Annotated in this window: 44 protein-coding genes and 2 pseudogenes; 29 read left to right on the top strand and 17 right to left on the bottom strand. The window is 63.4% G+C overall.

Features of this window, described 5'->3' with window-relative positions; genetic code table 11:
* Nucleotides 1–188 precede the first annotated feature (188 nt).
* The gene (locus OKC30_RS03300; RefSeq protein WP_045525644.1) at nt 189–971 is read right to left on the bottom strand and encodes a BPSS1780 family membrane protein; all 783 of its coding nucleotides are present in this window, start codon (nt 969–971) and stop codon (nt 189–191) included.
* 481 nt (nt 972–1452) lie between these two features.
* On the opposite strand from OKC30_RS03300, the gene OKC30_RS03305 reads away from it, so the two are divergent.
* A complete protein-coding gene (locus OKC30_RS03305) occupies nt 1453–2280 on the top strand; it encodes a M23 family metallopeptidase (protein WP_113068835.1) in 828 nt (275 codons plus the stop codon).
* An 87-nt stretch (nt 2281–2367) separates the two neighbouring features.
* Here OKC30_RS03305 and OKC30_RS03310 read toward each other — a convergent pair whose 3' ends face one another.
* Complete coding sequence (locus OKC30_RS03310) at nt 2368–3702, bottom strand: MATE family efflux transporter (RefSeq protein ID WP_160837042.1); 1335 nt, start codon at nt 3700–3702, stop codon at nt 2368–2370.
* A gap of 153 nt (nt 3703–3855) precedes the next feature.
* Here OKC30_RS03310 and mscM point away from each other — a divergent pair, with 153 nt between their 5' ends.
* From mscM to frdD, 7 genes are all read left to right on the top strand, one after another.
* Nucleotides 3856–7131, top strand: a complete 3276-nt coding sequence (gene mscM, locus OKC30_RS03315; RefSeq protein WP_270666220.1) for a miniconductance mechanosensitive channel MscM — start codon at nt 3856–3858, stop codon at nt 7129–7131.
* 29 nt (nt 7132–7160) lie between these two features.
* Nucleotides 7161–7838: a glycerophosphodiester phosphodiesterase gene (locus tag OKC30_RS03320; protein ID WP_113068838.1), complete on the top strand. Its 678-nt coding sequence runs from the start codon at nt 7161–7163 to the stop codon at nt 7836–7838.
* A 156-nt stretch (nt 7839–7994) separates the two neighbouring features.
* Entirely contained in the window at nt 7995–9869 is a 1875-nt protein-coding gene (locus OKC30_RS03325; protein WP_160837046.1) for a methyl-accepting chemotaxis protein, read from the top strand.
* 515 nt (nt 9870–10384) lie between these two features.
* On the top strand, nt 10385–12169 hold the full coding sequence (gene frdA / locus OKC30_RS03330) for a fumarate reductase (quinol) flavoprotein subunit (RefSeq protein ID WP_160837049.1): 1785 nt from the start codon (nt 10385–10387) through the stop codon (nt 12167–12169).
* Nucleotides 12162–12896: a succinate dehydrogenase/fumarate reductase iron-sulfur subunit gene (locus OKC30_RS03335; RefSeq protein WP_042065016.1), complete on the top strand. Its 735-nt coding sequence runs from the start codon at nt 12162–12164 to the stop codon at nt 12894–12896. Before frdA ends, OKC30_RS03335 begins: the two co-directional genes overlap by 8 nt.
* A 16-nt stretch (nt 12897–12912) precedes the next feature.
* Nucleotides 12913–13311 carry a hypothetical protein gene (locus tag OKC30_RS03340; RefSeq protein ID WP_010673804.1) on the top strand — a complete coding sequence of 133 codons (399 nt, stop codon included), beginning with the start codon at nt 12913–12915 and terminating at the stop codon, nt 13309–13311.
* A gap of 112 nt (nt 13312–13423) precedes the next feature.
* The gene (gene frdD / locus OKC30_RS03345) at nt 13424–13780 is read left to right on the top strand and encodes a fumarate reductase subunit FrdD (RefSeq protein WP_010673803.1); all 357 of its coding nucleotides are present in this window, start codon (nt 13424–13426) and stop codon (nt 13778–13780) included.
* A 109-nt stretch (nt 13781–13889) separates the two neighbouring features.
* Here the strand turns inward: frdD and OKC30_RS03350 are convergent, their stop codons facing one another.
* Complete coding sequence (locus OKC30_RS03350) at nt 13890–14588, bottom strand: DAPG hydrolase family protein (protein WP_124814410.1); 699 nt, start codon at nt 14586–14588, stop codon at nt 13890–13892.
* Between the two features lie 93 nt (nt 14589–14681).
* On the opposite strand from OKC30_RS03350, the gene OKC30_RS03355 reads away from it, so the two are divergent.
* Nucleotides 14682–15323 carry a TetR/AcrR family transcriptional regulator gene (locus OKC30_RS03355; RefSeq protein WP_160837051.1) on the top strand — a complete coding sequence of 214 codons (642 nt, stop codon included), beginning with the start codon at nt 14682–14684 and terminating at the stop codon, nt 15321–15323.
* 10 nt (nt 15324–15333) lie between these two features.
* Here OKC30_RS03355 and OKC30_RS03360 read toward each other — a convergent pair whose 3' ends face one another.
* Together OKC30_RS03360 and OKC30_RS03365 are read right to left on the bottom strand one after the other, a co-directional pair.
* Nucleotides 15334–16554 carry a winged helix-turn-helix domain-containing protein gene (locus OKC30_RS03360; protein WP_270662143.1) on the bottom strand — a complete coding sequence of 407 codons (1221 nt, stop codon included), beginning with the start codon at nt 16552–16554 and terminating at the stop codon, nt 15334–15336.
* Between the two features lie 74 nt (nt 16555–16628).
* Nucleotides 16629–17270, bottom strand: a complete 642-nt coding sequence (locus OKC30_RS03365; RefSeq protein ID WP_270809559.1) for a class I SAM-dependent methyltransferase — start codon at nt 17268–17270, stop codon at nt 16629–16631.
* Between the two features lie 187 nt (nt 17271–17457).
* On the opposite strand from OKC30_RS03365, the gene OKC30_RS03370 reads away from it, so the two are divergent.
* From OKC30_RS03370 to OKC30_RS03400, 7 genes are all read left to right on the top strand, one after another.
* A complete protein-coding gene (locus tag OKC30_RS03370) occupies nt 17458–18123 on the top strand; it encodes a thermostable hemolysin (RefSeq protein ID WP_109111955.1) in 666 nt (221 codons plus the stop codon).
* The gene (locus OKC30_RS03375; protein ID WP_160837055.1) at nt 18120–19601 is read left to right on the top strand and encodes an AMP-binding protein; all 1482 of its coding nucleotides are present in this window, start codon (nt 18120–18122) and stop codon (nt 19599–19601) included. The genes OKC30_RS03370 and OKC30_RS03375 overlap by 4 nt, the downstream gene beginning before the upstream one ends.
* Entirely contained in the window at nt 19598–20254 is a 657-nt protein-coding gene (locus OKC30_RS03380; RefSeq protein WP_039039563.1) for a TenA family transcriptional regulator, read from the top strand. Before OKC30_RS03375 ends, OKC30_RS03380 begins: the two co-directional genes overlap by 4 nt.
* On the top strand, nt 20251–21099 hold the full coding sequence (locus OKC30_RS03385) for an SDR family oxidoreductase (RefSeq protein ID WP_039039562.1): 849 nt from the start codon (nt 20251–20253) through the stop codon (nt 21097–21099). Before OKC30_RS03380 ends, OKC30_RS03385 begins: the two co-directional genes overlap by 4 nt.
* A gap of 1 nt (nt 21100) precedes the next feature.
* Nucleotides 21101–21748: a tetratricopeptide repeat protein gene (locus OKC30_RS03390; protein ID WP_160837057.1), complete on the top strand. Its 648-nt coding sequence runs from the start codon at nt 21101–21103 to the stop codon at nt 21746–21748.
* Between the two features lie 81 nt (nt 21749–21829).
* Nucleotides 21830–22522, top strand: a complete 693-nt coding sequence (locus OKC30_RS03395; protein WP_041215642.1) for a response regulator — start codon at nt 21830–21832, stop codon at nt 22520–22522.
* Complete coding sequence (locus tag OKC30_RS03400) at nt 22519–23958, top strand: ATP-binding protein (protein WP_045525604.1); 1440 nt, start codon at nt 22519–22521, stop codon at nt 23956–23958. Before OKC30_RS03395 ends, OKC30_RS03400 begins: the two co-directional genes overlap by 4 nt.
* A gap of 67 nt (nt 23959–24025) precedes the next feature.
* On the opposite strand, the gene rloA3 is transcribed toward OKC30_RS03400, so the two are convergent.
* Nucleotides 24026–24517, bottom strand: a complete 492-nt coding sequence (gene rloA3, locus OKC30_RS03405) for a retropepsin-like aspartic peptidase RloA3 (RefSeq protein WP_160837059.1) — start codon at nt 24515–24517, stop codon at nt 24026–24028.
* Between the two features lie 379 nt (nt 24518–24896).
* Between rloA3 and OKC30_RS03410 the strand changes: the two genes are divergently transcribed.
* The 3 genes from OKC30_RS03410 (at nt 24897) to efp (ending at nt 27840) form a co-directional block, all read left to right on the top strand.
* Nucleotides 24897–25940: a GMP reductase gene (locus tag OKC30_RS03410; protein WP_039041089.1), complete on the top strand. Its 1044-nt coding sequence runs from the start codon at nt 24897–24899 to the stop codon at nt 25938–25940.
* A 91-nt stretch (nt 25941–26031) separates the two neighbouring features.
* The gene (gene earP / locus OKC30_RS03415; RefSeq protein WP_160837060.1) at nt 26032–27228 is read left to right on the top strand and encodes an elongation factor P maturation arginine rhamnosyltransferase EarP; all 1197 of its coding nucleotides are present in this window, start codon (nt 26032–26034) and stop codon (nt 27226–27228) included.
* A gap of 45 nt (nt 27229–27273) precedes the next feature.
* Entirely contained in the window at nt 27274–27840 is a 567-nt protein-coding gene (gene efp, locus OKC30_RS03420; RefSeq protein WP_010673788.1) for an elongation factor P, read from the top strand.
* Nucleotides 27841–27934: 94 nt separating this feature from the next.
* On the opposite strand, the gene OKC30_RS03425 is transcribed toward efp, so the two are convergent.
* The 4 genes from OKC30_RS03425 to OKC30_RS03440 are packed head-to-tail and all read right to left on the bottom strand — an operon-like array spanning nt 27935 to nt 31256.
* Entirely contained in the window at nt 27935–28606 is a 672-nt protein-coding gene (locus tag OKC30_RS03425) for a methionine ABC transporter permease (RefSeq protein ID WP_160837061.1), read from the bottom strand.
* Nucleotides 28591–29385 carry a methionine ABC transporter ATP-binding protein gene (locus tag OKC30_RS03430; protein WP_160837062.1) on the bottom strand — a complete coding sequence of 265 codons (795 nt, stop codon included), beginning with the start codon at nt 29383–29385 and terminating at the stop codon, nt 28591–28593. The genes OKC30_RS03425 and OKC30_RS03430 overlap by 16 nt, the downstream gene beginning before the upstream one ends.
* The gene (locus tag OKC30_RS03435; RefSeq protein ID WP_270809560.1) at nt 29382–30194 is read right to left on the bottom strand and encodes a MetQ/NlpA family ABC transporter substrate-binding protein; all 813 of its coding nucleotides are present in this window, start codon (nt 30192–30194) and stop codon (nt 29382–29384) included. Before OKC30_RS03435 ends, OKC30_RS03430 begins: the two co-directional genes overlap by 4 nt.
* Before the next feature lie 21 nt (nt 30195–30215).
* A complete protein-coding gene (locus tag OKC30_RS03440; RefSeq protein WP_160837063.1) occupies nt 30216–31256 on the bottom strand; it encodes an isopenicillin N synthase family dioxygenase in 1041 nt (346 codons plus the stop codon).
* A gap of 310 nt (nt 31257–31566) precedes the next feature.
* Between OKC30_RS03440 and OKC30_RS03445 the strand changes: the two genes are divergently transcribed.
* Nucleotides 31567–32337 carry a DUF3530 family protein gene (locus OKC30_RS03445; protein WP_160837064.1) on the top strand — a complete coding sequence of 257 codons (771 nt, stop codon included), beginning with the start codon at nt 31567–31569 and terminating at the stop codon, nt 32335–32337.
* Nucleotides 32338–32457: 120 nt separating this feature from the next.
* The gene (locus OKC30_RS03450) at nt 32458–33414 is read left to right on the top strand and encodes a D-2-hydroxyacid dehydrogenase (protein WP_160837065.1); all 957 of its coding nucleotides are present in this window, start codon (nt 32458–32460) and stop codon (nt 33412–33414) included.
* A gap of 86 nt (nt 33415–33500) precedes the next feature.
* On the opposite strand, the gene OKC30_RS03455 is transcribed toward OKC30_RS03450, so the two are convergent.
* Both OKC30_RS03455 and OKC30_RS03460 read right to left on the bottom strand, forming a co-directional pair.
* On the bottom strand, nt 33501–33974 hold the full coding sequence (locus OKC30_RS03455; protein WP_039041096.1) for a YMGG-like glycine zipper-containing protein: 474 nt from the start codon (nt 33972–33974) through the stop codon (nt 33501–33503).
* Between the two features lie 241 nt (nt 33975–34215).
* Nucleotides 34216–35760 (bottom strand): annotated as a pseudogene (locus OKC30_RS03460) (diguanylate cyclase domain-containing protein).
* Between the two features lie 290 nt (nt 35761–36050).
* On the opposite strand from OKC30_RS03460, the gene OKC30_RS03465 reads away from it, so the two are divergent.
* Together OKC30_RS03465 and OKC30_RS03470 are read left to right on the top strand one after the other, a co-directional pair.
* Nucleotides 36051–36653: a nitroreductase family protein gene (locus tag OKC30_RS03465; protein ID WP_160837066.1), complete on the top strand. Its 603-nt coding sequence runs from the start codon at nt 36051–36053 to the stop codon at nt 36651–36653.
* A 107-nt stretch (nt 36654–36760) separates the two neighbouring features.
* Nucleotides 36761–38221: a sensor domain-containing diguanylate cyclase gene (locus tag OKC30_RS03470; RefSeq protein ID WP_234888565.1), complete on the top strand. Its 1461-nt coding sequence runs from the start codon at nt 36761–36763 to the stop codon at nt 38219–38221.
* A 21-nt stretch (nt 38222–38242) separates the two neighbouring features.
* On the opposite strand, the pseudogene OKC30_RS03475 reads toward OKC30_RS03470, so the two are convergent.
* Both OKC30_RS03475 and OKC30_RS03480 read right to left on the bottom strand, forming a co-directional pair.
* Nucleotides 38243–38650, bottom strand: a pseudogene (locus OKC30_RS03475) (HAD-IA family hydrolase); the annotation flags it as partial.
* 44 nt (nt 38651–38694) lie between these two features.
* Nucleotides 38695–38919 (bottom strand): hypothetical protein, encoded by a 225-nt coding sequence (locus OKC30_RS03480; protein WP_010673776.1) that lies wholly within the window; start codon nt 38917–38919, stop codon nt 38695–38697.
* Nucleotides 38920–39033: 114 nt separating this feature from the next.
* Here OKC30_RS03480 and OKC30_RS03485 point away from each other — a divergent pair, with 114 nt between their 5' ends.
* Complete coding sequence (locus OKC30_RS03485) at nt 39034–39921, top strand: LysR family transcriptional regulator (RefSeq protein ID WP_270809561.1); 888 nt, start codon at nt 39034–39036, stop codon at nt 39919–39921.
* Nucleotides 39922–39966: 45 nt separating this feature from the next.
* Here the strand turns inward: OKC30_RS03485 and OKC30_RS03490 are convergent, their stop codons facing one another.
* From OKC30_RS03490 to OKC30_RS03500, 3 genes are all read right to left on the bottom strand, one after another.
* Nucleotides 39967–40602, bottom strand: coding sequence for a cold shock domain-containing protein (locus OKC30_RS03490; protein WP_134996972.1), 636 nt, complete (start codon nt 40600–40602; stop codon nt 39967–39969).
* Between the two features lie 103 nt (nt 40603–40705).
* The gene (locus OKC30_RS03495; RefSeq protein ID WP_160837068.1) at nt 40706–41272 is read right to left on the bottom strand and encodes a cysteine hydrolase family protein; all 567 of its coding nucleotides are present in this window, start codon (nt 41270–41272) and stop codon (nt 40706–40708) included.
* Nucleotides 41273–41412: 140 nt separating this feature from the next.
* The gene (locus OKC30_RS03500; RefSeq protein WP_053288740.1) at nt 41413–42576 is read right to left on the bottom strand and encodes an FAD-dependent monooxygenase; all 1164 of its coding nucleotides are present in this window, start codon (nt 42574–42576) and stop codon (nt 41413–41415) included.
* 224 nt (nt 42577–42800) lie between these two features.
* On the opposite strand from OKC30_RS03500, the gene miaB reads away from it, so the two are divergent.
* From miaB to lnt, 5 genes are all read left to right on the top strand, one after another.
* Nucleotides 42801–44234 carry a tRNA (N6-isopentenyl adenosine(37)-C2)-methylthiotransferase MiaB gene (gene miaB, locus OKC30_RS03505; RefSeq protein ID WP_010673772.1) on the top strand — a complete coding sequence of 478 codons (1434 nt, stop codon included), beginning with the start codon at nt 42801–42803 and terminating at the stop codon, nt 44232–44234.
* Between the two features lie 50 nt (nt 44235–44284).
* A complete protein-coding gene (locus OKC30_RS03510) occupies nt 44285–45343 on the top strand; it encodes a PhoH family protein (protein ID WP_010673771.1) in 1059 nt (352 codons plus the stop codon).
* Nucleotides 45340–45804, top strand: a complete 465-nt coding sequence (ybeY, locus tag OKC30_RS03515; RefSeq protein WP_103243596.1) for an rRNA maturation RNase YbeY — start codon at nt 45340–45342, stop codon at nt 45802–45804. Before OKC30_RS03510 ends, ybeY begins: the two co-directional genes overlap by 4 nt.
* A gap of 95 nt (nt 45805–45899) precedes the next feature.
* On the top strand, nt 45900–46781 hold the full coding sequence (gene corC, locus OKC30_RS03520) for a CNNM family magnesium/cobalt transport protein CorC (protein WP_010673769.1): 882 nt from the start codon (nt 45900–45902) through the stop codon (nt 46779–46781).
* Nucleotides 46782–46961: 180 nt separating this feature from the next.
* Nucleotides 46962–48491 carry an apolipoprotein N-acyltransferase gene (gene lnt / locus OKC30_RS03525; protein ID WP_160837071.1) on the top strand — a complete coding sequence of 510 codons (1530 nt, stop codon included), beginning with the start codon at nt 46962–46964 and terminating at the stop codon, nt 48489–48491.
* Nucleotides 48492–48628: the final 137 nt, after the last annotated feature.

Below are 48628 nucleotides of genomic sequence, written 5' to 3' on the forward strand. Positions count from 1 at the left end.
CGGTATAACCTGGCCAGAAGGAGGCAATATCAATATGATGCACGGCGACAGCAGGGTGATGGTGGTGGTGTGTTTGGCGACAACCAGTTTACCAGCACTCTGTCTGTCAACTTCCACTTTCCCAGGATCCCGCGAAGAACCACAAAAAAGGGGCCTCGCGGCCCCTCTTTGCTCCATCATGTGCCCGGTCAGGCTTCGAAACCGAATGCCTTGACCGGGGTCTCTCCCTCCTCGGCCTCCTGATCCTCCAGATAGATGTCGTGATAGGCGGCATAGATGGAGTAGTTGATGGCAGGCAGCACCACCAGCAGGCCCACCAGCATCAGGAGTGCGCCAAAGAAGATCAGCACGGCCCCGAGCAGCCCCCACCAGAGGAAGGGCCACATGTTGCGCAGACATCCCTTGAAGCTGAGCCGGGCTGCCTGCCAGACCCCGACCTGATGGAAGAGGATAAGGGCGGGGGCGAAGGTGATGGCCATCAGCACGGGAACGAACAGTGCCAATCCCACCAGGGCACAGACGAGGAAGCCCTGTGCCTGCTCCGGGGTCAGCGCCAGGGAGCCCGGATCCGCGGACAACAGGCCGGTGAGTCCCCACTGGTGCAGCAGGAACACGCAGATCATCAGGATCCCCATGATGAGACCGAGCACCATCAGGCCCCCCAGCATCAAGGGGGTCAACCGATGGCGGAAACCGGCAAAGAAGTCGCCAAATTGCAGTGCCTCGCCATGGTGACCCCGCCGCGCCACCGCCACCCAGCCAGCCCCCCACACCATGTAGAGCAACTGGGAGATCAAGCCCCCCGCCGGCAGCTGATCCAGTACGATGCCCACCACAAACCAGAGCACTATCATGGCCACGCTGGCACCCATCCCCTTGTTGAAGATGTCGAATCCGGTGCGGATCCAGATCCAGCCCTGTCCTATACCATGGCGTTTGGGTTCGTGGCGCAGGGCCCTGTCACTGTTCATCATTGACCTCGTCGAAAAATAAGGGCGAAGCGGCGTCTCCTCAGGACACGCTCACCGTGACCATGATGGGGCCGGTGCGTACTACCTGGCCCGGCAGCCGGGTCGGGGAGAGCCTCATCTTGCAGTCGGTGACCTGGGTCGCCGCCGAGTAGGGTACCGCGATGGCGGTATCGAATGGAATAGGGGTCAGGGCCCCTGTCCGGCCATGCCCACCGCGACCCGGCCTGGCTGGTGGTGAAGCTGTTGTCGCTCGCGAGCGCCCCCAAGATGCGGTAGCGCAGCGGCCCCCTGCTCAGGCTGGCAAGGTCGAAGGGAAGGCTGGCACCCGCAACCAGAGCATTCACCTCGCTGCAATGGCGTGTCCGTTGCGTCTTTCTGGGCCGCAGCCGACGAGTTTATCGCCCACGGTTGACGGACAGCACCGCCAGAATGTGGCATCATCTCCCCCCTCTTGCTTTCCCCCTGATCCGATGGAGCCATCATGCGCCGCCTCTTCTTTCTTCTCCTGCTGCTCGGCAGCCCTGCGCTTCACGCCGAACCGGGGTTTATCAGCCGCCTGCTCAACCACCCGGTGCCGGGGGGCGTGGCCGTGGTACCACTGGGAAGCGGGGCCAAGGCGCCCGCAGTGCGCTATCAGGACAAGCCTGTGCTGGTGGTACAGGAAGACGGGAAGACGTGGATTGCCATCGTCGGCATCCCGCTCAAGAGCGCGCCCGGCCCCCATCAGGTGACCACCAGCGATGGCCGCACCTTGAGTTTCACGGTCGGCACCAAGCACTACCGTGAGCAGCACATCAAGCTCAAGAACAGCCGCCAGGTCAATCCGCTGGCCGAAGACATGACCCGCATCAACCGGGAGCTTGCCGAACAGACCCGCGCCTACCAGACCTTCAGCCCGGCTCAGCCGAGCAACCTGCTGTTTGAGAAGCCGGTCCAGGGCCCGCTCTCCAGTCCCTTCGGGCTGCGCCGCTTCTTCAACGGCGAGGAGCGCAACCCCCACTCCGGCCTCGACTTCGCGGTCGGAGCCGGCACTCCCATCAAGGCACCAGCCGCTGGCAAGGTCATCCTCATCGGCAACTACTTCTTCAACGGCAATACGGTGTTCGTCGACCACGGCCAGGGCCTCATCAGCATGTTCTGTCACATGTCGAAGGTGGACGTGAAGCTGGGCCAGAGCCTGCCCCGCGGCGGCATCGTCGGCCGGGTCGGCGCCACCGGCCGCGCCACCGGTCCCCACATGCACTGGAACGTCAGCCTCAACGACGCCCGCGTCGACCCCGCCATCTTTATCGGCGCCTTCAAGCCCTGAGGCCGGCGACCTGCCGCCCACAGGCAGGGGCACTCAAAATGAAAAAGGCAGCCAAGGCTGCCTTTTTCATGGACGCATGACCACATCTCAGGCAGCGCTGTGCTGGCGCCCCTCCCTGTTCATCGCCCGCCACATCACCAGGACCAGCAGAGTGCTGCAAGTGGGCAGCGCCAGCCAGACACCGGCCACTCCCCACAGGGAGGAGAAGCCCCACAGGAAACCGCCGATCAGCACCAGCTTGCCGCCGGTGAGCTGGGAAGCGATGCGGGCCCGGTTGATGGCCTGGAAGTAGGTGGCCCCCACCAGCAGCAAGCCTTCCATGGGCAGCCCCCAGAAGTAGAGCCAGATACCGAGGGTCGCCACCGGCAACAGGGCAGCATTGTCCCCCGCAAACAGATAAACCACTGCCTCTGGCCACAGATACAGCGGGATCATCCCGCACAGTGCCACCGCCATGGTCACTCCCAATGCCAGGTTGCGCACCCGCAGCACTCGCGACCAGTTGCCCGCCCCGGCATTGAAGCTGGCGATGGGCTGGATGCCCATGGCGATCCCCTCGAAGATGAGATAGAAGAAGGCCTCGCTGTAGCTGATGACCCCATAGGCGGCAACGTGCAGCGAAGTGCCCACCGAGAGCAGCGCCTTGTTGTGCAGCGCCAGCACCACCGAGAGGTAGAGGTACATCAGAAAACTCGACACCCCGAGTCGCAATGTCTCCCCCATCAGCCGCCAGTCGGGCACCAGGGTATCCCAGCGAATGCGCAACTGGCTGCGGGGGGTAAAGAAGTGCCACAGGCACAGGCCTCCGGTGACCGCCTGGGAGAGCATGGTCGCGATGGCGGCCCCCGCCAGCCCCCAGGGGATCACCGCCATCAGCAGGTAGTCGAGCAGCACGTTGAGCACGCCGCCCCCCACCAGGATCCAGGTGGTGAGGCCGGGTCGCCCGTCGTTGCGCAGCAGGGCGGTAAAGGCCATGGAGAGCACCGCGAACACCCCGAGCCAGGCGTACCACTGCAGATAGGCGAAGCCTGCGTCGAAGATGACCCCCTGCGCCCCCATCCAGACAAGCATGGCCTTGCCGTAACGAATGCCAATGAAGGCGAGCAGCGCGGAGGCGATGAGCACCATCACCAGGGCATTGCCGACGATGTGGCGCGCCCTGGCCTGCTCCCCCTTGCCCAGATAGAAGGAGGCCAGCGACGAGGATCCCATGCCGATCAGGGCCCCCACCGCGTAGAGCACGGCGCAGATGGGGTACGCCAGCATCATGCCGGCCAGCCCGTCCTGGCCCAGGATATGGCCGACGAAGATGCCGTCTATGGTGACATAGATGCCGGTGACCAGCATGGCGGCCACCGTGGGGGTGACGTAACGCAAGAAGAGGCGGGAAAGGGGGGCCGTGCCCAGATCGACGGAGGACATAAATTGCTCAATGAAGGGGAACGGCCAGAATAATAGCCAAACAAGACCCGGATCACCCGTTATTTGTGCCGTGGATCATTCATCTTGAGGGCTTTACCCGCCCCGGCCCCTGCTTTAGGCTAGGGCGACTTCTCCTGAACGGAAACGTGCGCCATGTTGCAACGCCTGCTCTGTCTGATGCTCTGTCTCAGCCTGTTCCCCTTCTCCGCTGTCCAGGCTGATGATGCCATCACTCAGGTAGAGGAGCTGCTGCAAAGCATCCCCAAGACGGATACCCCGGAAAACCAGCAACTGCGGGAGAGCTACCAGCAGGCGCTGCAATATGCCCGGGATGCCCAGCGCTACCGGGAACAGGGCAAGGCCTACCAGCAGATCCTCATCGACTACCCCAAGGAGTCCGCCCGTCTCAAGGAGGGGCTGCACAACTATCAGCCCCAGTCCCGCCCGTCCCTCTCCTCCCTCAAGGAGGATGCCCTGCGCCAGGCCATCAGCCTGAGCAGCAACCGCCAGCTCAACCTGCGCAAAGAGCGTCAGGCTGTGACCGACAGCCTCAACCAGCTGGAGAGCACGGGCCAGGAGTATCACCTGCGGGTCGACGAGTTGCGCAAGCAGTTGCTCCAGACCCGCTCCCTGCTCGATCGCCTGAGCTTCAGCAACGAGTCGGACAGGTTGCAGGAGGCCCAGCAACTGGCCACCCGACTCAAGGAGCAGAGCCTCTCCGACCGGATCCAGATGCTGGAGCTGGAGCAGCTCTCCGCCCAGCAGCGCAACGATCTGGGCAAGCTCAAGCTGCAGGAGCTCAACCTCGCCATCACCGACGAGGATGAGTGGCAGACCAGTCTGCTTGCCCAGCAGAACCAGCTGCGCCGGGACAAGACCGAGCAGGCCCTGGCCGAGAGCGAACGCCTGCGCCGCCAGCTCACCTCTGACCTCCCCCTCTTGCAGGAGCAACAGCAGCAAAACCAGGCCCTCTCCCTCCAACTGGGGGCTCTCGAGGACCAGATTGAACGGGTGCAGGACGAGCAACGGGGGGTGGACACCTCCCTCTCCGGGCTCAACGAGCTGGTCAATTCGGTGCGCGAACAGCTGGAGTGGTTGCAGATAAGCAACGCCTACGGCGAGAACCTGCGCAGCAAGCTGGCCGATCTGCCCGCCTACTTCCCGCTGGAGCGGCTGGAGTCCGCCATCGTCAAGGCGCGCATGGCCAAATACCAGTACGAGACCGAGCAGGATGCCCTGAAGGATCCGGTCCAGCTGCGCAACAGCCTGCTCAGTGGAGACGGCATCACCCTGGACAGGGCCCAGCGCGCCGTGCTGGACAACCTGCTCAAGGCGAGGCGGCAACTGCTGACCCGGCTCAACGATGCCTCCGACACCCTCATTCAGGAGCAGACCCGCCTCAAGCTGCTCTACAGCCGCCAGAACAGCAAGATCGACGAGATCCGCGAACTCAGCGCCAGCCATCTGTTCTGGATGCCGGACGTGCGCCCCCTGAGCCCGGCGGTGCTGCTCGGCGTCCCGGCCGCCCTCGGCCTTGCCTTCAACCCGGCCAACTGGCTGCAACTGCCCAGGGCCATCGCCGAGAACAACCCCCTGAGCCTGACCCTGGCTGGCCTCGGGCTGCTGGGACTGGCCTGGTGCTGGCTGAAACTGGCCCGCCACCTCATTCAATACAGCCAGTACATTGCCCCGCGCATCGGCAAGGTAACCCAGGACAAGTTCAGCCTCACCAGCCGGTTGCTGGTGCGCTCCGTGCTCGCCGCCCTGCCGCTGCCCGCCATGGTGCTCATGGTGCACGGCCTGCTGGACAGCGCCTGGCAATATCCCTTCGCGGTGGCGGTGGCCCGGGGCCTGGGTGAAATCTGGTTCCTGCTGCTGGCCCTGCTGGTGGCGCGCCACCTCACCCTGGAGAAGGGGATCCTCATCCTCCACTTCCGCTGGCAGAAGGAGCGGGTGCAGCGAGTATGGGGACAGTTTCGTACCCTGCTGCTGGTGCTGATCCCGAGCTTCTTCGTGCAGGGCATGGCGAGCAGCTATCAGGAGCACGCCTTCTACGACTCCCTGGGACGCCTCGCCTTCATCATCGGGGCCCTCTGGCTGCTGCTCTTCTTTGCCCGCCTCAACCGGGAAAAACTGCCCCTCACCTGGGGTCAGGCAGACATGACCAAGCCCCATCTGCTGCACCACTTCATCTGGAACAGCCTGATGCTGGCCCCGCTGCTGGCGGTGCTGGGTGCCCTGTTCGGCTACTTCTACACCTCCCGCACCCTGCTGCGCCAGCTGGAGCTGAGCCTGCTGGCGGGGCTCGGCTGCCTGCTCGTCTACTATCTGGCCCACCGCTGGATGCTGATCCAGCGCCGCCGACTCGCCTTCGATCGCGCCAAGCAGAAGCGGGCCGAGATCCTGGCGCAGCGGGAGCGGGAAGAGGACGATCTCAGCTCCGAGATCCCCGATGTGGTGGAGGAGCCCGAGCTGGATCTGGATACCATCAGCGCCCAGTCCCTCGGCCTGGTGCGCACCCTGCTGATGCTGGGCTTCACCATGCTGGTGGTGGTGCAATGGTCGGATCTCAACTCGGCATTCAGCTTCCTCAGCAGCATCGAGGTGTGGCAGGTGAGCAGCAAGGTGGCCGGCATCGAGCAGCTCTCCGCCATCACCCTGCAGGATCTGATGCTGACCGTCTTCGCCTTCATCCTGACGGTGGTCACCGCCCGCAACCTGCCAGGGTTGATGGAGCTCACCCTGCTCCAGCACCTGAGCCTCTCCCCCGGCACCGGCTTCGCCCTCACCACGGTGAGCAAGTACCTCGTGCTGCTGATTGGTGCCCTCACCGGCTTCTCCATGCTCGGCATCGACTGGTCCAAGACCCAGTGGCTGGTGGCGGCACTCTCCGTGGGGCTGGGCTTCGGCTTGCAGGAGATCTTCGCCAACTTCGTCTCCGGCCTCATCATCCTGTTCGAAAAACCGATCCGCCTGGGTGACACCGTCACCATCCGGGATCTCACCGGCACCGTCACCAAGATCAAGACCCGCGCCACCACCATAGTGGACTGGGACAGGAAGGAAATCATCGTCCCCAACAAGGCCTTCATCACCGAGCAGTTCATCAACTGGTCCCTGTCCGATGCCATCACCCGGGTCCGCTTGCGCATTCGCATCGGCCTGACCCAGAATCCCAAGCAGGTACAGCAACTGCTGGAGCAGAGCGTGCGCGAGTCCACCCTGGTGCTGGATACGCCCGCCCCGGAGGTGTTCCTCATCGAGTTCACCGACTCTGCCCTCATCTACGAGATCCGGCTCTACGTCAACAACATGGATCACAGGATGCCCATTACGCACGAGGTACATTCCCTGATCCTGGAGAAACTCGGCCAGGTCGGCATGCATCTGCCACATCAGCAGATCGACATCCGGATGAGCCGGGGATGAAGCCCCCAAAGACGACAACAGGAGCCATCATGCAGATCATTGCCCATCGCGGTGCCAGCGGCCTGGCCCCGGAGAATACCCTCAAGGCGATGAGCCTGGCGCTGGATCTGGGTGCCAAAGCCATCGAGCTGGACGTGCAGTGGGCCGACGGAGAGCTCTGGGTCTTCCACGACCGGCGGCTGGAGCGCTGCACCAACGGCCAGGGTGTGCTGACCGGGCAATCCCGGGAGTACCTGGCGAGCCTGGATGCGGGGGACGGGGAGCGGATCCCGACCCTGTGGCAGGTGATGGCACTGGTGGCGGGGCGCTGCGAACTGCACATCGAGCTCAAGGGCGCCCACACCGCCGAGCCGGTGGCCGCCCTGACCAGGCGGGCCGAGGCCGAGCTTGGCTTTACCCAGGCGCACTGGATCGTTTCCTCCTTTCATCATCCCGAGCTGTTACGCTTCAAGGGACTGCGACCGGAAATCAGGAGCGGCGCCCTCACGGCCAGCCTGCCCCTCGACGGCGCCGCCTTCGCCGAGACGCTGGGGGCCTGGTCACTGAACTGCGACGTGGATTTCGTCGACGAGACCCTGGTGGCGGATGCCCATCGCCGGGGGCTCAAGATCCTGGTCTACACGGTCGACGAAGTGAGTGATGGGAGCGCCCTCGCCAGCATGGGTGTCGATGGTATCTTCACCAACCGGCCAGATCGATTCAGCTGAGTATCGGCGCGGCCTGGCAGGCCACAAGGAGGTGAAAAGAATTGAAAAAATGTGGTGCACCGGGATACATAAAGTCCATAGCCAGCCGATACAGGGTTGGCTCATAACAATAACAAACACCATGGATCTCTGACTGACGCTCACAAGGATGTAAACATGAACCTATCCATCAAGAACAAGCTGGTCCTCTCCATCGGGGCCATCATTCTGGTCATCACCGGCCTGCAGGTCTGGTACACCTCCCAGTTGCGCAGTGAAACCCAGCGGCTGATCTGGAGCTTCATCGACGACAGCTCGGTCGCCAACGTCAAGGGGATCTCCCGCTGGCTCGACGCCCGCATCAATCTCGTCACCGCCACCAAGGAAGCCTTCGCCAAGGAAGACGAGCCCCTCAGCTACCTGGCCCAGTCCATGAATGCGGGCAACTTCGATCTCGTCTACGTGGGCACCAAGGATGGCCGGATGATCCAGAGCAAGCCGACCGATCTGCCGGCCGGCTATGATCCGCGCCAGCGTCCCTGGTACAAGGACGCCATGGCCGCCGGCAAGCTCGCCATCACGGCCCCCTATGCCGACATCACCACCGGCCAGCTCATCATCACCATCGCCGAGCCCTTCAGTCGCGGCAACACCGACGGCGTCATCGCCGGTGACGTCTCCATCGACGGTCTGGTGAAAGACGTACTCGCCATGAACTCGGAAGGCACCTATGCCATTCTGGTGGACAGCAACGGCACCATCATCGCCCACCCGGACAAGGATCTGACCCTCAAACCCGCCACCGCCATCTCCCCGGAACTGACGGCAGCCAAGGTCAACGAGCTGGCCCATGACAACACCATCTCCGAGATGGATATCAGCGGCAAGGCAAGCGTATTCGACCTCACCGAGATCCCCAACACCAACTGGTATTTCGGCATCGTGGTGGACGAAGCGGTCGCCTACCAGTCCGTCTCCCGCATGGTCACCTCCGCCCTCATTCAGGGATTGCTGACCATCCTCATCGTGGCAGGCTTCTCCTATGTCGCCATCAACGGCTCCCTGGCGCCGCTGAAAACCCTGGGCGAGGCAATTGCCGATCTCTCCCGCGGCAACGGCGATCTCACCCGTCGCATCAAGATCGAGCGTGAAGACGAGGTCGGTACCGTCGCCAAGCACGTCAACACCTTCATCGAGCGCATCCACGTCATGGTGCAGGACATCTCCAACTCCTCCACCCAGCTCAACCAGCAGGCCAGGTCTTCCCACGACATGGCGGAGAAATCCAACCAGGGGCTGGCCCGCCAGCAAAACGAGATCTCCCAGATTGCGACCGCAGTGCACGAGATGTCCGCCACCGCCGTCGAAGTGGCCAGCAACGCCGAGCAGACCGCGGAAGCGGCCCGCAGCTCCTCCAGCAGTTGCGAGCACGGCAAGCAGGTGATTGCCCGCAACCAGCGCTCCATCACGGATCTCGCCACCCAGGTCAAGCAGGCCTCCGGCATCATCCAGGAGCTGGAGAAGAACGCCCAGGAGATCAACACCATCCTCTCCACCATCCAGGGCATCGCCGAGCAGACCAACCTGCTGGCGCTCAACGCCGCCATCGAGGCCGCCCGGGCTGGCGAGCAGGGACGCGGCTTTGCCGTGGTGGCCGACGAGGTGCGGGTGCTTTCCCAGCGCACCCACAGCTCCACCGTCGAGATCCGCAGCATGATCGAGACCCTGCAGCGCAACACCCAGGGCGCCGTCAGTACCATGCACGAGGGTCAGTTGCTGGCCCAGAACAGCGTGGAAGATGCCAACGATGCGACCCAGGCGCTGGAGCAGATCACCACCTCCATCAACCAGATCTCCGACATGGCGACCCAGATCTCCAGCGCCGCCGAGGAACAGCGTGCCGTCACCGACGAGGTGAGCCGCAACATCCAGGCGGTCAAGGATGTCTCGGACGAGCTGGCAGTGGATGCGGACAGCTCCCGCAATCTGTCGGCCCAGCTTAAAAATATTTCAGGTGAATTGAATAATCAGGTCGGCATGTTCCGCATCTGATCGACCATGGGAAGAAAGGGGCCGTTCAGGCCCCTTTTTTTATAAACCCTTTTTGTTTCAACGGTTATAATCCCCTTTCGAGACCCTCAACCCTGTGATCGACATCTCCTTTTGCCCATGTGTGGGAGACGGGCGCAGTCTGTCATGGCTATATTCGCATTACTTTTTTGATGCCTAATCTCGATATGTCATCGTGATAATAGTTATCATTAAACTGTTTTGATAAAAAACTTAAAAACTTTATGGGTAATACCCAAAAAGAGAGGCATTTCTCATTTTTTTGAAAGAAAACTACGTATAATCTTGGAGTTAAAATCACCAGAGTAGCGAGTACGGCTGATCCAGATCACTGATGGATGGCGATAATGACGGCATTTTCATCCAAGGAATGGGGTGATTTTAATAAAAATCACCGTTGCCAAGCACTAAAACAAAGCAGTTTGACTTGCATCAAGCCTGAATTTTTTTCATAGAGCAAAATCGTGCCCAGCAAATCTATCCCTAAGGAGGCAGATGTGGATATTATCAAGACCGATGTTGCCATCATCGGTGCCGGTGGCGGTGGCCTGCGTGCCGCAATCGCCATTGCAGAAGCCCACCCGGAGCTGGAAATCGCCCTGATTTCCAAGGTCTATCCGATGCGCAGCCACACAGTGGCCGCCGAAGGTGGCGCCGCAGGCGTCGTCCGTGATGACGACTCCCTGGAAAACCACTTCAACGACACCGTCTCCGGTGGTGACTGGTTGTGTGAGCAGGACGTAGTCGAGTACTTCGTCAACAACGCCACCAACGAGATGATCCAGCTGGAGCACTGGGGTTGCCCCTGGAGCCGCAAACCGGACGGCAAGGCCAACGTTCGCCGTTTCGGCGGGATGAAGATCCCCCGCACCTGGTTCGCCGCCGACAAGTCCGGCTTCCACATCCTGCACACCCTGTTCCAGACCTCCATCAAGTACCCGACCATCAAGCGCTTCGACGAGCACTTCTGTCTGGATCTCATCGTGGAAGATGGCCGTGTCCAGGGTGTCGTCACCTTTGACATCCAGAACGGCATCACCCGCTTCATCCAGGCCAAGTCCGTGGTGCTGGCCACCGGCGGCGCAGGTCGTGTCTATCGCTACAACACCAACGGTGGCATCGTCACCGGGGACGGCATGGCCCTGGCCTACCGCCACGGCGTACCGCTGCGGGACATGGAGTTCGTCCAGTATCACCCGACCGGTCTGCCGGGCACCGGCATCCTGATGACCGAAGGTTGTCGTGGTGAGGGTGGCATCCTGCTCAACAAGGATGGCTATCGCTACCTGCAAGATTACGGTCTGGGCCCGGAAACCCCGGTCGGCCAGCCGAAGAACAAGCACATGGAGCTGGGTCCGCGCGACCGTCTCTCCCAGGCCTTCTGGCAGGAGCAGCAAAAAGGCCGCGTGATCCAGGGCCCCATGGGCGACGTGGTTCACCTCGACCTGCGCCACCTTGGCGAGAAGTACCTGAAAGAGCGTCTGCCCTTCATCTGCGAACTGGCCAAGGCCTATGTGGGTGTGGATCCGGTAAAAGAGCCGATTCCGGTACGTCCGACCGCCCACTACACCATGGGTGGCATCGAAACCGACGGCAAGTGCGCCACTCGTCTGGCCGGTCTCTATGCCGCTGGCGAATGTGCCTCCGTCGGTCTGCACGGCGCCAACCGTCTGGGTTCCAACTCCCTGTCCGAGATCGTGGTCTTCGGCAAGGTGGCCGGTGAGCAGGCAGCCGAGTTTGCCGCCACCCAGCAACACGGCAACACCCAGGCACTGGTCGCCAAGGCCGAGGCGCTCATCAAGCAGCACCTCTCCCTGCTGGACATCGACGGCACCGAAAACCCGGCGGATATCCGCAACGAACTGGGCATGTCCATGGAAGCCGGTGTCGGTATCTACCGTACCGAAGAGCTGATGCAGGGCACCATCGACAAGATCAACGAGCTGAAAGCCCGTTACAAGAAGATCAAGATCAACGACAAGTCCTCGGTCTTCAACACCGACCTGCTGTACGCCATCGAGCTGGGCTACATGCTGGACGTGGCGGAAGCCATGGCGCACTCCGCCCTCAACCGCAAAGAGTCCCGCGGTTCCCACCAGCGTCTGGACGGTTACGAGGAGCGCGATGACGTCAACTTCCTCAAGCACACTCTCTCCTTCTACAACGGCGAAGGGGCCCCGACCATCGACTATTCCGATGTGAAGATCACTAAATCCCAACCGGCCAAGCGCGTGTACGGTTCCGAGGGTGAGAAACAAGACGAGGCTAAGAAGAATGGCTGAGATGATCGAAATTGAAATCCTGCGCTACCGTCCCGAGCAGGATAACGAGCCCTGGATGCAGACCTTCCAGGTGCCCTACCTCAAAGAGATGTCCCTGCTGGATGCGCTGCAATACATCAAGGATCATCTGGACTCTACCTTGAGCTTCCGCTGGTCCTGCCGGATGGCGATCTGCGGCTCCTGCGGCATGATGGTCAACGGCATTCCGAAACTCGGTTGCAAGACCTTCCTGCGGGATTACCTGCCGGGCAAGATGACTATCGAGCCGCTCAACAACTTCCCCATCGAGCGCGATCTGGTGGTCGACATGTCCGACTTCATCGAGAAGCTGGAGAGCATCAAGCCCTACATCATCCCGTCCGAGCCGCGCAGCCTGTGCGACGGCGAGTACACCCAGACGCCGGCTGACATGGCGAAGTATCACCAGTTCTCCATGTGCATCAACTGCGGTCTGTGCTACGCGGCCTGCCCGCAATATGGCATCAACAAGAAGTTCACCGGTCCGGCGGCCCTGGCACTGGCCTATCGCTACAACGCCGACAACCGCGACAGCGCGTCCAGGGAGCGGATGAAGATCATCAGCCAGGACGAGGGCGTCTGGGGCTGTACCTTCGTGGGCTACTGCTCCGAAGTGTGCCCGAAAGGCGTGGATCCGGCCGCCGCCATCCAGCTCGGCAAGGTCGAGAGCGCCAAGGACTACATGATCGCCATGTTCAAGCCGGACTGAGACCAGGAGTGAGACCATGAACAACACTGAGAGCAAACGTAAGCCTTACGTGCGCGAGATGAAAAAAGACTGGTGGCTGAAGAATGCCTTCTACACCGGTTACATGATCCGCGAAGGCACCAGCATCTTCGTCTCCATCTACGCCGTCGTGCTGATGTGGGGTCTGCTGCGGCTGGTACAGGGTCAGGAGGCATTCAACGGCTGGCTGGAATCCCTGCAGAGCCCCATTGCCATCCTGTTCCACGTCATCGCCCTGGCAGCCTGCCTGTTCCACGCCAAGACCTGGTTCGCCCTGGCACCGAAAGCCATGCGCATCTTCCGTGGCGAAGACCTGGTGCCGGAGAAACCGATCGTCATCGCCCAGTATGTGGCGCTGGCGGCGGTATCCCTGCTTGTCCTGATCATCGTGGCCTGAGGAGAAAACCATAAGACGTTCTGACGAACCCGGTTATTGGTGTCTGTTTGGTACCGGGCTCTCACTCAGAAACGTTGGCCACGATCACTCAATCATGATTTGAGGAAAAAATATGAGACGTTCTGACGAGCCAATTTACTGGGGTCTGTTTGGTGCGGGTGGCATGGTGGTTGCCATGCTGCTGCCGGTCATTGTCCTCATCACAGGTCTGCTGGTGCCCATGGGCATCATGGACGTGGAGACCATGAGCTACGAGCGCGTGCTGGCATTCGCCAGCTCCTGGTGGGGTGCCTGCATCCTGCTGGTGATCATCGCCCTGCCCGTCTGGCACGGCATGCACCGCATCTACCACGGCCTGCATGATCTGGGGATCCACACCACCAAGCTGCACCACTATGTGTTCTATGGCTTCGCCTTCCTGGTGTCCGCCATCACCGTCGGCCTGCTGATGGTGCTGGTGCTCCAGTAAGCACATCCTGACTGCATGACAAACCGGGCCCAGTGCCCGGTTTTTTTATGACCATCTTCCGCGGTTCATCTCCATCCGGCAGCTGGCCTGCACGCTCGTTCGGCATCCGTCACCAGAGTCGCGGTGCCGGTTCACGACCGTTTTCCGCGTAGTAGAGCGACGGCAGAAACTGCGCCAGATAGCTGAACTCGCTGTAGCAGTGGCGCATCAGGTTGAAACCTACCTCGTCCGGCACCTCGTCAAACGGATTGGCGCAGGCCTTGCCCAGCAGAAAACGACTGCGCAGCACACAGCCATAGGGGGTATCGCGCGCCAGGTGCAGCATCTCGCCATCCAGTGGCGCCCCCTGCTCATCCAGCGCCACCTCGTCGCCAAAGCCGATACGGGCGCAGATGGCGGCAGAGAGAGCCTGCGTCTCCCGCGCCTCGTGTAGAGATTGCGGGGCGAACACCTCTTCGGCACCGTGGAACTTGAGGCGAGCTGCCACCGGCGGCAGCTCGGCAAGCCACTCCACCGCCTCTATGCTGGCTCCCACGAAGCGCTCCCCTTTTTTCCAGTGATGATCCCAGCCCCGGTGCTCGACATGATCGTGGGGGTGCCACCACCTGATGTGCTGGGTCGTCTCGAAGAAGGTGAACCACCAATCCAGCATGCGCCCCTTGCAGCCGTGCAGATCGGTGCGGATGGCGACCGTCAGCAGGCCGTCGGTGCTGCGGGTCAGACCCATTTCCAGGCGAAGGGGTTGCGGACTGAGCAACTCATTGATGTCATTGACGCCCCAGGGGGCAAACAGGGCAGAAGGATGCATGATATGACTCCCATAAATTTAGGAAACGATGTTCGTTTCCTAAATTACGCTATGCCTGTATGCTTAGTCTGTCAATGCTTTCCAGGAGCCCATATGTCGCACCAGAACGATGAAGAAACACGCTCACGAGGCCGTCCGGTCACCCCGGAAGCCGACCTTCGCGCCGCCCTCGCCGAGGCGACGCTGACCTTGTTGCTCAAGGGGGGCTACAGCGCTGCGACCGTGGATGCGGTGGCCAAAGAGGCGGGGGTTGCCAAGAAGACCCTCTACCGCTTCGCCGCCAATCGCGACGAGCTGGTGGCGCAGGCGGTGCGCAGCTGGACCGATGCCTTCCAGCCGGCCTTCGAGCAGGATGCCGCTCATCCAGGCGCGCTGGGGGAGATGCTGGTGCTGGGCTTGCAGACCATAGCGGGACAGGTGCTGAGCGCACCGGCGGTGGGCATGTTCCGGCTGCTGCAGCATGAGTTCGCGGGGCGCGATGCCCTGCTGGCGGCCTATCAGGAGAACGGTATTGCCCGCGGCAGGGCGACGCTGGCGGCGTGGCTACAGCGCCAGCAGCAACTGGGCTGGCTGCGGGAGCTGGACACCGCCCAGACCAGCGATCTGCTGCTGGCGATGACCATGGCGGAGCCGCTGCGCCAGATGGCGCTCGGCTTGCTGGCGCCGGGCAGCGACATTCGCGCGCGCATCACCGCGGCCGTTGCGCTGGTGCTGCCCGGCTTGATGCGAGGGTAGGCGTCCTTCCTCAGCGTGCCACCTCCTGCCATTGAGCCAACAAGGGAGCAGGAACGTTGCCATAACGCAGCAGCGGGGTCTGGTGCCACTCCGCCAGCTTCTGGATGGCCTTGCCCAGATCCTGGGCCAGGCTCTGGGTGATCCTGACCCCTTGCTCCAGATAGAGGCTCTTGACCTCGAACACCCCCTCCTTGCGATGGGCCTTGGCGTCCATCCTGCCCACCAGCTTGCCGCGATGCAGCAACGGCAGCACGAAATAACCGTACTGGCGCTTGGGGGCCGGGGTATAGCACTCGATGCGATAGTCAAAGCCAAACAACTCGCTGGCCCGCTTGCGATCCCACACCAGCGGGTCAAAGGGCGAGAGCACGGCGGTGTGGCTCGCCTTGAGGGAGCCCGCCTGGGCCCGGACCAGTTCATCGGCCAGGGAGGCGTGAACGAAGGCTCCGTGCTGCCACCCCTCCACTCGTACCGGCAACAGCTCCCCCTCGTCCGCCAGCTGGTGGAGCAGGGCGTCGTATTTCCCCCGTTTAAGGCGATAGTAATCCGCCACCCAGCCGGTCTTGACCAGCCCCAGCGCCCGGCAACTGGCTCGCACCATGTCCCGCCGGGCGAGATCAGGACTCGGCAGATCCCGCTCGTCATTCCACTCCGGCATGACCCGCTCGGCGAGATCGTAGACCCGCTGGAAATTGCGCCGTTCGCGCACCATCAGCTGACCTGCGGTAAACAGCACCTCCAGGTGGCGCTTTTCGGGCTTCCAGTCCCACCAGCCGTTGCCCTTGCCCCCCTTGCGCTCGAAGTCTGCCGCCCGCACCGGGCCATCCTGGCGAATGCGCTCCACTATCTGCGCGATCTCGCCGCCGTGGGTCTTGAGCCACTGGGCGGAGAACTTCCAGCCCATGGCGGCGGGATCCAGCATGCGATGGCGCAGCAGCCGGTAATCTTCCCGGGGGACGAAACAGGCCTCGTGGGCCCAGTATTCGAAGAGGTCACCATCAGCCAGCAGTTGTTCCAGCCAGCGCGGATCGTAATGGCCGAGACGGCTGAACAGCACCAGATAGGGGCTGCGGGCCACCACGGAGATGGTGTCTATCTGCAGCAACGCCATGCGTCTGATGCAGGCAAGCAGATCGGCGGGGGTTGCTCTGGCGCGGCGCGGGGTCAGCAGCCCCTGAGCCGCCAGTTGCAGGTGGCAAGCGTCTTGCAATGAGAGGTGGGGGATCGACATGGAGATAGGGGCATCCGTTCCTGGGGTTCAGGCCACCAGCATGCCCAACTCATGGCCAAATGAAAACGCCCGGCTCAGGGTATGGTGAACACCGCCACATCCGCATGAGGAAACTCGACCTCTGCCTGCCAGCGGACCGCCAGGGCACGGAATGAGGCCTCGGCGAAGAAGACGATATGGGTGGGATCGTGGCGATAGCGCCAGGTCTTGAAGCGATCGTCCCCCAGTACCCGCTGGGTCTGCAACACCAGCACCCCGCCGGGCTTGAGGCAGCCCCAGAGCGTGTCCAGCACGGCGCGGGGGGTGGCGATGTGCTCTATCACCTCGGTGCTGGTGATGAAGTCGTATTGCCTTGTCAGGCACTCTGGGTCGTCGGCATAGAACTTGTCGTAGCCCGCCATCTCGAAGCCCGCCTCCCGCCCCATGGCGATGAGGGCAGGCCCGGGGCCGCAGCCAAAATCGAGGCCGCTGGCAGGAAGCGACACCCGGGCCAGCACCTCGCCAAAGGCACGCATCAGAAAGGCCCGGTAGCGGGGATCGTCCACCCGGTTGTCGTGCCCGTCATAGACCGCCTTCTCGGCCCCCTCGTCCAGGTGGTCCGCCTCGTCCATCCAGACCAGCTCGCACGCCAGGCAGCGGTAATAGCCCTTGCCCGCCACCGGCAGGGCATGGTGCCGAGGGGAGAGACACAGGGGACAGTGAACAGGGGATGACATGGCAGCTCCTCGGGTGGCGACAGCGGGGCAGATTGCCTGCCACGCCCGCTGCTGGCAACTGTTTTGTCTGGAGCCCCCATCGACCCCCGTTCACCCCCCGCCAGTTTTTTTCGTCTTTTTTTGCGCCTTAAGGGTTTCTTAAGTTTGCCCTTTTACTCTCATCCCATCGCAAAAGAAGGAGCCAACCATGACCATCGAGATCCAAGCCCCCTACCGGCTGATCCTGGCCGAATCCCCGCAGCAGGTCATGGCGCTGCAAACCTATATCCAGGCCGCCTATACCCTCGAGTTCAACGCCCGCATTCCCCATTTTCTGCCCTGCCAGCTCGGGCTCTACCGGGCAGATGGCGTGCTGGTCGGTGCCTGCGGCCTTAACCAGGCCTGCCATGGCGAGCACGAGCAACCGCTCTATCTGGAGCAATATCTGGAGCAGCCTGTCGAGGCCGCCATCGAGACCCGTCTCGGGGTCCGTCCGGCCCGCCACCGCATCATCGAAGTGGGCAATCTTGCCTGCAGCGAACCGGGTCACGCCCGCCTGATGTTTGCCGCGCTGTGCCGTCTGCTGTGTGACAACGCCCTGGACTACGTGGTGTTCACCGGCACCGCCAAGCTGCGCAACAGCTTTACCCGCCTGCGTCTCAACCCGGTGGAGCTGGCCCCCGCCCAGGCCCATCAGGTGGGAGAGGATGCCAGCGCCTGGGGCGAATACTACCGCTGCCAGCCCAAGGTGATGGCAGGCGACATCAACCAGGGGCGCGAGGTACTCGCACAGAGCAGCCTGCTGCTCAACCTGCTGGGGCCCATGCCCCGCCTTTTTAACCATGCCGACATCGACAGGAGGTGCGCACAATGACGCTGTTCGACACCATCGCCCACCATGCCAGCCAGACCCCGCAACAGCCTGCGCTGCTAGGCAGCCAGGGTGAGCTGGATTACCAGAGCCTGTGGCAGCAGATCCAGCAACTGGCAGGAGTGCTGCAAGGGGCCGGCATCCGCCGCCTGGCCCTGCAACTCGACAACGGCCTGCCCTGGGCACTGATCGATCTCGCCTGCACCTGGGCCGGCATCGTGGTCATCCCGGTTCCCCACTTCTTCAGTCCGGCGCAGCAGACGTGGCTGCTGGAAAGCAGCGGAGCAGACGCCCTGGTCGGCCCGGAACACCAGGGGTGGCAGTCCGCCTCACCCCTCGTGCTCATGGCAGGCAGGCCCGATGAGCAGGCCGTGCCCCTGTGGCGCCGCATCCCGGCCCGCCTCCCCGAGCTGCCGGCGGGCACCGCCAAGATCACCTATACCTCTGGCACCACGGGGCAACCCAAGGGCGTCTGCCTGTCGCTGGAACAGATGACGGCGGTCTGCGGATCCCTTGCCCTGCGGGTGGCCCCTGCCCGGGTTGAGAAGCACCTGACCCTGCTGCCCCTCACCACCTTGCTGGAGAACCTGACCGGCTTGTATGTACCGCTGCTGACCGGCGCCTGCAGCCGCATCCCCTCCCTGGGGGAACTCGGCTTCTCGGGCTCCAGCAAGCTGGATCCTGCGGCCCTGGCCCATGCACTGCTGCGCTGGCCCAGCCACAGCCTGGTGCTGGTACCCGAGTTGCTGCGCCTGCTGCTGGCTCTGTGCCTCAATACCCCTGCCCTGGCGACACAGCTCGGCACCCTGCGCTTCGTCGCCGTGGGCGGCGGCAAGGTCGCCCCCGAACTCATCGCTCACGCCCGTGCGGCGGGGCTGCCGGTCTACGAGGGATACGGTCTCTCAGAATGCGGCTCCGTGGTCGCCCTGAACGGCCCCCACGGGGATCGTCCCGGCAGCGTCGGCCTGCCTCTGCCCCACTGCCAGGTGACGATCGCCGCAGACGGCGAAGTCATGGTCAGCGGCAGCGCCATGCTGGGCTACCTGGGAGAAGAGGGCGAGACGGGCAGCCAGATCGCCACAGGGGATCTGGGTCGGATCGACGAGGAGGGCTATCTCCATATCACGGGGCGCAAGAAGAACGTGCAGATCACCGCCTTTGGCCGCAACTTCTCCCCGGAGTGGGTGGAAGCCCAGGCCCAGCTCTGCCCGGCCATCGCCCGCATCGTCATCTTCGGTGACGGTCAGCCCGCCAACGTGGCCCTTATCCAGCCGCTGCCGGGCAGCCAGTCCCAATTGCCAGAGCAGATTGCCCGGCTCAACCAGCAGTTGCCCGATTACGCCCGCATCCATCACTGGTTGCCGGTCGCCCTGGATCAGCTCCCTGGCCTGCTGACGGCCAACGGGCGCCCCCGTCGCAATGAGATTTATCACCATTTTTCCCGGCAGATCAGCCAATGCCTCACAGGAGAGACCTCATGAGCTTCTACCAGACCCTGCAACAAGCCACCGCCTGCGAGCGCGAACGCCTGTTCAACGCCCCCATCATCGAGGCCTGCCGCCGCGGCGACATCAGCCGTGACACCTACCTCGCCTTCCTGGCACAGGCCTACTACCACGTGCGCCACACGGTGCCGCTCCTGATGGCCACCGGCGGCAAGCTGGGGCAGGAGTACGAATGGGTGCGTGGCGCCATCAGGGAGTACATCGACGAGGAGTACGGCCATCAGGAGTGGATCCTGAACGACATCCGTGCCTGCGGCGGTGATGCCGAGGCGGTGCGCCACGGCCAGCCGGGCCTGCCCATCGAGCTGATGGTGGCCTTCCTCTACGACCAGATCCAGCGCGGCAACCCCATGGGCTTCTTCGGCATGGTGCAGGTGCTGGAAGGCACCAGCGTCGCCATCGCCCTGACCGTCGCCGACCAGCTCAAGAGCGGTCTGGGTCTGCCGCCCCAGGCCATGAGCTACCTGAGCTCCCACGGGGCCCTGGACCAGGAGCACCTCAAATTCTTCGAATCCCTGATGAACCGGGTGGAAGATGCCGCCGATCAGGCCGCCATCATTCACGCCGCCAAGGTGGTCTACCGCCTCTATGGCGACATGCTCTATCAGCTCACGGGATCCTGCCAATGAAGCTTGAAGGCAAACGCATACTGCTGACTGGCGCCAGTGGCGGCATTGGTGAAGCCCTGGCCCATGAACTGGCGGCCCAGGGTGCCCATCTGCTGCTGCACGGTCGTCGGGCCAGCGCCCTGGAGCGCCTGCGCCGGGAGCTGCCTCATCCGGATCGCCACCAGACGGTGACGGCCGATCTCGGCTCTCCCCATGAGCGGGCGCAGCTGCTGCAACATCCGGCCCTGGACGAGGGGCTGGACGTGCTCATCAACAGTGCGGGATGCAACCAGTTCGCCTGGCTGGAAGATCAGAGCAGCGAGCAGGTGACACGCCAGTTGCTGCTCAACGTCGAGGCGCCCATCCAGCTCACCCGGGCCCTGCTGCCCCGGCTGCGCAAGCCCGCCATCATCATGAACATCGGCTCCAGCCTCGGGGCCATCGGTTTTGCCGGCTACAGCGTCTATTGCGCCAGCAAGTTCGCCATGCGCGGCTTCAGCGAGTCCCTGGGGCGGGAGCTGGAGGGAACCGGCATCAAGGTGCTGCACTTTGCCCCTCGCGCCACCCGCACCCACCTCAATTCCGAGGCGGCCTATGCCATGAATGCCGAGCTTGGCACCCGGACCGACAGCCCACAGGACGTGGCCGAGGAGGCCGTCATCGCCCTGTGCAACGAGACACGCCGCCGCTGGCTCGGCTGGCCGGAAAAGCTCTTTGTGCGGCTCAACGGCCTGCTGCCCGCCTTGGTGGACATGGCCCTGGCCAAGCAGCGCCCGATCATCGAGCGCCACGCCCGCCGCACCGCCTCCCCAGCCCCCGATCACAGGAGCGATCCCGCCTGTGCGACAAACGAGAAGGAACATTGAGATGAAGCACGCCACTTTCCGTCCCCGATTTGGTCACGGCCCCCTGTTGCTCGCCCTGGGAGGCATGCTGGCAAGCGGTCTGGCCCAGGCCGCCGATGCCCTGCCCACCATTCAGCAGGAGTGGGCCCACTGCCAGTACCAGCAGACCGGCAACGCCAAGGAGAGCTGCCTGGAGAGCCTGAGTGCCAAGGCCGATGAGGCGAGCGCCAAGGAGGCATTTCGCACCGATCTGCTGATCTGGTCCGCCATCGTCAAGAGCACCTGGGCGGGGGCCAAGGGCGGCCTCGGCGCCCTTGGTCTGGTGAAGGAGGCCAAGGCCAAGCTCGAGATCGCCATCAAGCAGGATCCCAAGGCGCTGGAAGGCTCGGCCTACACCAGCCTGGGCTCCCTCTACTACCAGGTGCCGGGCTGGCCGGTGGGCTTTGGAGACGACGAGAAGGCGGAGAAGCTGCTCAAGCAGGCGCTGGCCATCAATCCCACCGGCATCGACCCCAACTTCTTCTACGGCGACTTCCTGCTGGATCAGGGTGACAAGGCACAGGCGAAGGTCTATCTGGACAAGGCCCTGGCCGCCCCGGCGCGCCCTGGCCGCGAGGTGGCGGACGAGGGCCGCAGAATGGAAATTCGCGAGCGTCTCGCCAAGCTGTAAACACAAGCAGCACAGTGTGCTATTTCAACTCTGCCCACCAGCTTGCATACTGGTGGGCAGTGTCGTTTGAGGGAGAGAACAATGCGGATCCTGTTGGTGGAAGATGATGTGATGCTGGGAGACGGCATGGTTGATGCCCTGCGCAGCAGCGGCTACACGGTGGACTGGCTCCAGCAGGGGATGCCGGCCCTCTCGGCGCTCAAGAGCGAGGAATTTGCCGCCCTTGTCCTGGATCTCAACCTGCCGGACATCGACGGCATCAGCCTGCTGCGCAAGTTGCGCCGGGAGGGGCAGACCCTGCCCGTGCTCATCCTGACCGCCCGTGATGCCCTGGACGACCGGGTGCTGGGGCTGGATGCAGGCTCCGACGACTACATGGTCAAACCCTTCGCCCTGCAAGAGCTCAACGCCCGGCTGCGCGCCCTGGTGCGGCGCAGCAAGGGGCAGGCCCAGGCGGTGCTGGAGTACGGGGAGCTGCAGCTCTTCCCCGCGTCACAGCAGGTCACCTATCGGGGCGAGCCGGTCAAGCTCACCCCCCACGAGTACAAGCTGTTGCAGGAGCTCATCACCCAGAGCGGCCGGGTATTGAGCCGGGATCAACTGCAACAGAGCCTCTACGGCTGGGACGAGGGGGCAGAGAGCAACGCGGTGGAGGTGCACATTCACCACCTGCGCAAGAAATTCTTCCCCGAGCTCATCCGCAACATTCGCGGCGTCGGTTACATCGTGCCCCAGCTCGACGTCCAGGGCGCAAGAGGAGCCTCCGCCCCATGAGCCGTGTCCGTTCCATCCGCCGTTTTCTGCTCTCCGGCATCCTGGCCCTGGTCAGCCTCAGCCTCGCCATCAGCGGCCTTATCGGCTACCTGCAGGCCAACCACGAGATGGAAGAGCTGTTTGATGCCCGTCTCGCCCAGTCCGCCCGCATCACCAACCAGTTGCTCAGCCGCTATCTCAAGCAGAGCGGCGAGCTGCCGCGCAACGGCACCGTGTACCAGGAGTGGGTGCAGGCCGTCCCCGAGACGCCCCACATCGAGAAGGGCGGCTTCTTCCAGTTCGGCCAGGACAACGAGTTCACCCCCTATGGCCATGAATTCGAGCACAACCTCTACTTCCAGTTGCTGAGCGAGCAGGGCGCCGTGCTGCTGCGCTCGCCCAATGCCCCGGCCCAACCGTTGACCACCCTGGAGCGGGGCTTCAACAGCGAGACCAAGGATCATCACGAGTGGCGCACCTTTACCCTCTACAACGAAGGTGAACAGACCTGGCTCATCGTGGCGGAGCGGGATGACGAACGCAGCGAGCTGGCCAGCAAGATGGCCACCCTCACCATGCTGCCCCTCTTCATCACCCTGCCCTTCCTGCTCGGTCTGCTGTGGTGGCTGATCACCCGGGGACTGTCACCGCTGCACCAGCTGGCGCAAGCCATCGGCGAGCGTCATCCCGCCAACCTGAGCCCCCTCAATCTCGCCATCAAGGCCGAGGAACTGACGCCGCTGGTGGGGGAGATCAACCGGCTGATGCACGCCCTCGCTGACACCCTGGATCGGGAGAAACAGTTCACCAACGAGGCCGCCCACGAGCTGCGCACGCCCCTCGCGGTGCTGCGCATCCACAGCGAGAACGCCATGACGGCCGAGGATGATCAGAGCCGGGAGCAGGCCCTGCGCAAGATGCTCTTGGCCCTCGATCGCAGCGATCGGCTGATCCGCCAGTTGCTGACCCAGGCCCGCATCGACAACCAGCAGAGCCCGGCCCTCACCGCCCTTCCCTTGTTCCCCTTGTTGCAGGGCACCCTGGCGACCCTGGCCCCCATCGCCCTGAAAAAGGATCAGCAGCTGTCCCTGGAGGGCGCCGAACAGGTGCAGGTAATGGGACAGGCGATGTTGCTGGAGCTGATGTTCGGCAACCTCATCGACAATGCGCTGCGCTACACCCAGGTGGGCGGCGAGGTCGCCGTGGTGGTGAGCCAGGTGGGCAACCGGATCCGGGTGGATGTGCGGGACAACGGCCCCGGCATCCCCACCGCCGCCCTCTCCCGGTTGTGCGAGCGCTTCTTCCGGGTCAATCCCCAGCAGGGGGATGGCGTGGGCCTTGGCATGGCCATCGTCTCGCGCATCGCCCAGCTTCACGGAGCGGATCTCGACATTCACAATCGGCCTGAAGGGGGGCTCGAAGTGAGCGTGCTGCTGCCCGCCTCGCGCCAGGCATGAGGGGTCAGCCTTTGCGCACGCCATGAAAAACGGGGGCCAGGCCCCCGTTTTTCATGGCTGCACCACCCTAGTCGCAGGTGGGCTCTACCGTGAAGGTCCGGCTCGAATCCACCGGTCCCAGCTCCGCCAGCAGACGGCGCCCCAGCAGCACCGGGTAGATCATCTTGCTGCGATCCCGCAGGGTGAACCACTCCTTGTAGACCTGGTCCCCGACACAGACGGACATGGTCACCGTCGGGCGCTCCTCCATGCCGCCCGCCCCGCGTACCGTCACGCTGCGCTCCACCGGTCGCTCCACGCTCCGGCGCACCACCTTGTCGGTATTGGCATCGGTCAGCACCAGGTTGAAGCGCACCCAGGGCTTGCCATCCTTCTTGAAATGCTTCAGGTCGCGGGCATCCAGCGACGAAGTGAGGGCACCGGTATCGAGCTTCATCTTGACCGCCACCCCGTAGGGCATCAGCACCCCCTTCTCGATCCAGCCGTAGCTGGTCTGGGCCGCCATCGCGCTGCCGCACAGCGCCCACATCATGGCCGCCACCACCATTCTCTTGCCCATCTTGCTCTCTCGCCTTGTCAGTCTTGCGCCCAGATGTATCACAGCCAACTGCCGGGTCAACCGGATTCTGGCGTGCAGGGGAGCGGGCTCTGGACGCGGTGCCAACAGGCGACAATCCATGCCGGGCACGGCGCGTGAGTGGGGAATGCAGCAGGAAAACGAGGGGAGAACAGGGTGCTGGATGACGCTGGCGGCCATCCTCAGGTTGTGACGCCAAAGGCTACCACAGCGGTGCGTGAATTATCAGTCTTGTTCTGACGGGATTTTTGCCTACACTGCTGTAAACCGGAGGGCCTGAAAACCACCGGTTTTTTTGCGCCTGCCGAAAAGTTGCCACTGCAAAGTGACCTCTCACACAAGGCTCAATAAGGAATTCGCAATGCGTATCGAAGAAGACTTGAAGCTCGGTTTCAAGGATGTCCTGTTTCGCCCCAAGCGCTCTACTCTAAAGAGCCGTTCCCAAGTCAGCCTGACCCGCCAGTTCACCTTCAAGCACACCCAGACCCAATGGCAGGGCGTGCCCGTCATCGCCGCCAACATGGATACCGTCGGCAGCTTCGCCATGGCGCGTACCCTGGCCAGCTTCGAGATGATGACGGCGGTGCACAAGCACTACAGCCTTGCGCAGTGGCAAACCTTCGTCAATGAGACCGACCCGGCCCTGCTGGGCCACGTAATGGTCTCCACCGGCACCTCGGAGGAGGACTTCACCAAGACCCGCCAGATCCTCGCGATGTCCAGCGCCCTGCGCTTCATCTGCGTGGACGTGGCCAACGGCTACTCCCAGCACTTCGTCGAGTTTTTGCGCAAGATCCGCGAGGCCTGCCCGAACCACGTCATCCTGGCAGGCAACGTGGTGACCGGCGAGATGGTGGAGGAGCTGATCCTCTCCGGCGCCGACATCGTCAAGGTGGGCATAGGCCCGGGCTCGGTCTGCACCACCCGGGTCAAGACCGGGGTCGGCTACCCGCAGCTCTCCGCCATCATCGAGTGTGCCGATGCGGCCCACGGCCTGGGTGGCCAGATCGTCGGTGACGGCGGCTGCACCTGCCCGGGGGATGTGGCCAAGGCATTTGGCGGCGGCGCCGACTTCGTGATGCTGGGGGGCATGCTGGCCGCTCACGAAGAGTGCGGCGGTGAAATCGTCGAGGTCGATGGCGAGCCCTTCATGAAGTTCTACGGCATGAGCTCGGCCAGCGCCATGGACAAGCACGCCGGCGGCGTCGCCGAGTATCGCGCCTCCGAAGGCAAAACCGTACTGCTGCCCTACCGCGGCCCGGTGGAGAACACGGTGCGCGACATCCTGGGCGGGGTGCGATCCACCTGCACCTATGTGGGTGCCAGCCAGTTGAAAGAGCTCACCAAACGCACCACCTTCATCCGGGTGCGCGAGCAGGAGAACAACGTCTACGGCAAGGAGTAAGTTCCTCCTTCGGCCCCGAGCCGACCGTTAGAAGCCAGCCAACCGGTGTGCTACCCTGCGCACCGGTTTTTTGCATCTGGGACCCTGCGCCATGACAAGCCCTCTCCCCCCGTTCGACTGGGACATCTTCTGCTGCGTCGTCGACAACTTCGGTGACATCGGCGTCACCTGGCGACTCGCCCGCCAGCTCAAACAGGAAGGCGCGCTCCCGGCGCAGAAGAGTGAGATGCAGGTGCGGCTCTGGGTGGACGATCTGGCTAGCTTCGCCCGCATCTGCCCGGCGCTCGACCCCGCACAGGACGGTCAGTGGGTCGATGGCATCTATGTCCAGCACTGGCACGAGCGCCTTCCCGCCGACATGACCCCGGCCAGGGTGGTCATCGAGGCGTTTGCCTGCGAGCTGCCCGCCCCCTTTATCGAACGCATGGCCGAGCAGACCACGCCCCCCTGCTGGATCAACCTCGAATACCTCTCCGCCGAGAGCTGGGTCGAGGATTGCCATGGCCTCGCCTCGCCCCAGCAGGTCGGCAGCCGGCGCCTCGACAAGTACTTCTTCTTCCCGGGTTTCACCGCCAGAACCGGCGGCCTCTTGTGCGAGCACGGCCTCATCGTCGAGCGCGAGCGCTGGCAGCAGGATGAAGCGGGACTGACTGCCTACTGGGCCAGCCTCGGCCTGCCACCCCAACGAGAAGACGAGCTGCGGATCAGCCTCTTTACCTACGAGAGCGAGGCGCTCAGGAGCCTGGTCGAGGGCTGGCGCCAGACCGTCACCCCCGTCACCCTGCTGCTGCCGCTGGGGCGCTCCCTCGACGACGTGCTCATCGGCGCAGGGCTGGCAGAGGCCATTCCCGGTGCCCGGGCCGGAGATCTGCTCCAGGCGGGCAACCTCACCATCAAGCTGCTGCCGATGACCGATCAGAGGGGCTACGATCGCCTGCTGTGGAGCTGCGATCTCAACCTGGTGCGCGGGGAGGACTCCTTCGTGCGGGCCCAGTGGGCGGGGCGCCCCTTCCTCTGGCACATCTACCAGCAGGAAGAGGATGCCCACATGGTCAAGCTGGACGGTTTTCTCGACCACTACCTCTCCCCCTTGCCAGCGCCGGCCGGTCAGTGGCTGCGCCGCTTCAACCATGCCCTCAACCGGGGGGAGCATACGGGTGAACTCTGGGCACAATGGCCTCAATACGCGGCCATATGTCAGCAACATGGGCGCACCTGGCCACAGAGGCTGCTGGCGGACGGGGATCTCGTCACGAGGTTGGTGAAATTTTTAGAAAGCCGTATATAATCTGGCAGTTTTTATCCGTCCGTTTCACGAACAGGAATTTTTTACATGAAAACCGCACAGGAAATCCGCGCTGGTAACGTAGTCATGATCGGCACCGAGCCGATGGTGGTCCAGAAGGCTGAATTCAACAAATCCGGCCGTAACTCCGCCGTGGTCAAGATGAAGCTGAAGGGTCTGCTGAACGGCAGCGCCACCGAGACCGTCTTCAAGGCCGACGACAAGCTGGAAGTCGTTCAGCTGGAGCGTAAAGAGTGCACCTACTCCTACTACTCCGACCCGCTGTATGTCTTCATGGACACCGAGTACAACCAGTACGACGTCGAGAAAGACAACCTGGGTGATGCCCTGAACTACCTGGTAGACGGCATGGAAGACCTCTGCGAAGTGACTTTCTACAACGAGAAAGCCATCTCCGTAGAACTGCCGACCACCATCGTGCGTGAAGTCGAGTACACCGAGCCGGCCGCCCGTGGCGACACCTCCGGTAAAGTGACCAAGCCTGCCCGCCTGAAGGGCACCTCCTACGAGCTGGCCGTTGCCGCCTTCGTGGAGATCGGTGACAAGATCGAAATCGACACCCGTACCGGTGAATTCAAGCGTCGCGTCAACTAAGTTGACCCCTTGATGTGATTGCAAAAAAAGCGAGCCAAGGCTCGCTTTTTTATTGGCTGGCACCTCACGGCCGGCCTGATGAGAAGCCGTGCCCCTAGCGGCGATGGGCCAGTGCCCGCACCAGCCTGTCCCCCACCCCCTGTACCAGTTGCACCAGCAGCAGCAACATGACCACTGTCCCTGCCATCACCTTGTCGTCAAAGCGCTGGTAGCCGTAGCGGATCGCCAGATCCCCGAGCCCGCCGCCACCGACAACCCCTGCCATGGAGGAGAAGCCAATGAGCATCACCACCGTCAGGGTGAGTCCGGCCAGCAGCGCCGGCAAGGCCTCGGGCAGCAGCGCCTTGACGACCACGTGCCAGCCGCTGCCCCCCATGGCGAGCACGGCTTCGACGCGCCCCTTGTCCACCTCATCGAGGGCGCTCTCCACCACCCGGGCAAAGAAGGGGAAGGCCCCCAGGGTAATGGGAACGATGGCGGCGGTGCTGCCCAGTGAGGTGCCGACCACCAGCCGGGTCAGGGGGATCAGGGCGATCAGGAGCACCACGAAGGGGAGCGACCGCCCGATGTTGATACCGATCCCCAGCACCATGTTGAGACGGGGCAAGGGCAGCACGCCCCCGGGACGGGTCACCACCAGCAGCACCCTGGTCGGCAGCCCCAGCAACAGGGTGAACACGGCCGCCACTCCCACCATGTAGAGCGTTTCGAGCGACCCCTGATACATCAGTTCGAGCAAGGCATCGACACTCAGGCGACTCTGCATAAACGCACCTCCTCTGTGACTCCGTGACGCGCCATGAAACGCCGCAGGATCTCGGGATCCGGCAACAAGGCCTGTCGCACGCGGGAGTCGGGGTTGGCCAGCAGGGTGCCCAGAGCGCCGCTTTCCACCAGCTGACCCTGTTCAAGCAATGCTGCGTGATCGCAGATGGCCCTGACCACCTCCAGCTCGTGGGTGATGAGCACTATGGTGATCCCGAGGCGGCGGTTGATGTCGGCAAGCAGCGCCAGCACCGACTCCGTGGTCTCCGGATCCAGGGCACTGGTCGCCTCGTCACAGAGCAAGTGGCGCGGATTGGCGGCCAGGGCGCGGGCGATGCCCACTCGTTGCTTCTGCCCCCCCGACAACTGGGAGGGAAAGGCGCGACGGTGCTCGCCAAGCCCCACCAGTTCCAACAGCTCGCTGACCCGGGCCGCCCACTCCCGGCGCGCCACTCCGGCGATTTCCAGCGGGACCGCCACGTTCTCCTCCACGCTGCGGGCGTGCAGCAGATTGAAGTGCTGGAAAATCATGCCGGTCCCCTGACGGTGGCGGCGCAAGGCCGCTCCCTCCAGGGCCGTGATGTCGCGACCATCGAACAGGATGCGGCCCCGGCTTGGCCGCTCCAGCAGATTGAGGCAACGAATGAGCGTGCTCTTGCCCGCGCCGCTGCGCCCGAGAATGCCGTAGATGGCCCCATCCGGAATCTCGAGCGACCCCCCCTCCAGAGCGGGTTGCCCGTGCCCCGGGTACTGCTTGCCGAGCCCCTCCAGCACGATCATGACTGCCGCCCGGCCACCGGGATCACCGACCCCTTGTAGCTCTTGCGAATGAAGTCGGCGATCGCCCTGGACTCCAGATCCCGCGCCAACTGGCGGATCCGCGGATCATCCTTGAGCGCCGGGGTGGTCACCAGGATGTTGGCGTAGGGATTGTTCTGGGCGCTCTCCAGCCCCAGGGCATCGCGAGCAGGCTCCAGCCCCGCCTCCAGGGCATAGTTGCCATTGATCACCGCCAGATCCACGTCGTCGAGGGAGCGCGGCAGCTGCGGCGCCTCGATCTCCAGGATCCTGAGCGCCTTGGGGTTGGTGGCGATGTCGTGCACCGTCGCCAGATCCCGCGCCAGATCTTCATGGCCGGCCTTGAGGGTGATGAGCCCCTCGTGCTGCAACAGATAGAGGGCCCGGCTCAGGTTGGTGACATTGTTGGGCAGGGCTATCACCGCCTTTTCCGGTACCTCCCTCAGGTGCTTGAACTTCTTCGAATAGATGCCAAGAGGCTCCACGTGTACGGTCGCGGCCACCACCAGCTCGGTGCCGAGCGCCTTCTCCTGATCCCGCAGGTAAGGGACGTGCTGGAAGTAGTTGGCATCCACATCACCCGCCACCAACAGGGCATTGGCATTGATGCCGCCGCTGAGCTCGATCACCTGCAGATCCAGCGAAGGGTCCTGGCGTTTCACCTCGCCGAGGATATCCGCATGGGGCAGTGGATCCGCGGCAACCCGCAGCGCCTGGGCTGCCTGGGCGGAGAGAGAGAGTCCGAGGGCCAATACCAGGCCGCTCAGGGAAAACAGTCCGTGCTTGTTCATCTTGTGCTCCTTGCCATACAATCAATGGGTGGTTTCGCCGACCGCCAGCGCCCGGGGCGCCGACAACAGATCGGCATGGTGGCGCAATGCCACATCAGGGTGGGAACGCAGCCGCCCCTTGAGGTAGTTCCAGCCCACCTCCCGCAGCAGCGGATTGTGCGGGTCGGTGGCAGGCCCCCTGGCTTCACGGGCCAGTGTCTCGGGCAGCGGATAGACGGGCACCACGGCGTCGAGCTGGGCCCCCAGGAAGAAGGCGATGGAGAGACGCTCCTGCCCCGGCGCCGACGGCACCACCCGGTGCACGGTCGCACGCAGGTAGCCGTTGCTGGCGAGCTCCAGCAGCTCACCGATGTTGACCACGAAGGTGCCGGGGAGCGGGAGCGCGTCGATCCAGTGATCCGGCGCCACCTCCACCTGCAGGCCGGGCTGGTCATCCTGCAGCAGGAAGCTCAGGAAGCCCGAATCCTTGTGGGGACCGACCCCCTGGGTGGCGCCCCGCTCACCGGGATAGCGGATCAGCTTGATATGTTCGTTGGGACGCTCTCCGTGCAGGGCATCGAAGGCATCTGGCGACAGTGCGAGCGCCTCGGCAAAAGCCCCGAGCAGAGTACGGGACATGCGGGTCATCTGCCCACGCCAGCGCGTCAGCACGGGTTGCAGTGTCGGCAGCACCTCCGGCCACTGATTCGGCCCCTGCAACCGCCACCAGGGCGGGTCGCCCGCCGCGCGCGGCAAGGCTGGGCGATCGGCACCGATATCAAACTGCTCTCTCCAGTCGGGTTGACCCCGGGTCAGCTCCGCCCCCGGTCGGTTGTAGCCACGAAAATGGGGAGAGTGGATCATGGCGACCTGCTGCTTGGCCGCCAGAGGCAGCGCAAAGAAGGCCCGCGATAGCTGCTGTACCTCCTGTTGCAGCTCGGGATCGATGCCGTGGCCGGTCAGGTAGAAAAATCCCGTCTCTCTCGCGGCATCGCGCAACGATGCCAGAAAATCGGCCCGGGCGTCGGGCGAGGCATCCAGCTGCCTCAGGTCGAGGATGGGCAAGTGAACCAAGGTGCTCATGGCGATAACGCTCCCTGTCGATGGAAAGTGAGGGTGAATCTCTCGTTCTGACGAGACAGGGGGAAGAATTCTCCGCCTGCGGCCAGTGACAACATGCCCCGGCCCCCCTGTCTGCCTGCCCTTACTGAACCATGTATGGGTCACGGGATGGAACAATCAAAACCGGGAATGCTTTGCCATTTGGAACAATCCCGGGCCCGTGCCCGGCCCGCCGGTCAGACCCTCTTCGCCACCGCCGATGCCGATGTGCCCCCTTGCCCTAAAGAAACCCCCGGCGAGGCCGCTATGAGGGAGTGCTGGAGGATCCCCCATGACATTTCGCCCCTATCTGCTGCTGACCCTGCTTGCTTTTGCCGCCCACGGCGCCGGGCAGGCACCGTCAAGCGCCGCCCCGGATCCAGCCCCCCTGGTTCCCCCCGACTACTGGCAGAGCAGCGACTGGCAGGGAATACCCGACAGCACCAGGGTGGACAAGCAACAGGTACTGTTTGCCAAGCACGACAGCGACAACTACGTGGGTCTGGTCATCCTGCTGCCCGACTGGCAGCGCAGCGGCCAGCTGTGGCAACTGACCCGGGAGCTGGGGCGCCTCGGTTTCGATACCCTGCTGCTGCTCCCCTCGCCGCAGCAGACCGAGCTCGACCCTGCCGCCGAGAAGAAACAGCAGGTCATCGACGATTTTCGCAAGCAGTTTGCCTCCCGCATCAGCAAGCTGGGGGATGCCAAGCTGCAGGAGGGGGGCTTCAAGCTGCTGCTGGCCCAGGGTACCAGCGCCGCCTGGGCCGCCAACCTCATCGCCAGCGAACAGTTGCCCGCCCCCGATGCCCTGGTGCTGCTCGACGGCTTCTTCCCCAACCAGCTGAGCAACCAGACCCTCGCCAAGCAAATAGCCCAGGGCAGCATCCCTACCCTGGATCTCTATCAGGAGGAGGGAGGACGCTGGCCCCTGCTGGCGGCCGAAGCCCGCAGAAGCGAGAGCCGCCGCAGCCACAAGCTCAACTACCGCCCCTATGCCCTGATGGACCTGGAGGAGACGCCGGGGCGCATCCAGGGCTGGCTGACGCACCTGGGCTGGATCTGAGTCCCTCCGAGGCACAGCCACCCGCCTTTACCTTCCCCATCGGACTTGGCCCGATGCCACCGCGCTGGTCAGCCGCCCTCCATGTTTGGCATCATGTCCGAACCAATGGCAGGAGGCTTCATGCAGCAAATCGTGTTTCTCGACAGCGACACCCTGGACACCGGCATCAATCTACGCCGCCCCGATTTTCCCCATCACTGGCAAAGCTACCCGACCACGGCACCGGATCAGGTGGTGGAGCGGCTCAAGTGCGCCAGCATCGCCATCATCAACAAGGTGCGCATCGGGGCCGATGAACTGGCCCAGCTGCCCGAACTGCGCCTGATCGCCCTGGCCGCCACCGGCAGCGACAACCTGGATCTGGAGGCGTGCCGCGCCGCCAATGTCGCCGTGTGCAATATCCGCAACTACTCGGGCCCTTCCGTCCCCGAGCACGCCATGGCCCTGATGCTCGCCCTGTCGCGCAACCTGTTCGCCTGGCGCCAGTCCCTGCTGGAGGGGCGCTGGCAACAAAGCGGCCAGTTCTGCTTCTTCGACCACCCCATCACGGATCTGCATGGCAAGCGCCTCGGGATCATCGGCAAGGGAACCCTGGGACAGGCACTGGGACAGCGGGCCAGCTCCATCGGGATGGAGGTTTACTATGCCCAGAGCCAGGTCGGCTCCCCGGGGGATGACGACAGGCTGCCCCTGGATGCCCTGCTGCAAAGTTCGGATGTGATCAGCCTGCACTGCCCGCTCACCCCCTACACCCGCCATCTCATCGGGGAGCGGGAGCTGGCCCTGATGAAACCGGGCGCCCTGCTCATCAACGTGGGCCGTGGCGGTCTGGTGGACGAGCAGGCGCTGCTCGAAGCCCTCGGCAACGGCCGTCTGGGCGGCGCCGGTTTCGATGTGGCGAGTGTCGAGCCGCCGCCTCCGGATCACCCTCTGATGCAGGCCCTGCGTTACCCCAATTTCATCCTGACTCCCCACGTGGCCTGGGCCAGCGAAGAGTCGATGCAGCGCCTCGCGGATCAGCTCATCGACAACATCAACGCCTTCTCCCTTGGCAGGCGCCAGCACCGGCTGGTGTAAGAGGCCGCTCGCCGCCCCTCACGGGCCGGCAGCGGGATCAAAAAAGGGGCCAAAGGCCCCTTTTTGTCGGTCAGCTTGCCGCGGCATCAGTCGTCATGCCATCTGTGCTTGCGGTGCTTTTTGTGTTTCTTGTGGTGCTTGTGATAGCGCCTGTCATCGTAATAGCGATCGCCGCGGCTCTCATGACCATCCCCGGTCCTGGCTCCGATGGCAGAGCCACCGGCACCACCGATGCCGGCGCCGATCAGCTGGCCCGTGCTGCCACCGACGCTCTTGCCGATGGCAGCCCCGCCCAGGGCACCAACGGCGCCGCCGAGCGCAGCTTCGTTCTTGTTGCCTCTATTGGCCGTGGCCGCACCACCGGCCGCGCCCCCCAGGGCTGCCCCCACCAGGGCGCCGGTGTCGCCACCCAGCTCCTTGCCGATCATGGTGCCCGCCACCCCGCCGGCTCCGCCGCCGAGAATGGTATTGAGGGTCTCGGATGCCTGCACCTGTCCTGTGCCCAACAGCAACGCCCCCAGCAGCGCCAGTGCGCTCATGCCAAACGGTTTCATTTTCATGGGGTACTCCTGTCAAACCTGATGATTGATTATTTTTCCCTACACTATACAAAGCCCCCTGACCTGCGCCACTGCCGCAAGGGGCACCTCACGGCCAGCCCTCCCTGTCTCCGGTTCGCGACACAATGCAAGAAAGCAGGCTAACCACCTGAAACCACATCAAAAAAAAAGGTCACACGAGAAATCATCCCCGTCATGACCCTTTTCTAGGCCCAAAGGCCCTTTTTTGCAGCGATCACCGTCAGACAGATACTGTCACAACCTCCCCGTCAACGGGCAACGACGCCGCCAGATGCCAGCAATCCCGCCCCTGGTGCTTGCTCTCGTACAGGCAGGCATCGGCCCGCTCGAGCAGCGTCAGGGCATCATCCGGATAGCGCGCGCCGCCGGCGCTCAGGGTGATGGCGTCGGCGAACTCCCGCCATTTCAGGGCCTTCACCCGACCGAGCAGGTGGGTCAGGCGACATTCCACCTCCGCCTGCTCCCAGGGCAGCAAGGCCGCAAATTCATCGCCCCCGATGCGGTAGACCTGCTCATCCCCCAGGGTTCTCGCCATGATGGTGGCTACCCGAAACAGCACCGCATCCCCCACACCGTGTCCCCAGCTGTCGTTGACGCGCTTGAAGTTGTCCACATCGAACAGCACCAGCCAGTAGGGTGTCCCCGCCTGCTCCAGCCCGGCCCGCTGCTGATCGAAGGCCCTCCGGTTCAGGATGCCGGTGAGAGGGTCGTGGAGCAGGGCATCCTGCCCTTGCAGCAGGCTGTTTCGCACCTGTTCTATCTCCCCCAGGCTGCCGTGCACGAACCAGGTTCGCTGACGCCGCTGGATCTCCTTTCGCGCCTCATCCCGGATGAGGCCGCTGAGCGAGCCCTGCACAAGCGCCTGCTCCTGGCGAAAGATCCGCATCAGAAAGCACAGGCTGCACAGCCAGATGCAGAGCAGCGCCAGGGCGGGCAGCACCACCATCAGCAGGGTGTCTTGCAGGTTTTCATGAAAATGGGAGGGGGGGAGATAGACGTTGAGATCCCACTCCATCCCCTCCAGAGCGTGTTGCAGGTGGCGACCTGCCCAGAACCCGTCCAGGCCGACCGCCTGCGTCTCCCGCTCGAGACGGGGCGGCAACAGCGACAAATTGTGCCTCACCACCAGCTTGCCGCCCTTGCGCTCGGTGATGTAGAGGGCCACCGGATCCTCACCCACCGCCCGGTGCAACGCCCCCTGCAAGGCGCTGAACGACATGTCCACCATCAGCAGCCCAAGCAGTTGCCCCTCATCATCCTTGACCCGCTTGATGAGAGTCAGTACCTGCCGGGCCGAATCGAACTCCGGGTAGGGACCGAACCAGACGAGATCATCGCCCTAGCCGGACAGGGTCTGGTACCAGGGCCGCGCCTGTGCCCGGTAGCCCTCTGGTTGCTGCCAGTCGGGATAGCTGTCGAGCCGATGGGTGCGCGCGTTGTAGAAATAGAGGAAGTGGGCGTCGTACTTGAACTGATGGGCAATGGCCCAGATGGGATTGATGGCCGATGCCCCGGCAGCGATGGCCTGCTTGTCCAGGGACGCTTCCAGTACGCCAAGCTGGCGGCGGTTGTCCTGCGCCATGTCCTGGAGCAGGGTGGCGTCGAGGGCGGCCAGCATGTGACCGTAACCCGCCACCGTCTTGTCGATGCTGCTCAGGTAGCTGGCTGCCGCCAGCAACAGGGTGGCGATCAGCACCAGCCCTCCCAGGAGAAACGACAGCGGAGTCAGTATGTAATAGCGTTCCTTGATCAGCGCCGCCGTCATGTCAATCTCTATAAAATGTCATATTGGATGAATTTTATAGATTAAAAATCTGCAAAATATATTAATTGAAGTCATTAATATCCACTGCTAATGATAAAAAAGATATCAAGGTGTCTCACGGCCATATTCACATCCGTCATGTGAATATCCATAAAAAGTAGAAACAGTCATTACTCCTCGTTGACGGTTTATTGCCCGCAAGGTGATATAGTCGATGACTCGAGAAATTGGAGCCAGATGACCTTTGTCGGCAACGCTGGCGGTGATGATTCATCAACCAAGGAGATGTTATGAGCAGTCCGTTTATCGAACAGATCAAAGCACGTCGTACCATCTATGCCCTGGGCAACCGGGTGACCCACTCCGAGGCCCAGCTGACCGCCCTCATCAAGGATGCCGTCAAGCACAGCCCCTCTTCGTTCAACTCCCAGAGTTCCCGCGCCGTCATCCTGTTCGGCGAGCAGCACCACAAGCTGTGGGACATCGTCAAGGCGGAGCTCAAGAAGATAGTGCCGCCGGAGGCCTATCCCCAGAGTGAAGCCAAGATCAACGGCAGCTTCCGCGCCGGGACTGGCACCGTGCTCTTCTTCGAAGACACCGCCGTCATCGAGGATCTTCAGCAGAAATTCGCTCTCTATGCCGACAACTTCCCCATCTGGTCCGAACATGCCACCGGGATCGCCCAGTTCGCGGTCTGGACCACCCTGGCCCAGGAGGGCATCGGCGCCTCCCTGCAACACTACAACCCGCTCATCGACGATGCGGTGCGCAAGGAGTGGGACCTGCCCGCCAGCTGGCTGCTTCGTGCCCAGATGCCTTTTGGCAGCATAGAGCAACCTGCCGGCGACAAGACCTTCATCGACGACGACGTGCGTTTCCGGGTCTTCAAGTAAGCCTTCACGCCCCCTCCACCAGGGGGCGTTTTCTTCTCTCCCCCTCGTTCACCCTTGTCACGTGCCAGCCATACTCTGAACAAACCCCCTCTTGTCAGGAGGTCCCCATGGGGGACATCGCACGCCAACGTACCTCATGCACATTGACGCCCTTGTCCGCTCTGTTGTGTGTCGCCGCCCTGGTACTGCTGTTCTCGCTGATCGGCATCTTCACCCGCCCCCCCAACCTGCTGGCGGCCTTCTGGCCTGCCAATGCGGTCCTGCTCGGCTGCATGGTGCGCTATCCACGCCTGGCCACCCCGGCGGGCTGGGCCGGCGGCATACTGGGCTTTTTTCTCGCCGCCCTCTTCACCGGCGAGCCCCTGTTCAAAACCATCCTGCTGACCTGCGGCAACCTGGCCGGCATCGGCGTCGGGTATCTGCTGATGCATCGGCTCGCGCCTGCCGACAAGCTCCTCAGGCGCCCCACCTCCCTCGTGCTCCTGCTGCGAAACACCCTGGCCGCCTCCCTCGCCGCCGGCGTGGTCGGCGCCATCATCAATCCCATCCTGTCTCTGGGCCCCCCGCTCTACGGGCTGGGCTTCTGGTTTGCCAGCGAGCTGGTGAACTACATGACCATACTGCCGGTGCTCCTGACACTGCCTCCCCATGACAGCGTGCCCCCCTGGCGCACCTTCCTTTACCGCACCGAGTTCTCCTGGGCCAGATTGATGCCGCTGCTGAGCCTGGTGGCCTCCCTGCTGCTCACCCTGCTCGTCGAGGGGCCGGGATCCATCGCCTTCCCGGTACCGGCGCTGCTCTGGTGCGCCGTCACCTACTCCGTCTTCGCCACCAGCCTGCTGACCCTGAGTTACAGCACCCTGATCCTGATCGCCCTCTCAAACGGCCACCTCGTCATCAATCACGATGTCCAGACCCAGTACTGGATGTTCTCCGTCCGGATAGGGGTCATGTTGATCGCTCTCACCCCCCTGACCGCCGCCAGCATCATGGCGGCCCGCAACAGCCTGCTGCGGGAGATGAAACACCTGGCCCACCACGATCACCTGACCGGTGCGCTGAACCGGGCCGGCTTCTGGTCGGCCGCCAATGAACTGCTCCAGCACCTCACGGTGCAGCGCTACCCTGTGGCGATCTGCATGCTGGACATCGATCATTTCAAACGCATCAATGATCGTCACGGTCACGAAGAGGGTGACAACCAGTTGAGCAGCTTCGCGGCCCGGGTGCGCGACCAGCTTCGACCGGGAGATCTCTTTTGTCGCCTGGGGGGAGAGGAGTTCGTGGCCATCTGGCCCGGCCTCAGCGAGGAGCAGGCCATGGCGGTGGCCGAGCGGCTGCGAAAAATCGTCGCGCAGCCAGGGGAAGAAAAGGGAGCCGAGCCCGCCGTCTGCATCACGGTCAGCATCGGTATCGCCTCCCAGAGAGAGGGCCCCTTCAATCTGGACGAGCTGCTCTCTCGCGCCGATCAGGCGCTCTATCTGGCCAAGCACAATGGCCGCAACCGGGTGGAACGCTATTCGGCTGAGCAGGCTTCCCCCAGCATCGGGCAATCTTGCGGCGCCTGAATGGCGTGCCCCTTGTCGTCATCATCCTGCCTCTGCCGGCAGCGGGGCAGGCAGATGAAGATGGAGCCCGTCCGGTGCCACCTCGATCTCGATCCCGCGCCAGTCCCGCAGCCAGCCCTTGAGCCTGTCGTCATACCGCCTTGTTCCCCCCATCTGCACCACCTGGCAACCCGCCTGCAGGGCGCTGGCGATGCCCGCTGGCGCATCCTCGAACACCAGGCAATCGGCCGGAGCCAGTCCCAACCGGCTGGCAGCCAGCAAATAAGGCTCGGGATCCGGCTTGCCCCGTACCACATCCCCGGCGCACACCAGGAGACGGGGCAGCGGCAATCCGGCGTGCAGCAGCCGGTGCTCTGCCACCCTCCGGCTTGCGGAAGTCACCAGCGCCCAGCGCGTCGGCGGCAGTTGTGCGAGCCGTCGCCGGGCACCGTCCATGTCCAGCAGCAGGGCCGCGGCCTTCAAGCGCACCGCGCTCACAGGGCTCTCCCCGCCAGCGCATCGGCGAAGACCTGCCGCTGGGCAGCGGCCTCGTAACAGGCGAGCGCCTGCTCCGCATTGCTGGCCCACACCGGCAAGGGGGCGACGACGAACCCCTGCTGCAACAGACTGGTCAGCAGCTCCCCGGTCTCCGGTGCGGCCAGCGGCTGAGCCATCACCAGGCTCCCCTTGATCAAAAACAGATAGCGTTCGCTCGACATGACATGACTCCTTGTGACTGAACAGCGGGCAAGCAGGCCCGTTTCGAGACCATTAGAACAAGGAGATTAGATAATTTATAATCAATAAATCACCACATTGGATAACCAAATGGAATGAGATTCGACCTGAGACAATTGCAGGTCTTCGTCACGCTGGCCGAGAGTGCCAACTACCGGGAGGCGGCCAGCCGGCTTTTTGTGACGCAACCGGCCCTGACCAAGCAGATCCAGGGGCTGGAGCAGGCCCTCGGCAGCACCCTGTTCAACCGGGGCCGCCACGGGGCCGAGCTGACCGCCATCGGCCTCCAGTTGCTGCCCCAGGCCATGGCTCTGGTGGATCACGGCAAGGGATTTGAGCAGCATGCCCTGGCGCTGGCAAGCGGTGCCGCCGGACGCCTCAACATCGGGTTCGGGCTCTCCAGCTTCGCACTGGCCCCCTCCCTGGTAGCCCGTTTCAAGCAGCAGGCCCCCGACGTGCTGGTTCACCTGCGGGACACCACCTCCGCCATCCAGCAGGAGCACTTGCTGGCGGGTAGGCTGCAACTGGGCTTCATGCGACGGCCTGATGCGCCGCAGCTGAGGGAACACAGGCTGCTGACGGACAGACTGGTGCTGGCCGTCCCCACCCAGGTGGCAGGGCCGGACTTCGACCTGGAGCGGGCGCTGATCCGCGATCCCTTGCTGCAGATGGTGGGCCATCGCTGCCCGGGTCTCAGCCAGCAGATCGCCCGCTTTCTCGGCGCCAACCGGCTGACCGGTCTCATCCAGGAGGCGGAAGACATCCAGACCATGGTCGCCCTGGTGGCCGCCGGTATCGGCAACGCCATCCTGCCGCGCAGCGTGGGGTTCATCGCAGGCAAGGAGGTGACCCTCTACCCCCTCTCCGGCCCCTGGTCGGAATGGGAAATCAGCCTGGTGTGGAACCCGGAATTTGCCGATCCCATTCGGGATCGCTTTCTGGCCCTGGTCAGGGCGGCATATCCGCAGAGCCACAGCCTCTGAGAGGAGCGCAGCCCGAACCGGAATCCTGAAGTACAAAACGGCTGGCTAATGGCCACACCACTGCCGCTCGCAGGGGATGCCGTCTCCTTCCCCATCCATCTTGGTATTGGGGCAATTTTGCAAAAACCAGGTCGCCTCCTCGCAGGAAGTCATCTGGGAGCAATGCTGACGGCCATCGCACTGACGAACAAAAGTCGGTGCCTGAATCGTACTGTTCGAAGTACTGTCCTCCTGGCTAAAAGAGGGAGCGGATGGAAGTGAGGCAAACTCGGCCGAGAAGCGGGAATAGAGGGAGAACAACCCCGCCAGCACCAATAGGGGGATTAACTTGCCACCCCAGCGCCCCTTGCGACGAGGAGCATGATACTCCCGGGTTCTATATGTGGTGGCGTGTGGTGCCCGAGGGCTCAAATCCTCCCTGCTCCCACGATCCGGCATGGATGGCATAGGTCCGCCAGCCAGCGAGAGCGGGCGGTCGGGAAAGAACACTTGTACGGCACAAGGCTTGCCATCCTTGCTGCTCCCGATCAGATAGGAAACCTTTTCCCCCACCTCCGGCGGCCTGCCATCGAATTGCAGGGTGGTGATGTGAACAAAAAGATCGGCTCCGCCCTGCTCCTGCTTGATGAACCCGAAACCGCGTTGTGAATTCCAGCTCGCGATCCTGCCCTGATAACGCATGTCCTCATCCTTGTGGCCAGTACGGTTCCACTCATGTTGCCCGAAATTGGTTCGGTTTCAACAGAGCATTGGCATGAAAAATGAGTGGATTAGATACGAGTGGTCAGAGCAGCTCCGCGACCTTGATGATCTCGGCAATGCGACCGAGCATGCGCAGGGAAGCCTGGTGTTCTGCGGCATCCGCCGCCGCACAGGCATCCTCCAGGATGGTGATGGCGTAGTCCCGATCGTGACCATCTCGCACCGCCCCCTGAATGGCCCAGCTGGTACTCACGCCGCACACATAGAGATGCTCGATGCGATTGGCCCGTAGCGCCGGCTCCAGCGCCGTGCCGTAGAAGGGGCTGACCCTGGGTTTGGTCAGCACCAGATCCCCGGGTTGCACATCGAGCTCCGGGTGAAAGTCGGTGCCGCTGTCCGCCAGGGAGAGGGCCCCGAACTGCCGGGCACGGCCAAACATGGGGGAACCCTTGGGTTGCAGCAGATAGCCCTCGTCAAACCCCACCTTGATGAGCACCACCAGCCAGCCGTGAGCGCGGGCATGATCCAGCGCCTGATTGGCGTGCACAATGGCGTTCTGCTCGATCACCTGGGCCGCCGAGGCGGCGATGCGCCCGTCCGGGTGGGCGATGTCGTTGATGAAATCGATCACCAGCAATGCCTTGTTCATGGTGTGCTCCCCCCTTGCCTGAGGCCGTTTTGCCCCTGCGCCGCCAGGATCACTCCTCGCGGCCATATAAAAAACCGGCTGGCACCATCACACGGATTGATATGCCACCCGATTGGTACCTGGCAGTGCCACGCACTGCCTCATACCAGCCCAAGCGCATAGCGTAGCGCCATCTCCTTGAGGGGGCCCGCCTTGTCCGCCAGATTCAGCGCCAGGTTGCGGGCAAGCCTGAGGGGGCCTATCTCGTTGCTGAAGACCCCGTAGAAGAGATCCATCCCCGACTGCATCAGCAGGTTGTCAGGGCGGCGTCGCCCCTCGTAACGCCCGGCCAGCGCCAGCTCATGCCACTGTGCCCCCGCCTTGCCGAGCAACCCGGCCCAGCAGGCCACGTCCTTGAAACCGAGGTTGACCCCCTGCCCCGCCAGCGGGTTGATGGTGTGGGCCGCATCCCCGAGCAGCACCACTCGCCCGGCGTGATAGTCGTTGGCGTGGCGGCGCACCAAGGGGAAGCTCCCCTTGGCCGTCACGGTGAAACCGCCAAGGCGGCTGGGGAAGTGGCGGCGCACCTCGACGGCCAGGGCCTCGTTGCTCATGGCGGCCAGCGCCCGGATGCGGGCCGGGCTGTCATACCAGACCAGGGAGCCATGGCGGCCCGGCAGCGGCAGGAAGGCGCGCGGGCCGCTCGGGGTGAACTGCTGCCAGGTGATGTCTTCCTGTGCAAAATCGGTGTCGATGTTGATCAGCATGCAGTGCTGGCGGTACTCGAAACGCGACACCCCGATGCCGGCCAGTCGCCGGGTGTGGGATTCGGCACCATCGCAGGCCAGCACCCAGCGCGCCTGCAGCTCGGTGCCGTCATCCAGGGTCAGCACGGCGTCATCCGCACTCTGGCGCAGACTCGTCACCGCCGCCGGGGTATGGGTCTGGATGGTCGGGAAATCCTCCATCCTTTTCAGCAGGGCGAGCTGGATCAGCCGGTTCTCGATGATGTAGCCGAGCTGGGGCAGCCCGAGATCCACCGCGTCGAAGCGGGTAGCGAAGCCGTCCAGCTCCCAGGTCTCCAGCCGGCGATAGGGGCACAGCCGCATCTGCTGCAGATATTGCCAGGCACCGGCCCGGGTCAGCAGCGCCACCGAGGCCTGACTGATGGCGGAAACCCGCAGATCCAGCGGCTGCTCGGGGGCATAGGGCTCGGGCAACCGGGTCTCGATGACCCGAACCGAGAGCCCCTCTGCCGCCAGCAGGCAGGCGGTGGCGGCGCCCACCATGCCGGCGCCGACGATGGCAATATCACACTGTTCCATAACTTGATTCCTGCAAGGAGTCCCCGCGATAAGGGGCAAGGGCCGAACCGAATGGGGCATGATAACGCAAGGAGGCGGCAGAAACAGTGAGGGGGATGCGCAATTGCCGACGACAAGCCGGCCCTGATGGCGACGGGCGGCCCCAGACTGGTCAGCACCGGGATTGCGGAGTAAAATGGCCGGTCCTTTGATCCTGCCGATTTCAAAACCAGTCACGAGAAGCAATGAGCAAGAAACTTCATATCAAGACCTGGGGCTGCCAGATGAACGAGTACGACTCGTCCAAGATGGCGGACCTGCTGGATGCCAGCAATGGCTACACGCTTACCGAGGAGCCGGAAGAGGCAGATGTGCTACTGCTCAACACCTGTTCCATCCGCGAGAAGGCCCAGGAGAAGGTGTTCCACCAGCTCGGTCGCTGGAAGAAGCTCAAGGCGAAAAAACCGGGGCTGGTGATCGGGGTGGGCGGCTGCGTCGCCTCCCAGGAAGGGGAGAACCTGCGCAGCCGGGCGCCCTATGTGGACATCGTCTTCGGACCCCAGACCCTGCACCGCCTGCCGACCATGATCAAGCAGGTGCAGGAGGGGCGCGGTGCCCAGGTGGACATCGCCTTCCCCGAAATCGAGAAGTTCGACAACCTGCCCGAACCCCGTGCCGAGGGGGCGACCGCCTTCGTTTCTATCATGGAAGGCTGCTCCAAGTACTGCTCCTTCTGTGTGGTGCCCTACACCCGTGGCGAGGAGGTGAGCCGGCCACTGGATGACGTGCTCTATGAAATCGCCCAGCTCGCCCAGCAAGGGGTGCGCGAAGTGAACCTGCTCGGCCAGAACGTCAACGCCTACCGGGGGCCGACCTTCGACGGGGAGGTCTGCACCTTCGCCGAACTGCTGCGCCTGGTGGCTGCCATCGACGGCATCGACCGCATTCGCTACACCACCAGCCACCCGGTCGAGTTCACCGACGACATCATCGAGGTCTATCGTGATACCCCCGAGGTGGTCAGCTTCCTGCACTTGCCTATCCAGAGCGGCTCGGATCGCATCCTGACCATGATGAAGCGCCCGCACACCGTGCTGGAGTACAAGTCCAAGATCCGCCGCCTGCGCGCCGTGCGTCCCGACATCACCATGAGCTCCGACTTCATCGTCGGCTTCCCGAACGAGACGGACGAAGACTTCGAGGCCACCATGAAACTCATCGAGGAGATCAACTTCGACATGAGCTTCAGCTTCATCTACAGCCCGCGCCCCGGCACCCCGGCCGCGGACCTGCCCGATGACGTCGACATGGAAGTGAAGAAGGCCCGCCTGACCCGACTGCAAAACCGCATCAATCACCAGTCCATGCTCATCGGCCGCGCCATGCTGGGCTCGGTGCAGCGCATCCTGGTGGAGGGGCCCTCCAAGATGGATCCCATGCAGCTCAGTGGCCGCACCGAGAACAACCGGGTGGTCAACTTCGAGGGGCCGCACCGCCTCATCGGCGGCTTCGCCGACGTGGAGATCACCGACGTACGCCCCTACTCCCTGCGCGGCCGCTTCATCCGCGGCGAGGACGAAATGAACCTGCGCATCGCCACGGCCCCGAGCGAGATCCTCGCCCGTCGTCCTGACAACGTGCCCGATGATCTGGGCGTTGCGGCCTTCAGACCCCATTGATGACTCTCTCCCCCGCCCCGTGGCGGGGGAACAACCGATAAGAGGACACCTTGAGCCGACACATCTCCACCCTGAATCTGCATCTGGAACCCGCCGACAACCAGCGCCTCGCCAGCCTGTGCGGACCCTTTGACGACAACCTCAAGCAGCTGGAGCGCCGTCTCGGCATCGAGATAAGCTACCGGGACAACCACTTCCAAGTGATCGGCAAGCAGGCCCAGGTGGAGGCGGCTGCCGTCATCCTCAAGCACCTCTATGTGGAAACCCAACCCCTCAAGGGGAGCAAGGTGAGCGACATCACCCCCGAGATGGTGCACCTGGCGGTGCAGGAGTCCCGCGTGCTGGAGCAGGACGACGAACCCGCCCCTTCCCTGCCGTATGGCAAGGAGGTCACGGTCAAGACCAAGCGCGGTCTCATCAAGCCCCGCAGCCCGAACCAGGCCCAGTACATCGCCAATATCGTGCGCCACGACATCAGCTTCGGCATCGGGCCCGCCGGGACCGGCAAGACCTATCTCGCCGTGGCCGCCGCCGTGGATGCCCTGGAGCGCCAGGAGATCCGCCGCATCCTGCTGACCCGCCCGGCGGTGGAAGCCGGTGAGAAGCTCGGCTTCTTGCCCGGCGATCTTTCCCAGAAGGTGGACCCCTACCTGCGCCCCCTCTACGACGCCCTGTTCGAGATGCTGGGCTTCGAGCGGGTGGAGAAGCTGATGGAGCGCAACGTCATCGAGGTGGCGCCGCTCGCCTACATGCGCGGCCGCACCCTCAACGACGCCTTCATCATCCTGGACGAGGCCCAGAACACCACCACGGAACAGATGAAGATGTTCCTGACCCGCATCGGCTTCAACTCCAAGGCGGTGGTGACCGGCGACATCACCCAGGTGGACTTGCCTCGCAGCACCAAATCCGGTCTGCGCCACGCCCTGGAGGTGTTGCAGGGGGTCGATGGCCTCTCCTTCAACTTCTTCGAGTCCAAGGACGTGGTGCGCCATCCCGTGGTGGCCCGCATCGTGCAGGCCTACGAGGCATTCGATGCCCAGCAGGCGGCCGAGAAGAGCGCAGCCACTCCCCGCAACGAGAACACCAGCAAAGAGAGTGCCCAATGAGCGTGACCCTGGATCTGCAACTAGCCTGTGCCAGCAACGACGGCCTGCCGACCGAGGCCCAGCTGCAAGGCTGGCTCGACGGCACCATTCTGGGCTTCCAGCCCGAGGCCGAGGTGACGGTGCGCCTGGTGGACGAGGCGGAGAGCCGCGAGCTCAACCACACCTATCGCGGCAAGGACAAGCCCACCAACGTGCTCTCCTTCCCCTTCGAAGCGCCACCGGGTCTCGAGCTGCCCCTGCTCGGGGATCTGGTGATCTGCCGCCAGGTGGTCGAGGCCGAAGCCGTCGAACAGGGCAAGCCCCTGATGGCCCACTGGGCTCACATGGTTGTGCATGGCAGTCTGCATCTGCTAGGTTATGACCATATCGAGGACGAGGAAGCCGAGGAGATGGAGCAGCTCGAGCGCGACATCATGCAGGAACTGGGCTTCGCCGATCCTTATCTGAACGACGAAGAGTAACGAACCGGATGGTCATCGTCTTGAAACAGCCGGTGCCCATCCTCATATAGCCACAACGATTTCAAGTGTGTTCATACGAGTAACCAAGAGAGAAAATGACCGACGATCACCCTAGTACCGGCTCGCCGAAGAAAACCTGGCTCGACAAACTCAGCCAACTCTTCCAGGGCGAGCCAAAAGACCGCAATGATCTGGTAGAGGTCATCGCCGATGCCGAAGAGCGGGACCTCATCGATCAGGACACCAAGGACATGATCGAGGGCGTGCTCGAAATTGCCGAGCTGCGCGTGCGTGACATCATGATCCCCCGCTCCCAGATGGTGACCATCGAGAAGTCCCAGCCGGTGGACGAGTTCCTGCCGGTCATCATCGAATCCGGCCACTCCCGCTTCCCGGTGATCAACGAAGACAAGGATCACGTGGAGGGCATCTTGCTCGCCAAGGATCTGTTGCCGTTCGGTTTTGGCGGCCAGCATGCCAGCGAACCGCTCCAGCTGGAGAAGATCCTGCGTCCCACGGTGATCGTGCCGGAGAGCAAGCGGGTCGATCGCCTGCTCAAGGAGTTCCGGGAAGAGCGCTACCACATGGCCATCGTAGTGGACGAATTTGGCGGTGTCTCTGGCCTCGTGACCATCGAGGACATTCTGGAGCTCATCGTCGGCGAGATTGACGACGAGTTCGACGACATCGAGGACGAGCCGGAAGAGATCCGCCGCATCAGCAAGCGGGTCTTCTCGGTGAGCGCGCTGACAGAGATCGAGGACTTCAACGACTTCTTCGGCACCCAGTTCAGCGATGAAGAGGTGGACACCGTCGGCGGTCTGGTGATGCACGCCTTCAGCCACCTGCCCAAGAAGGGTGAAGAGATCGAACTCGACGGCTACCTGTTCAAGGTGATGCACGCCGATCGCCGTCGCCTGCAACAGTTGCAGGTGAAGATCCCCGAGCATCATGCGGCGGCGCAGCCGGAGTCCTGATCCCGCCCAGCACCACGCACATCCCGCGCCCCTCTCGTCAGGGGCGCTTTTTTTGCCTCTCTCCCGCCGCGCGACCGCCCCTGGACCCACGCCGACCGCGAGGCTCGCCGTTGACCCGGTTTGCGGTTAAGATGTCGGCCATTGTGTTTCCATTCAGTCCAATTCGAGCCCCGATCCCCCGTGAAATCGAAACTCCTGACCAGCCTGTTTGCCATTGCCAGCGGCGCCATCGCCGTGTTGGCCTTCTCCCCTTTCGGCTACTGGCCCCTGGTGATCCCCTCCCTGCTCGGCCTTTACGCCCTGCTGGACAAGGCCACCCCCAAACAGGCAGCCTGGCGCGGCTTCGGCTACGCCATGGGTCTGTTCCTGCCCGGGCAGTGGTGGATCCACGTCAGCATGACGGAGTTTGGCGGCATTCCGCTGCCGGCCGCCTTCGTGCTGCTGGCCGGGCTCTGCGCCTATCTCTCCCTCTACCCGACCCTGGCTTGCTGGCTCTTCGCCCGCTTCTTTGTCGGCCGCCACTGGAGCCGCTGGCTGCTCGCCTTCCCGGCGCTCTGGCTGATGGCCGACTGGCTGCGGGGCTGGGTGATGACAGGCTACCCCTGGCTCTGGTTCGGCTACACCCAGATAGACGGCCCCCTCAAGGGCTTCGCTCCCCTTCTCGGGGTGCAGGGCATCACCCTCGCCCTGCTGCTCACCGCCTCCGCCCTCTGGCTGGTATGGCAGCACCGCAAGCCGGCCTGGCTGCTGCTCCCCGTCGCCCTGGTGGGCGCCGCCCAGGGGCTGATGCAGCTCAACTGGGTGACCCGGGGTGAGCCGGTCAAGGTCGCGCTGGTGCAGGGCAACATCGAGCAGTCCCTCAAGTGGGATCCGGAGGCCCTGGTGCCGACGGTGCGCAAGTATCAGGATCTCAGCCGCGAGAACCAGGATGCCGACATCATCGTCTGGCCGGAGTCCGCCATCCCGGCCATCGAGAAGGAGATGGGTACCTATCTGGAGAGCCTGGACAAGGCGATGAAGGTGAACGACACCGGCCTGCTGGCGGGGATCATCCATTACGATCTGAAACAGCAGCGCTTCTTCAATACCGTGCTCGGCATGGGGGTGCAGGATGCAGAAGGCAAGGAGTCCTACTACTACGAGCACAAGAACCGCTACTACAAGTACCACCTGCTGCCCATCGGCGAGTTCGTGCCCTTTGAAGATCTGCTGCGTCCCATCGCCCCCTTCTTCAACCTGCCCATGTCCTCCTTCAGCCGGGGTGACGAGGTGCAGCCGAACCTGATCGCCAAGGGGCTCAAGTTTGCCGCCGCCATCTGTTACGAGATCATCTTCCCGGACGAGGTGCGCCGCAACGTGCAGCCGGATACCGACTTTCTGCTGACCGTCTCCAACGACGCCTGGTTCGGTACCAGCATCGGCCCCTGGCAGCACATGGAGATCGCCCGCATGCGCGCCCTCGAGCTGGCCCGCCCGCTGCTGCGCGACACCAACACCGGCATCACCATCGTCACCGAGATAGACGGCAGCATCATCGCCCAGATCCCGCAGTTCGAGGCTGGAGTATTGCGTGCCGAGGTACGCCCCGCCCACGGCCAGACCCCCTATCTGCGTTTTGGCAGCTGGCCCATGTATGGCCTGGCCGCCGCCCTGCTGGGGCTGGCCCTGTGGCTGCGCCCACGTGCCCACCCCTGGGCACGCAAGGGCTAAGACCACACAACGCCGATAAACAAAAGAGGCGCCCTTGGGCGTAATGCCGATCAGTTAAGGATCCATTGACCGATCCTCAGGCTGTGTAAGAATCCGAAACTCCTTGTTGGGTTTCGGATTTTTTTATGCGTATCGAC

The sequence above is a fragment of the Aeromonas sp. QDB18 genome (assembly GCF_027705325.1).
GTDB lineage: Bacteria > Pseudomonadota > Gammaproteobacteria > Enterobacterales > Aeromonadaceae > Aeromonas > Aeromonas caviae.

Coding starts and splice junctions, on each gene's coding strand:
- OKC30_RS03300 (WP_045525644.1), bottom strand. CDS start 971: ATGAACAGTGACAGGGCCCTGCGCCACGAACCCAAACGCCATGGTATA.
- OKC30_RS03470 (WP_234888565.1), top strand. CDS start 36,761: ATGGGGGACATCGCACGCCAACGTACCTCATGCACATTGACGCCCTTG.
- OKC30_RS03430 (WP_160837062.1), bottom strand. CDS start 29,385: ATGATCGTGCTGGAGGGGCTCGGCAAGCAGTACCCGGGGCACGGGCAA.
- OKC30_RS03440 (WP_160837063.1), bottom strand. CDS start 31,256: ATGAGCACCTTGGTTCACTTGCCCATCCTCGACCTGAGGCAGCTGGAT.
- OKC30_RS03325 (WP_160837046.1), top strand. CDS start 7,995: ATGAACCTATCCATCAAGAACAAGCTGGTCCTCTCCATCGGGGCCATC.
- OKC30_RS03495 (WP_160837068.1), bottom strand. CDS start 41,272: ATGAACAAGGCATTGCTGGTGATCGATTTCATCAACGACATCGCCCAC.
- efp (WP_010673788.1), top strand. CDS start 27,274: ATGAAAACCGCACAGGAAATCCGCGCTGGTAACGTAGTCATGATCGGC.
- OKC30_RS03480 (WP_010673776.1), bottom strand. CDS start 38,919: ATGTCGAGCGAACGCTATCTGTTTTTGATCAAGGGGAGCCTGGTGATG.
- OKC30_RS03370 (WP_109111955.1), top strand. CDS start 17,458: ATGACCATCGAGATCCAAGCCCCCTACCGGCTGATCCTGGCCGAATCC.
- OKC30_RS03380 (WP_039039563.1), top strand. CDS start 19,598: ATGAGCTTCTACCAGACCCTGCAACAAGCCACCGCCTGCGAGCGCGAA.
- earP (WP_160837060.1), top strand. CDS start 26,032: ATGACAAGCCCTCTCCCCCCGTTCGACTGGGACATCTTCTGCTGCGTC.
- corC (WP_010673769.1), top strand. CDS start 45,900: ATGACCGACGATCACCCTAGTACCGGCTCGCCGAAGAAAACCTGGCTC.
- OKC30_RS03320 (WP_113068838.1), top strand. CDS start 7,161: ATGCAGATCATTGCCCATCGCGGTGCCAGCGGCCTGGCCCCGGAGAAT.
- OKC30_RS03465 (WP_160837066.1), top strand. CDS start 36,051: ATGAGCAGTCCGTTTATCGAACAGATCAAAGCACGTCGTACCATCTAT.
- OKC30_RS03375 (WP_160837055.1), top strand. CDS start 18,120: ATGACGCTGTTCGACACCATCGCCCACCATGCCAGCCAGACCCCGCAA.
- OKC30_RS03400 (WP_045525604.1), top strand. CDS start 22,519: ATGAGCCGTGTCCGTTCCATCCGCCGTTTTCTGCTCTCCGGCATCCTG.
- OKC30_RS03340 (WP_010673804.1), top strand. CDS start 12,913: ATGAACAACACTGAGAGCAAACGTAAGCCTTACGTGCGCGAGATGAAA.
- OKC30_RS03435 (WP_270809560.1), bottom strand. CDS start 30,194: ATGAACAAGCACGGACTGTTTTCCCTGAGCGGCCTGGTATTGGCCCTC.
- OKC30_RS03490 (WP_134996972.1), bottom strand. CDS start 40,602: ATGCGTTATCAGGGCAGGATCGCGAGCTGGAATTCACAACGCGGTTTC.
- OKC30_RS03350 (WP_124814410.1), bottom strand. CDS start 14,588: ATGCATCCTTCTGCCCTGTTTGCCCCCTGGGGCGTCAATGACATCAAT.
- OKC30_RS03335 (WP_042065016.1), top strand. CDS start 12,162: ATGGCTGAGATGATCGAAATTGAAATCCTGCGCTACCGTCCCGAGCAG.
- OKC30_RS03445 (WP_160837064.1), top strand. CDS start 31,567: ATGACATTTCGCCCCTATCTGCTGCTGACCCTGCTTGCTTTTGCCGCC.
- OKC30_RS03450 (WP_160837065.1), top strand. CDS start 32,458: ATGCAGCAAATCGTGTTTCTCGACAGCGACACCCTGGACACCGGCATC.
- OKC30_RS03305 (WP_113068835.1), top strand. CDS start 1,453: ATGCGCCGCCTCTTCTTTCTTCTCCTGCTGCTCGGCAGCCCTGCGCTT.
- OKC30_RS03455 (WP_039041096.1), bottom strand. CDS start 33,974: ATGAAAATGAAACCGTTTGGCATGAGCGCACTGGCGCTGCTGGGGGCG.
- OKC30_RS03310 (WP_160837042.1), bottom strand. CDS start 3,702: ATGTCCTCCGTCGATCTGGGCACGGCCCCCCTTTCCCGCCTCTTCTTG.
- OKC30_RS03365 (WP_270809559.1), bottom strand. CDS start 17,270: ATGTCATCCCCTGTTCACTGTCCCCTGTGTCTCTCCCCTCGGCACCAT.
- frdD (WP_010673803.1), top strand. CDS start 13,424: ATGAGACGTTCTGACGAGCCAATTTACTGGGGTCTGTTTGGTGCGGGT.
- mscM (WP_270666220.1), top strand. CDS start 3,856: ATGTTGCAACGCCTGCTCTGTCTGATGCTCTGTCTCAGCCTGTTCCCC.
- OKC30_RS03410 (WP_039041089.1), top strand. CDS start 24,897: ATGCGTATCGAAGAAGACTTGAAGCTCGGTTTCAAGGATGTCCTGTTT.
- OKC30_RS03390 (WP_160837057.1), top strand. CDS start 21,101: ATGAAGCACGCCACTTTCCGTCCCCGATTTGGTCACGGCCCCCTGTTG.
- rloA3 (WP_160837059.1), bottom strand. CDS start 24,517: ATGGGCAAGAGAATGGTGGTGGCGGCCATGATGTGGGCGCTGTGCGGC.
- ybeY (WP_103243596.1), top strand. CDS start 45,340: ATGAGCGTGACCCTGGATCTGCAACTAGCCTGTGCCAGCAACGACGGC.
- OKC30_RS03360 (WP_270662143.1), bottom strand. CDS start 16,554: ATGTCGATCCCCCACCTCTCATTGCAAGACGCTTGCCACCTGCAACTG.
- miaB (WP_010673772.1), top strand. CDS start 42,801: ATGAGCAAGAAACTTCATATCAAGACCTGGGGCTGCCAGATGAACGAG.
- OKC30_RS03395 (WP_041215642.1), top strand. CDS start 21,830: ATGCGGATCCTGTTGGTGGAAGATGATGTGATGCTGGGAGACGGCATG.
- OKC30_RS03425 (WP_160837061.1), bottom strand. CDS start 28,606: ATGCAGAGTCGCCTGAGTGTCGATGCCTTGCTCGAACTGATGTATCAG.
- OKC30_RS03355 (WP_160837051.1), top strand. CDS start 14,682: ATGTCGCACCAGAACGATGAAGAAACACGCTCACGAGGCCGTCCGGTC.
- OKC30_RS03485 (WP_270809561.1), top strand. CDS start 39,034: ATGAGATTCGACCTGAGACAATTGCAGGTCTTCGTCACGCTGGCCGAG.
- OKC30_RS03500 (WP_053288740.1), bottom strand. CDS start 42,576: ATGGAACAGTGTGATATTGCCATCGTCGGCGCCGGCATGGTGGGCGCC.
- OKC30_RS03385 (WP_039039562.1), top strand. CDS start 20,251: ATGAAGCTTGAAGGCAAACGCATACTGCTGACTGGCGCCAGTGGCGGC.